The sequence below is a fragment of the Pelagibacterium montanilacus genome, assembly GCF_003992665.1.
Lineage (GTDB): Bacteria > Pseudomonadota > Alphaproteobacteria > Rhizobiales > Devosiaceae > Pelagibacterium > Pelagibacterium montanilacus.
On the sequence record NZ_RZMX01000014.1, the window covers coordinates 1 to 53,257 of the forward strand.

The following is a 53,257-nucleotide window of genomic DNA, read 5'->3' on the forward strand; positions in this document are numbered from 1 at the left end:
CGATGGGTAAGGAAAAGTTCAGCCGCACGAAGCCGCACTGCAACATTGGCACGATTGGCCATGTTGACCACGGCAAGACGTCATTGACGGCTGCGATCACGAAGGTATTGGCCGAGACGGGCGGTGCGACGTTCTCCGCTTACGACCAGATCGACAAGGCGCCCGAAGAGAAGGCCCGCGGTATCACGATCTCGACGGCGCACGTCGAGTACGAGACCGAGAAGCGCCACTATGCGCATGTGGACTGCCCCGGTCACGCGGACTATGTGAAGAACATGATCACCGGCGCGGCGCAGATGGACGGCGCGATCCTTGTGGTCTCGGCTGCCGACGGCCCGATGCCCCAGACGCGCGAGCACATTCTGCTCGCCCGCCAGGTTGGCGTTCCGGCGCTTGTTGTGTTCCTCAACAAGGTCGACCAGGTCGACGACGAGGAGCTTCTTGAGCTGGTCGAGCTCGAGGTTCGCGAGCTTCTCTCGTCCTATGAGTTCCCCGGTGACGACATTCCGATCACCAAGGGTTCTGCGCTGATGGCACTCGAGGACAAGCGTCCCGAGATCGGCCATGACGCGATCCTGGAGCTGATGAAGACTGTGGACGACTACATTCCGCAGCCCGAGCGCCCCGTGGATCAGCCCTTCCTGATGCCGGTCGAAGACGTGTTCTCGATTTCCGGTCGTGGCACGGTTGTGACCGGTCGGGTTGAGCGCGGCATCGTCAAGGTTGGCGAGGAAGTCGAGATCATCGGGATCAAGGCGACCCAGAAGACCACGGTGACCGGCGTCGAGATGTTCCGCAAGCTGCTCGATTCGGGCCAGGCTGGTGACAACATCGGTGCTCTGATCCGCGGTATCGACCGCAGCCAGGTGGAGCGCGGGCAGGTGCTGTGCAAGCCCGGTTCTGTGACCCCGCACACCAAGTTCGTTGCCGAAGCCTACATCCTGACCAAGGAAGAGGGCGGTCGCCACACCCCGTTCTTCACGAACTACCGTCCGCAGTTCTACTTCCGGACGACGGACGTGACCGGTGTCGTGACGCTGAACGAGGGCGTTGAGATGGTGATGCCCGGCGACAACGTGGAAATGAACGTGGAACTGATCGTTCCGATCGCGATGGAAGAGAAGCTTCGCTTCGCCATCCGCGAAGGCGGCCGCACCGTCGGCGCCGGCGTCGTTTCCAAAATCGTCGCGTAAGAAGAGTCGGACAAAAGAGTGCGGTGCGCGCTGCTGCGCACCGCGGTCCTTTTCCAAAGGATAGAACACAATGAACGGTCAGAACATTCGCATCCGGCTCAAGGCGTTCGATCATCGCGTGCTCGACAATTCGACCCGCGAGATCGTCAACACTGCCAAGCGCACGGGCGCCCAGGTTCGCGGTCCCATTCCGCTGCCGACGCGAATTGACAAGTACACCGTGAACCGGGGTCCTCACATCGACAAGAAGAGCCGCGAGCAGTTCGAAATCCGGACTCATAAGCGTCTCCTCGACATTGTCGATCCGACCCCGCAGACGGTGGACGCACTGATGAAGCTCGATCTCGCCGCCGGCGTCGATGTCGAGATCAAGCTCTGAGTGAACGAATTTAAAGCGTCTTTCGAAATCTACGGGTCCTCTTGGAAGAGCCAAAGACCCGGGAAGACGCACCAAAGAGAAGGTAGCAACCGATGCGTTCTGGAGTGATCGCACAAAAGCTGGGCATGACCCGCATCTTCACGGATGACGGCGCGCATGTACCCGTTACTGTCCTGGCGCTGCAAGGCTGCCAGGTGGTAGGCCAGCGGACGCAGGATAAAGACGGCTATGTGGCCCTGCAGATCGGCGCAGGTTCGGTCAAGGTCAAGAACGTCAACAAGGCCCAGCGTGGCCAGTACGCGGCAGCTCAGGTCGAGCCCAAGCGCAAGGTCGTGGAGTTCCGCGTCAGCGAGGACAACCTGATCGATGTTGGCGCAGAGTTCATGGCCGACCATTTCGTCGAGGGCCAGCTCGTCGACGTTACCGGCACTTCGATCGGCAAGGGCTTTGCCGGCGCGATGAAGCGGCACAATTTCGGCGGCCTCCGGGCGTCGCATGGCGTGTCCGTATCGCACCGCTCGCACGGTTCGACCGGTCAGAACCAGGACCCCGGCAAGGTGTTCAAGGGCAAGAAGATGGCTGGCCACATGGGCGATGCCCGCGTGACAACGCAAAACGTCAAGGTCGTCAAGACCGATGTCGAGCGCGGTCTGATCATGGTTCAGGGTTCGGTTCCGGGCTCCAAGGGTGGGTGGATCCAGATCCGCGACGCTGTCAAGCGCGCGGCCCCTGAAGGCATTGCCCGTCCCGGTTCGTTCAAGGCACCGGCTGCCGCAGGCAACGGGGAGATCGTATAATGGAACTCCAGGTCACAACTCTCGATGGCAAGTCGGCTGGCAAGGTCACGCTCGATGACGCCGTGTTCGGCCTCGAGCCCCGCGCCGATCTGATCCAGCGCATGGTTCGCTATCAGCAGCTCAAGAAGATGGCTGGTACGCACGCGGTCAAGAACCGCGCCGACGTCTCGATGACCGGCAAGAAGTTCGGTCGTCAGAAGGGCGGCGGCGGTGCACGTCACGGCTCGCGGCGCTCCAACATCTTCCGTGGCGGCGGCCGGGCTTTCGGGCCCACCCCGCGCAGCCACGCGATCGATCTGCCCAAGAAGGTCCGCGCCCTCGCTCTGCGGCATGCGCTCTCTGCCAAGGCCCAGGCCGGTGAGATCGTCATTCTCGAGAGTGCGGTTGCAACCGAGGCCAAGACAGCAGTGCTTCGCGCCGCATTCGGCAAGCTCGGCTTCGCCAATGCGCTGATCATCGGGGGCACCGAGCTCGACGAGAATTTCTCGCGAGCCGCACGCAACATCCCGCAGATCGATGTGCTGCCGGCTCAGGGCATCAACGTTTACGACATTCTGCGTCGCGAAAAGCTGGTCCTGACCAAGGACGCGCTGGCCGCGCTGGAGGGCCGGTTCCAATGAGCACGCTCAAGCACTACGACATCATTCGCAATCCGGTGGTCACCGAGAAGTCGACGATGGCATCGGAACACGGCCAGGTCGTGTTCGATGTGGCGGTCGATGCGTCCAAGCCCGAGATCAAGGCGGCCGTAGAGGCGCTGTTCTCGGTCAAGGTCAAGGCGGTCAATACTCTGGTCCGCAAGGGCAAGGCGAAGCGTTTTCGCGGGTTTGCGGGTAAGCGCAAGGACGTCAAGAAGGCGATCGTCACCCTCGTTGACGGTCAGACCATCGACATTTCGACGGGTCTGTAGGGACAGGTCGGGGAAGAAGAACAATGGCTTTGAAGCAGTACAATCCAACCTCGCCGGGACGCCGTCAGCTTATCGGCATCAACCGGTCCGAACTCTGGAACGGCGCTCCGGTCAAGAAGCTGACCGAGGGTCTGACCAAGTCGGGCGGCCGCAACAACCGGGGCCGGGTCACCGCGTTCAACCGTGGTGGCGGGCACAAGCGTCGCTATCGCGTCGTCGATTTCAAGCGCACCAAGTTCGATGCGGTCGGCACGGTCGAGCGCCTTGAATACGATCCCAACCGGACCGCATTCATCGCACTGATCACCTACGAGGACGGCGAGCAGGCCTACATCCTTGCTCCGCAGCGCCTCACCGCAGGTGACAAGGTCGTTTCGTCCTCCGGTGCGGTCGACGTCAAGCCGGGCAATGCCATGCCGCTCGAGCGGATGCCGGTGGGTACGATCGTCCACAACATCGAACTCAAGCCCAAGAAGGGCGGGCAGATGGCGCGTTCGGCCGGTGCGTACGCACAGTATGTCGGTCGCGATGCGGGCTGGGCCATTCTTCGCCTGAACTCGGGCGAGCAGCGTCTCGTCCATGGTTCGTGCATGGCCACGGTTGGCGCGGTGTCCAACCCGGATCACTCCAACACCAACCTGGGCAAGGCTGGTCGTAACCGCTGGCTTGGCCGTCGTCCGAGCGTTCGCGGTGTCGCGATGAACCCGGTCGACCACCCGCATGGTGGTGGTGAAGGCAGGACCTCGGGTGGTCGACACCCGGTCACGCCGTGGGGCAAGCCGACCAAGGGCAAGCGCACTCGTACCAACAAGTCGACGGACAAGTTCATCGTCCGCTCGCGTCACCAGAAGAAGGGCAGGTAAGGGCCATGGCACGTTCCGTCTGGAAAGGCCCGTTCGTCGACGGGTACCTGTTGAAGAAAGCAGACAAGGTCCGCGAGTCGGGCCGCAACGAGGTTATAAAGATCTGGAGCCGCCGTTCCACGATCCTGCCGCAGTTCGTCGGCCTGACCTTCGGTGTCTACAACGGTCAGAAGCATGTTCCGGTGAATGTTACCGAAGACATGATCGGCCACAAGTTCGGTGAGTTTTCGCCCACGCGCACCTATTACGGGCACGCGGCCGACAAGAAGGCGAAGAGGAAGTAACTATGGGCAAGCAGAAGAGCGAACGCGCGCTCAAGGACAATGAGGCGAAAGCCGTCCTGCGCATGGTCCGGTCCAGCCCTCAGAAGCTGAACCTCGTCGCCGCGCTGATCCGCGGCAAGAAGGTCGAGAAGGCGCTGGCCGAGCTGCAGTTTTCGCGCAAGCGGATTGCAGGGCCGGTCCGCAAGACCCTCGAGAGCGCCATTGCCAATGCCGAGAACAATCACGGCCTGGACACGGACGCCCTGGTCGTCGCCGAAGCTTATGTCGGCAACGCGCTGGTGATGAAGCGCTTCCATGCCCGCGCTCGCGGTCGTGGTGCGCGCATCCAGAAGCCGTTCTCGCATCTGACCATAGTCGTCCGTGAAGTTGAGGAAGCCGTCTGATGGGACAGAAAGTCAATCCAATCGGGCTGCGGCTCGGGATCAACCGGACCTGGGATTCGCGCTGGTACGCCGACAAGGGCGAGTACGGCTCGCTTCTTCAGGAAGACCTCAAGATCCGCAAGATGCTCCAGGATGACCTGAAGCAGGCCGCAGTTTCCAAGATCGTCATCGAGCGCCCGCACCGCAAGTGCCGCATTTCGATCCACTCGGCGCGTCCGGGTATCGTGATCGGCAAGAAGGGCGCGGACATCGAGAAGATCCGCAACAAGGTCAAGCAGTTCACCGACTCGGAAGTGCACATCAACATCGTTGAAGTTCGCAAGCCCGAGACCGATGCAACGCTCGTCGCGCAGGGCATTGCCCAGCAGCTCGAGCGCCGTGTGGCCTTCCGTCGTGCCATGAAGCGTGCGGTCCAGACCGCGATGCGCATGGGTGCCCTGGGTATTCGGGTTAATGTTGGTGGTCGCCTCGGCGGCGCGGACATCGCCCGGACCGAGTGGTACCGCGAAGGTCGCGTTCCGCTTCACACGCTGCGCGCGGACGTGGACTACGGCGTTGCCGAAGCGGCCACGACCTACGGGATCATCGGGATCAAGGTCTGGATCTTCAAGGGCGAAATCATGGAGCACGACCCCATGGCTCACGAGCGTCGCGCCACCGAAGGTGGTGACGGCGGCGGGCAGGGCCGTCGCGGTCCGGCTGCAAGCTGAAAGAAAGACTGAACAATGCTGCAACCGAAACGTACCAAGTTCCGCAAGGCGCACAAAGGTCGCATCCATGGCGTGGCCAAGGGTGGGACCGAACTCAATTTCGGCGAATATGGGTTGAAGGCTCAGGAGCCTGAGCGTATAACCGCCCGCCAGATCGAGGCCGCACGTCGCGCGATGACTCGCTATATGAAGCGCGCAGGACGTGTCTGGATCCGGGTGTTCCCGGATGTGCCCGTGTCGTCCAAGCCGACTGAAGTTCGTATGGGTAAGGGCAAGGGTGCTCCCGAATATTGGGCAGCCCGCGTCAAGCCCGGCCGGATCATGTTCGAGATCGACGGCGTGAGTGAAGAAATCGCGCGCGAAGCCCTGCGTCTGGCGGCCATGAAGCTGCCGATCAAGACGCGGTTCGTGGCCCGCATTACAGACTGAGGACGAGTGAGCGATGAAGCCGAGCGACGTTAGGACCAAGACGGTCGACGAACTCAACGACGAACTCGTCGGCCTGAAGAAAGAGCAGTTCAACCTGCGCTTCCAGCGGGCTACGCAGCAGTTGGACAATACCGCGCAGGTGCGCACGGTTCGCCGCAACATCGCGCGCGTCCAGACCATTCTGCGCGAGAAGAGCGCGGAAGCGAAGTAAGGAGATATCGATGCCCAAGCGTATCCTGCAGGGGACCGTGGTCTCCGACAAGAACGAAAAGACGGTCGTGGTGAGCGTTGAGCGCCGCTTTACCCACCCGATCATGAAAAAGACGGTGCGCCGTTCCAAGAAGTATCATGCCCATGACGAAGCCGGTGCGGCCAAGCTTGGCGACGTGGTGCAGATCCAGGAGTGCGCCCCGATCTCGAAGAACAAGCGCTGGACGATACTGAACCAGGCCTAGCGCTTAAAAGAGGTCAGGCGACGCACCGGACTGTCGGGCGGAACCAATAATTTAAAGAAGGCAACCAGTCATGATTCAGATGCAGACAAATCTCGACGTGGCCGATAATTCGGGCGCCCGTCGCGTTATGTGCATCAAGGTGCTGGGCGGCTCGCATCGCAAGTATGCGTCGGTTGGCGACATCATCGTTGTGTCTGTCAAGGACGCCATACCGCGCGGCCGCGTCAAGAAGGGTCAGGTCATGAAGGCCGTGGTGGTTCGCACCGCGTCCGACATCCGTCGCCCCGATGGCACCGTGATCCGTTTTGACCGCAATGCGGCGGTCATCATCAACAACAACAAGGAACCGGTCGGGACCCGTATTTTTGGCCCGGTTCCCCGTGAGCTGCGCGCGAAGAATCACATGAAGATCATCTCGCTCGCGCCGGAGGTGCTGTAATGGCTGCCAAGATCAAGAAGGGTGACAAGGTCATCGTCCTTGCAGGCAAGGATAAGGGCAAGACCGGCCAGGTCCTGCGCGTGATCCCGTCTGAGACCCGTGCCGTTGTTCAGGGCATCAACCTGATCCGCCGGCACCAGCGTCAGTCGGCCAACCAGGAAGCGGGCATCATTACCCGTGAGGCGCCGATCCATCTGAGCAACATCGCGCTGCTCGATGCCAAGGAAAACAAGCCGACCCGTGTCGGCTTCGAAATCAAGGACGGGGTCAAGCGCCGCGTCGCGAAGCGTTCCGGAGAAGTGATCGATGGCTGAGACCTATACCCCGCGCATGCGCACCCACTATGACGAGGTGGTGCGCGCCGGTCTGATCGAGACCTTCAACTACGCCAACCCGATGGCCGTGCCCAAGCTGGACAAGGTCGTGATCAACATGGGTGTGGGCGAGGCGGTTGCCGACTCCAAGAAGGTCAAGGCTGCTCTTGCCGACCTTCAGAAGATTTCTGGCCAGCAGCCCGTTATCACGCATGCTCGCAAGTCGATTGCCGGTTTCAAACTGCGTGAAGAGATGCCGATCGGCGTGAAGGTTACCCTTCGCAGGGCCCGTATGTACGAGTTCGTCGACCGGCTTGTGAACATCGCTCTTCCGCGCGTTCGCGACTTTCGCGGCCTGAATGCCAAGAGCTTCGACGGCCGCGGCAATTTCGCGATGGGCATCAAGGAGCACATCGTGTTCCCTGAGATCAATTATGACCAGGTCGACCAGATCTGGGGCATGGACGTGATCGTCTGCACCACGGCCAACACCGATGATGAAGCGCGTGCGCTTCTCAAGGCTTTCAATTTCCCGTTCCGGCAGTAACCGGTCCGCGGAAGAGAGACGAAAGAGAGAATTAAATGGCAAAAACGAGCGCCATCGAAAAGAACAAGCGTCGCGCCAAGCTGGCCAAGCAATATGCCCCCAAGCGTGCGGCGCTCAAGGCTAAGGCCAAGGACGAGTCGCTGTCTTTCGAGGAGCGGTTTGCAGCGCAGCTCAAGCTGGCCGAATTGCCGCGCAACGCCTCGCCCGTACGGGTTCGGAACCGTTGCGAAGTGTCGGGCCGGCCGCGCGGTTACTACCGCAAGCTGAGGCTGAGCCGTGTGGCGCTTCGTGAGTTGGGCTCGATGGGCAAGATCCCCGGCATGGTCAAGTCGAGCTGGTAAGGAAGAACAAAGATGACTCTTATCGATCCGCTTGGCGATATGCTCACTCGTATCCGGAACGCCCAGATGCGGCGCCGTGATACGGTGCGTACCCCGGCTTCCACGCTTCGGGCCCATGTGCTCGATGTGCTCAAGGCCGAGGGCTACATCCGCGGCTACACCGAAGATACCAGCGCCGAAGGCCACAAGGAGTTCAGCATCGAGCTGAAGTACTCCGAGGAAGAGCCTGTCATCCGTGAGATTCAGCGGGTGTCCAAGCCCGGGCGTCGTGTCTACGCTTCGGTCAAGAATATCCCGGTCATTGGAAATGGCCTGGGCGTTGCGATCCTGTCCACTCCCAAGGGAGTGATGGCCGATCACATGGCCCGCTCCGAGAACGTAGGCGGCGAGGTTCTCTGTCGCGTCTTCTAATGACGCGCGGGACACCTCCCTCTAGATAAAGACGAAAAGGCGAAGAAAATGTCGCGTATTGGCAAAAAGCCGGTAGCCCCGGTCAGCGGCGTGACGGTCACGGTCGATGGCCAGGCCGTTACGGCCAAGGGTCCCAAGGGGGAGCAGACCGTCGTTCTGGTGGATCTGGTCAGGGTCGAGTCCGGGGAAGACGGGATCGTCGTAACCCCGATCGACGACAGCCGCGAGGCCCGGTCGGCATGGGGCATGTCGCGGACCCTGATCGACAATATCGTTCGCGGTGTATCGACCGGCTTTGAGCGCAAGCTCGCCATTTCGGGCGTCGGTTACCGTGCACAGATGCAGGGGTCGGACCTGAAGCTCTCGCTGGGGTTCAGCCACGAAGTAATCTACAAGGCTCCCGACGGCATTCAGCTGGCGGCGCCGACCCAGACCGAGATCGTGGTCACGGGTATCGACAAGCAGCAGGTGGGTCAGGTTGCCGCGAATATTCGCGAATTCCGTCCCCCCGAGCCCTACAAGGGCAAGGGCGTGCGCTATTCTGACGAGCGCATCGTCCGCAAGGAAGGCAAGAAGAAGTAAGGAGTGGTGGCAATGGCTAAACTTTCCGGTATTGACCGCCGCAAGGCCCGTGTGCGCAAGGCTCTCAAAGCCCGCGCCAACGGTCGCCCGCGTCTGTCGGTCTTCCGTTCTGAAAAGAACATCTATGCCCAGATCATCGATGACGCCAACGGGGTTACCCTCGCTGCTGCGTCCTCGCTCGAGAAGGATCTTAAGATCGATAACGGTGCCAATCAGGCCGCAGCTGCGACTGTTGGCAAGGCGCTAGCCGAGCGGGCCACCAAGGCCGGTGTCGAGAACGTCATCTTCGATCGGGGCGGCTACATTTTCCATGGTCGGGTAAAGGCCCTGGCCGAGGCGGCCCGCGAGGGCGGGTTGAGCTTCTGATTGCAGAAGCCAACTGAACCGAAATCAAGAAGAGCTGGTTGAACGATGAGAGACAGTCAAGAGCGCGATAGCGAGTTCGTAGATCGCCTTGTGCATATCAATCGCGTCGCCAAGGTGGTGAAGGGCGGTCGGCGTTTCGGCTTTGCCGCGCTTGTCGTCGTTGGCGATCAGAAGGGCCGTGTCGGGTTCGGTCACGGCAAGGCACGCGAGGTGCCCGAGGCTATCCGCAAGGCAACCGAGCAGGCCAAGCGCCAGATGATCCGGGTGCCGCTTCGTGAAGCCCGGACGCTGCACCACGACGTCACCGGACGCCACGGCGCCGGAAAGGTGCTGCTTCGTGCAGCTCCGGCTGGTACAGGCATCATCGCCGGCGGTCCGATGCGTGCGGTCTTCGAGACGCTCGGTATCAACGATATCGTCGCCAAGTCCCAGGGCACGGCGAACCCTTACAACATGGTGCGGGCGACCTTCGAGGCACTCAAGAACGTCGACAGCCCGCGTGCTGTGGCTTCTCGACGTGGCCTGAAGGTCTCCGAACTGCAGGCACGCCGCGGCGAAGCGGCCGTCGAAGCCTGATCGGCGCCCGAGGACGGAGAAGACTGATGGCCAAGAAGACACTCATCGTCGAGCAGATCGGCAGCCCGATCCGCCGGGCACCGGACCAGCGCCAGACGCTGGTCGGGCTGGGGCTCAACAAGATGCACCGGCAGCGCGAACTGGAGGACACTCCTTCGGTCCGTGGCATGATTTCCAAGGTATCCCACCTCGTCCGCGTCGTGGACGGGAAGTAGGAAGGTAGAACAGATGCGTCTCAATCAGATTTCTGACAAGCCCGGCGCCAATAAGGCGAAGGTGCGCGTCGGTCGCGGCATCGGTTCTGGTCTGGGCAAGACCGGCGGTCGCGGCGTTAAGGGCCAGAAGTCGCGCTCGGGCGTGGCGATCAACGGCTTTGAAGGCGGGCAGATGCCGCTCCACATGCGGATGCCCAAGCGCGGCTTCAACAACGCGTTTGCCAAGAAATTCAACGCCGTGCGCCTCGATCGCGTTCAGTCCTATATCGACAGCGGCAAGCTCGACGCCAAGGGCGTCGTAGATGCCGCAGCCCTGGTCAAGGCCGGCGTGATCCGTCGGGTCCGGGACGGCGTGCGCCTGATCAATGGCGGCGAGTTCAAGGCCAGCAAGGTGACGTTCAGGGTCAACTACGCTTCGGCAGGCGCTATTGCGGCCGTCGAGGCGGCTGGCGGCAAGGTCGAGATCGACGGCGGCAAGGCCGACAAGGACAGCGAATAAATGCGCATACAGAGCGCGCGCGTGCCATTTCCCGCCCCGGCGGGATTGCGCATGCGTGCGCTCTGACTATATCAGAGCACCAGTCTTCGTAACGGGCCGCCACGGCCCGTTTCGTCTGCTCTAATTGCATCGAGAGGAAGCCGTCATGGCGTCTGCAGCCGAGCAACTCGCCCGAAACCTTAGTTTTTCTACCTTCTCCAAGGCCAAGGACCTGCAGAAGCGGATCCTTTTCACGCTTGGTGCGCTGCTCGTTTACCGCCTCGGTACCTACATTCCGATTCCCGGGATCGACCCGGATGCGTTCGCCGCGACCTTTCAGCAGGCGCAGGGCGGTATTTTCGGGCTGTTCAACATGTTCGCAGGTGGCGCCGTCGAGCGACTGGCGATCTTTGCGCTGAACCTGATTCCCTACATTACCGCCTCGATCGTCATCCAGGTGATGTCCACCGCTTCGCCCAAGCTGGAAGCCCTCAAGAAGGAGGGCGAGAGCGGTCGGCGCAAGCTCAACCAGTACACCCGCTACCTCACCGTGGTGTTCTGCACCGTGCAGGCCTACGGCATTGCCGTCGGACTCGAGGCCAGCGAAGGTGTTGTGGCCGATCCGGGCTGGTTCTTCCGCATCTCGACGATCATCACGCTGGTCGGCGGCACCATGTTCCTGATGTGGCTGGGCGAGCAGATGACCGCGCGCGGCATCGGCAATGGCATCTCGCTGATCATTTTCGCCGGGATCGTGGCTTCGCTGCCTGCGACGATCGCTCAAACTCTGGAGCTGAGCCGGACCGGCGCGCTGCCCACCATAGCAGTTGTCGGCATTCTGCTGGCTGCGATCGCTATCATAGCTGTCATCGTGTTCTTCGAGCGGGCCCAGCGCAGGCTGCTGATTCAGTATCCAAAGCGCCAGGTCGGCAACAAGATGTATCAGGGCGATACCTCGCACCTGCCGCTCAAGCTCAATACTGCAGGCGTGATTCCGGTGATCTTTGCGTCCTCGTTGCTGCTGCTGCCCGCGACCATTGCGACCTTCTCCGCCCAAGGCGATGCGCCGCAGTGGCTGCAGGTGATCTCGGCGGTGCTGGGCCGTGGCCAGCCGCTCTATCTGGCGCTCTTTGCCGCCATGATCATCTTCTTTGCGTTTTTCTACACCTCGATCGTCTTCAACCCGACCGAGACCGCGGACAATCTCAAGCGCTCGGGCGGGTTCATTCCGGGCATCCGTCCGGGTGAGCGCACCGCCCAGCACATCGACTACGTGCTGACGCGGATTACTGTGGCGGGCGCCCTGTATTTGACGGTTGTCGCGCTGATCCCCGAAGTGTTTCTGAGTCAGCTCAATATCTCGGCCTTTCTCGGGGGGACATCGCTGCTGATCATCGTGACCGTGACCCTCGATACGGTCAGCCAGATCCAAAGCCACCTGATTGCCCAGCAATACGAGGGCATGGTCAAGAAATCACGCTTGGGGGGACGTCGTCGATGAGACTGGTACTTTTGGGCCCGCCGGGAGCGGGGAAGGGAACTCAGGCTCAGATCCTGGTGCAAACTTACGGAATTCCCCAGCTCTCGACTGGAGACATGCTGCGTGCGGCAATTGCCGCGCAGACGCCGATGGGGCTCGAAGCGAAAGCAATCGTCGATCGCGGCGACCTCGTGTCCGATGAGATCGTTTCGGGCATCATTTCGGACCGCATGGACGAGCCGGATTGCGCGAACGGGTTCATCCTCGACGGGTTTCCCCGCACGATCGCTCAGGCCGAGGCGCTCAACCACATGCTGGACCGCAAGGGCTTGCATCTGGATGCTGTGGTCGAGATCAAGGCCGACCCCGATATCCTCGTGAAGCGGATCGTGAAGCGGGCCCAGGAATCGGGTGGTGCGCGCGCTGACGACAATGAAGAGGTGCTTCGCAAGCGGCTCGATGTCTATGTCCAGCAGACGGCTCCTCTGGTGAGCTTTTATGCAAACGAAGGGCTTTTGCGGTCGGTTGACGGCATGGCGCCCATCGATGATGTCACCGGTGCCATAAAGGCGGCTATCGGGGGAAGTTGAACGGGGTGTTGCGGCGGTGTTGACTTTAGTACCGCAACTCCTTAAGAACCGCGCCAGTCTCAAGGATTTCTAGGGCTGGATTCGGTTCCTTCAAGCGGGAAGGGGGTCGGATGCCGGTCCCTTGTTGTTGAATAATGCGGGGGCTACAACGCCCGCGATAACAGATTAGGAGATCAGGCGTGGCTCGTATTGCTGGCGTCAATATCCCGACGAACAAGCGCGTTGTCATCGCGCTGCAGTATATTCACGGGATCGGGGCCAAGATGGCCGAAGAAATTTGCGAAAAGGTTTCCATTCCGGCCGAGCGCCGCGTGAATGAGCTGACCGACGCAGAAGTCATCCAGATTCGCGAGACCATCGACCGCGACTATTCGGTCGAGGGTGATCTTCGCCGCAACGTGGCGATGAACATCAAGCGTCTTATGGATCTGGGGAATTATCGTGGCCTGCGCCACCGTCGCGGCCTGCCCGTGCGCGGTCAGCGCACCCATACCAATGCCCGCACCCGCAAGGGTCCGGCAAAGCCGATTGCCGGCAAGAAGAAATAAGGACGGGGCGCGGGGCGTGCTGCCGGGACCTTCGGGTGCCCAGAGCAGGTTCCGGTCTCGCCCAAGGTGTAGCCGCTGGCGTAACGGCGGCGTTCGATATCGATCAGAGGAACAGAATGGCCAAAGCAGATACCACCCGCGTTCGCCGTCGCGAGCGTAAGAACATCAGTGCAGGCGTCGCACACGTCAACGCATCGTTCAACAACACCATGGTTACCATCACCGACGTTCAGGGCAACACCATTTCGTGGTCGTCGGCCGGAACCATGGGGTTCAAGGGCTCGCGCAAGTCAACGCCCTACGCTGCACAGATGGCCGCCGAAGATGCTGCCCGCAAGGCTCAGGAACACGGCATGAAGACTCTTGAGGTCGAAGTTCGTGGTCCCGGTTCGGGGCGCGAGTCGGCGCTGCGGGCCCTCCAGGCTGCCGGATTTACCGTAACCTCCATCCGGGACGTTACCGCCATTCCCCACAATGGCTGCCGTCCGCGCAAGCGGCGTCGCGTTTGATGTGACCGAACCCTGGGCGCGCCACCAGGGTTCGTTCTTTTGCGGCATTGCGGTCGGGGCAGGGCCGCATTTTTGAAAGGATGTTGAACGTGATGATCCAGAAAAACTGGCAAGAACTGATCAAGCCGACCAAGCTGGATGTTATTCCGGGCAGCAATCCCGCGCGCGTCGCCTCCGTGGTCGCCGAGCCGCTTGAACGCGGTTATGGCTTGACCCTTGGCAACACGCTGCGCAGGGTTTTGCTGTCCTCACTTCAGGGCGCTGCGATTACCGCGATCCAGATTGATGGTGTGCTTCACGAGTTCTCCTCGGTCCCCGGGGTGCGTGAAGACGTGACCGATCTGGTCCTGAACGTCAAGGAAATCGCCGTTAAGATGGGCGACGAAGGCCCGAAGCGGCTGGGCCTGACCAAGCAGGGCCCGGGCGCCGTGACGGCGGGTGATATCCGCACGACGGGCGATATCGAGATCCTCAATCCCGATCTGGTGATCTGTCACCTCGATGACGGGGCGGAGATCAATGTCGAGTTCACCGTGAACACCGGCAAGGGCTATGTTCCTGCCGACCGCAACCGTCCCGAGGACGCCCCGATCGGCTACATCGCCATCGACGCGCTCTTCTCGCCGGTCAAGCGGGTCAGCTACAAGGTGGACAAGACCCGTGAGGGCCAGAACCTCGATTTCGACAAGCTGACGCTTCAGATCGAGACCAATGGTTCGATCACGCCGGAAGATGCCCTGGCCTATGCCGCGCGCATCGTTCAGGACCAGCTCAGCGTGTTCGTGAACTTTGAAGAGCCGACCAAGGAACGGTCCGAGGATTCGGCTCCCGAGCTGGCGTTCAATCCTGCGCTGCTCAAGAAGGTCGACGAGCTGGAGCTTTCCGTGCGTTCGGCCAACTGCCTCAAGAACGACAACATCGTCTATATCGGCGATCTGATCCAGAAGACGGAAGCGGAAATGCTCCGCACGCCGAACTTCGGGCGCAAGTCGCTCAACGAGATCAAGGAAGTGTTGGCCCAGATGGGGCTCCATCTCGGTATGGATGTCACCAACTGGCCGCCCGAAAACATCGAAGACCTCGCCAAGCGGTACGAAGATCACTACTGATCCGACCGGGCGACCAGCGTTTATTAGGAGAGCATCATGCGTCACGGAAAGTCCGGCCGCAAGCTGAACAGGACCTCTTCGCATCGCAAGGCGATGTTCAAGAACATGTCCGCTGCGCTCATCAAGCATGAGCAGATCGTTACCACTCTGCCCAAGGCCAAGGAACTGAGGCCGATCGTGGAGAAGCTCATCACGCTCGGTAAGCGCGGTGACCTTCATGCCCGTCGCCAGGCCATCTCCAAAGTTGGGGACGAGGCTATGGTCAAGAAGCTGTTCGAGGTCCTTGGCCCGCGCTATCAGGATCGCAACGGTGGTTATACCCGCGTTCTCAAGGCAGGCTTCCGCCACGGCGATAACGCGCCTGTGGGGATCATCGAGTTTGTCGATCGCGATGTCGACGCCAAGGGCAAGGACTCCGGTCCGACCGCTGAGCGCGTCTATGAAGACGAAGACGTCGCGGCCTGATCCATCAGATCCGCAGAATGACAAAAGGCCCGGAGCGATCCGGGCCTTTTTCGTGTCTGGCTCTGGCAGGGCGGGTCGATCGGAAAGTTGAGAGTCCTTCCGACCTCGCGACCGTCAATCGGCCAGGTCGATTGCATAGATGGCGGTCGTGCCGCTGACCTCGTTGCCAACGATCAGCAGCGGACGGCCATCGGCTTCCGGGCTCTGTTCGGCGGGAACGAAGTACAGGCCTTCCGCGCCGCGCTCGGTCTGGCTCTGGGCCACGGCATCATCACCCACGGTGAAATCGCGGCTGTTGATGTAGGTGACGAAGCTGGCCTCGCTGGGGGTGGTGATGTCGTAGACCATCACGCCGCCGATACGCTCGAGGCCAACAAAGGCGTAGGAGCGGCCATCGACCGTGCCCACGGCAACGCCCTCTGGCTCAGGGCCCTTGTTGGGCGAGCGGCGCTTGAACTGGACGTCACGGTAGCCGTTGTCGGCGTTAAAGAAGTCCGGGCTGGCTTCAGCGGTGATCTCTTCGAAATCCGAGCCGCTGTCGAACACGAGGTCGAGACCTTCGTCGGTGACCTGGAAGATCGAGAACGACCGCCCGCCATAGACGTAGAGCTCTTCGTAGACGCATTCGGCATGCACATATTCACGCAGCTCGCCGTAGCCCAGATCCTGGACTTCGGCGGTCGAGAGCGAGGGATCGCAGCTTTCGCCGAAGCCGAGGGTGGAGGTTACGCCCAGGCGGCCGATCTGCTCGAGCTGCTGGAGCTCCTCTGCGTCAGGGAAAACGGACGTATCGAGCTGCAGGTCGCGAATCTCGAATTCCTCGCTCCACCAGCCGTCTTCGTCATATTCGCGGGCATCACCCTCGTTGGCGGTGACGATATAGGTCTCGTCGCCGGTCTCCATGACGCGGATGGTATCGGGCAGAAAGATGCCCTGCACGGGCCAGTTGTGGAACTCGATGGAATCGGTGTCGCGGCTGGCATCGAAGCCTACGCCCGACCACTGGCCCTGTTCGGACCAGTCCTTGAAGCCGAGCGGCCAGACATCGGTGACGGTCGCGGACGCGATGTCGATCACGGCGATGGCGTTGTTTTCCTGCAGCGAGGCGTAGGCCGTGCTGTTGTCAGCCGAGACTTCGACCCACTCGGGCTCGAAGTCCTGGGCTGCGGAAGCGCCGGGCCCGTAGATGCGTACGCCGGCGGCGCGCAGATCGTCTTCCTGGCCATTGAAGCCCTGGAAGTTGGCGGTGCGGACATTGTCCTGGGTCACGTTTTCCGCGCCATCCGAGACGTCGATGACCGTGATCGAGCCTTCAGGGTCGATGCCGAAATCTTCGCGCGGCTCGCCCTCATTGGCGACGAGTACCCAATTTCCGTCCGGCGAGAAGGTCAGCGCGTCGGGCAAGGCACCGGCTTGTACGACCGAGACGATGTTGCCGTCGCTGTCGAGAAGCGCGACCGAACCGTTTTCGGTGGCTTCCGGATTCTGGACGGCCACGGCGACGATACCGTTGCGCACGGCGATGCTGTTGGCTTCCGCACCGATCTCGGAGACCGAAATCGAGTTGATCAGCGTGGGGTTGGCCGGATCTGCCAGGTCGAGCACGTCCACTTCACCGGATGCGGCGTTGACGGTGTAAGCGCGGCGGGTCTGGGGATCGTAGGTGACGATCTCGGCGGCGGACTCGTCATAAACCCCGGTTTCGTAACGGCTGAGCAGGGAGAGCCCGAGCGCCGCGTCGGACGCACTCAGTTCGTGAAACTGGGCAAAGGACGATGACGCCCCGGCAAGGGGGAGTGCAACGCCGGCGAGAAGCACGGCGGAGAAAAATCTCGTGTTCATAAGACCTCCGAAAAGCACGAGCGGCTGTCATGCACGCCATTTAAGAACTCGTGGACAGCCGCTCTGTAGCTTCGGTCGCTATCGGTTTTATGACAGAACCGCCTTGCGCGGTTCTGTCACTGGCCGACAGCCGAGGTCACACCAGAATATCGTCGACCCAATAGAGGTCGCGACGGTCGAACCCGTTGAACGGGGTCAGGGAGGCCTGGGTATAGGCGCCCATCAGGCCGAACTCGATATAGTCGTCCTCGGTGATGGCCTCAGGCAGGATGAAGGTCTGGGGCATCATGTCGTAGCTGTCGCAGGTCGGGCCGAAGACCGTGAAGTTCCAGGATTCCCCGGTCAGGATCCGGTCGCCTCGCCACACGCGGATGGGGGGCATGAACTCCAGGATCATCGCCTCCATGAGCGATCCGTAGACCCCGTCGTTGAGATAAACCGACTGCTCGCCGCGCTGGTGCTTGACGCGGAGCAGAAGCGAGGTGGAGGGGGTGACCAGCCCACGGCCCGGTTCTGCAATCAGCTCCGGCTTGCATGAGCCGAACGTGTCGGTGACCGCGGTGCGGATCGTCTCGAAATAGACCTCGAGCGGGGGCGCGGAGCTCGAGATGTAGGTGGCGGGAAAGCCGCCGCCGACATTGAGGCGCTTGAGGATGACGCCCGCGTCCTGCGCGATGCGCCCGGCCGCAGCGATGTGGCGCTCGAAGGCATAGGCCTCCTCGCACTGGGAGCCGACGTGAAAGCACAGGCTCGTGGTGTACCCCATGTGCCGCACGAGCGTCGCCAGTTCGACTGCGCCGGCCTCCATGACGCCGAACTTAGTGCCGAAGTCATAGGATTTGAGCGCCTTGCCGGCCTTGAACCGGACCGTGACCTCAACATCGGGAGACGGCGGCACCACTGCGGCGAGCTGGTCGAGCTGGGCGACGTGGTCGATCGTGAAGGTGCGGACCCCGAAATCCTCGTAGGCCCGCTTGATCTCGCGACGCGACTTGATGGGGTTGTTATAATGGAGTGCCGCTCCCGGGGCGTGCTCGCCGATCAATGCCATCTCCGTGAGAGAGGCGACGTCGAACGCAGAGATCCCTTCACGATGCATTATCGAGAGAATATGCGCCGAAGGGTTGGCCTTGACCGCATAGGTCAGCAGGCCGTCGAACCCGGACTGGAACGTCCTGATCGCTTCAACGAGCTTGGGCTCGGAGAACAGGAAGCTCGGAAAATCGGGCTCTTCAGCCGCAATGAGCTCTGCGGTGCTGGCGAAGCGGCGGGGCTGGCCGGGTATATCCATTCACGGGTCCCTCAAGGAGCGGGGTTGAAAGCGCGGACGTATAGGGCCTGGGCCCACTGCACGCAATGTCAATTGCCTCTATATGGCCACCATATGACGATTCTTTGCGCGAGCAGGACCGCGGAGCGCAAATTGACAGCCGGGCTTGCCTTCGGCGCACGATACACCCATGTCGCGTGGACCCAACCAGCATCGGGAATGACCATGATCCGGACGCTCTTCATCCTCCTTGCCCTCACCCTACCGCTGCAGCCGCTCCATGCCCAGAGCGAGCGGCGCCTGCCCGAGAGCCGGGCCGAGATGCAGCTCAGTTTCGCCCCCGTGGTGCGTGATGTGGCTCCCGCGGTCGTCAATGTCTATGCGACGCGGATCAGCCAGCAGCGCCAGTCGTTCTTCGGGGATCCGTTTTTCGACCAGTTCTTTGGCCGCTCCCCGTTTCTGGAGCGCCGCCCGCAACAGTCCCAGTCGCTGGGATCTGGGGTGCTCGTCACCGAGGATGGCATGATCCTGACCAATAACCACGTGGTGGAAGGGGCGACCGACATCCGCGTCGCCATGAGCGATGGGCGGGAATACGCGGTCGATCTGGTCGTCGCCGACAGTGCAACAGACCTTGCCGTCCTCAAGGTGCGGTCGAGCGAGGGACGCGTTTTCCCAACCGTGCCGTTCGCCGATTCGGACTGGCTGGAAGTGGGGGATCTCGTTCTGGCCATCGGCAATCCGTTCGGGGTCGGCCAGTCCGTCTCGAGCGGCATCGTTTCCGCCCTGGCGCGGACGGGCATGGGAATCACCGATTACCAGTTCTTCATCCAGACCGACGCGGCCATCAATCCGGGCAACTCGGGCGGTGCGCTGGTCAATCTCGATGGCGAACTGGTGGGGATCAACACTGCGATCTTCACGCGCTCAGGCGGCTCGCAGGGCATCGGGTTCGCCATTCCCGCCAACATGGCCCGGGTGATCGCCAATGCGGCGGAAGAAGGTGGGGAGATCGTTCGTCCATGGCTGGGCGCGCGGCTGCAGGCGCTCGATACCGAGTTGGCCCGGGGGTTGGGGCTGGACACGCCGCGCGGGGCGCTGGTCGCCGAAGTTGCCGCCGACAGTCCGGCGGATCGGGCAGGGCTCGCCTCGGGCGATGTGATCGTCTCGATCGATGGGCTTCCCGTCGAGGACCCCGAGGCGCTGGACTACCGGCTGGCGACCAAGCCGATCGGCAGCACGGTCCAGGTGGAGTTCGTCAGGGGCGGCGAGATGAACATTTCAGACATCGATGTCGCTGCGGCGCCCGAGGATCTGGGCAACCGTGCCGAGATCGGCGGCGACACGCGGTTCGCCGGTGTCACGGCTGCCCAGCTCACGCCCGCCCTCGCGCAGGAGATCGGGCTGGGTTTTTCCGCGCAAGGCATCGTGATCGTTGAGGTCGCGCAGGGCAGCCCCGCCCAGCGCCTTGGTCTCAGGCCCGGCGATGTGATCCTGAGCCTGAACGGAAACGAGATTCGTGATATCGAAACCTTCCAGGCCATCGCCAGCCAGCGGCCGCAGGGCTGGCAAATCGTGCTGCAGCGAGACGGCAGGGTAATACGGTCCTTTGTGAGTGGTTGATGAGCGATCTCTTTCCCGATGAAAAGCCGGCGCGGGCGCCCCAGATGCTCGACCCCGAGCGTCCGCTGGCGGATCGGCTGCGCCCGGCCAGTCTCGATGAGGTCATCGGCCAACTTCCCGTGCTCGGCCCCGAGGGCGCCCTTCGGCGCATGATTGCTTCTGGCCGGCTGGGATCGCTGATCCTCTGGGGGCCTCCGGGGACCGGCAAAACTACGGTGGCGCGCCTTCTGGCCGATGCGACGGACTACAGGTTCGAGCAGATATCGGCGATCTTCTCGGGCGTGGCCGATCTCAAGAAGGTATTCGAGACCGCCCGGACGGCGCGCCGCGCCGGCCAGCGAACCCTTTTGTTCGTGGACGAAATCCATCGGTTCAACCGGGCCCAGCAGGACAGTTTTCTCCCCGTGATGGAAGACGGCACCGTGGTGCTTGTGGGGGCGACGACCGAGAACCCAAGCTTCGAGCTCAACGCGGCGCTTTTGAGCCGGGCGCAGGTGCTCAAGTTCACCAGCCTCGACCGTAGCGATCTCGACGCGCTGGCCAGCCGCGCGGAAACGGAGATCGGGCGGGCGCTGCCGCTCGACGAGCAGGCGCGGGAGACGCTGATCTCGCTCGCCGATGGCGACGGACGGGCGTTCCTCGGTCTGATCGAGGAGATCGATGCGGCGACGGGCCCTAAGGATATGCTCGATCATGACGGGCTGACGCGGCTGGTCCAGCGCCGGGCGCCAATCTACGACAAGGGCCAGGACGGGCACTACAACCTGATTTCGGCGCTGCACAAGACGGTGCGCGGGTCCGACCCGGATGCGGCGCTTTATTATTTCGCGCGAATGATCGATGCGGGCGAAGACCCGATGTACCTCGCTCGCCGGCTGATCCGCATGGCGGTCGAGGATATCGGCATGGCCGATCCCCAGGCCCTGCCGATCGCGACGGCGGCCAAGGATGCCTACCATATGCTCGGTTCGCCCGAAGGGGAGCTGGCTCTGGCCCAGGTGGTCGTCTATCTGGCGACGGCGCCCAAATCCAACGCCGTCTACAACGCCTATAACACGGCGCTGTCGCTGGCCAAGCGCACGGGATCGCCGATCCCGCCCATGACGATCCTCAATGCCCCCACCAAGCTGATGAAGACAGAAGGCTACGGTGAGGGCTACATCTACGACCACGATACGCCCGAGGGCTTTTCCGGGCAGGAGTATTTCCCCGAGGCGATCGGACGGCAGGATTTCTACAAGCCCGTCGAGCGTGGATTTGAGCGCGATATCCGCAAGCGCATGGACTATTTCTCCAAGCTGCGTTCCGTACGCCGAGACGGCCAGTGACGGGACGGACTTTTCCCGTTAGAACGGCGCGAAATTGTTGGAACGACAGGCAGGCCAGATGAGCGGCGTACAATTGCGCGAAGTGAGCAGAGACGAAGACGGGATGCGGCTCGACCGCTGGTTCTCGATCCATTTCGCGCAGCTTCCGTTCGGACGGCTCCAGAAATTGCTGCGCTCGGGACAAGTGCGGGTGGACAGCGGGCGCGTGCAGAGCAGCACAAGGCTGGCTGCCGGTCAGACGGTGCGGGTGCCGCCGCTGGGCGAGGCCCCTGAAAAACCCGCGAGTGGACCGGCCCGGGTCAACGACAAGGATGCCGCGTTCTTGCGGGACCTCATTCTCTATGAGGATGACGAGATATACGTACTCAACAAGCCGCACGGGCTGGCGGTGCAGGGCGGCTCGGGGACGCGCCGGCATATCGACGGCATGCTGCGCAGCATGCCCAACAAGAAGGGCGAGCCGCCGCGGTTGGTGCACAGGCTGGACCGGGACACCTCCGGCTGCCTGTTGGTGGCCAAGACGCGTGCGGCGGCCAGCCATTTCGGCGCGGTCTTCCGGTCGCGGTCCGCGCGCAAGATCTACTGGGCGGTGACGGCGGGCGTTCCGGTTCCCCGCCAGGGGCGCATTTCCTGCTTTCTGGCCAAGCAGGGGACGCGGGACGGCGAGCAGATGGTGGTCGTCGAGAACGGGACCGAGGGGGCTCAGCATTCGGTCAGCCATTACTCGGTGACCGATAGCGCGGCCAACAAGTTCGCCTGGATCACGCTCAAGCCGGTGACCGGGCGCACGCATCAGTTGCGCGTGCACATGATGGAACTGGGCACGCCGATCCTCGATGATCCGCGCTACTTCATCACCGACAACTGGAATTTCGAGCGACCCGAGGAACTGGGCCAGGGCCTTCACCTCCATGCGCGCCGGCTGGCGCTGCCGCTGCCCGGCGGCAAGCGGTTCGACATCACCGCGCCTTTACCGCCTCACATGGTCACCACCTTCGATGCCCTGGGCTTCGATTCCGAGCGCTATGATGCGCAGAACACCGATCCCGAGGATGAATGATGAGCGCGCCGCGTCTCATCATGTTCGATATGGACGGCACGCTCATCGATTCCGGGGCGATCATCGCCGAGCACATGGCGGCGGCGTTCGTCAGCCATGGGCTGGACGCGCCGACGCGCGACAAGACCAACACGATCATCGGGTTGTCGCTGGAACTTGCGGTTCAGAATCTGGCGCAATGCGACGCCGAGACCGCGCTGACACTCGCCGAAACCTATCGCGGGCATTATCGGGCGATGTTGGCGGCCGGGGAGCGGCATGAGCCGCTCTACGCGGGCGCGCTGGACGCGCTGGTGCGGCTGAGGGCCCATGAGGCGTCCCTTCTGGGGATCGCGACGGGCAAGGGGCTGAGCGGGGTGCACCGCATCCTGGCGCTCCACGATCTCGCCGACCATTTCGTGACGTTGCAGACCCCCGATCACAATCCGTCCAAGCCCCACCCGGGCATGATCCTGCGTGCCTGCTCTGAGACAGGTATCGATCCCGACCGCACAGTGATGATCGGGGATACGGTTTTCGACATGGAACTGGGTCGTGCCGCAGGGGCCAGGACAATCGGGGTAACCTGGGGATACCACGACCGCGTAGCGCTCGAGGAGTCGGGCGCCGAGATCATCGTGCACGATTATGCCGATCTCGATGCGGCGATTGAAAAGGTGCTGAGCTGATGCGCGAATTCCTCGAAGAAGCCCTGGATCATCGCGACGACGGGTACGGGCGCTCCCAGAAGCAACAGCGGCGCGAATTGCCCAAGAGGTTCTATACCGAGGTGGCGGTCGCGTCTGCGGAGGGCGGGCACACGGTGACCCTGGACGGGCGGACCATCAAGACGCCGACCAAGCGGTCCGTCGTGGTGCCCAGCCGGATCCTGGCCGAACGGATGAGCGCGGAATGGTCAGCCCAGGGAACCCATATCGATCCCGAGACCATGCCGCACATCAAGCTGATCAACTCTGCTGTCGAAGGCGGCGAGCCAGCGCGCGTGCCGCTGATCGATGAGGTGCTCAAGTTCTGCGCCAACGATCTGCTGCTTTATCGCGCGGACACCCCGCGCGAACTGGTCGAACGGCAGGAGAAGGTCTGGGACGACGTGCTGATCAGACTCGCGCGCCACCATGGGGTCAGCTTTGCGCCCACGGTGGGGGTCATGCACCGGGACCAGCCGTCCGACACGCTGGCGCGGCTCCGGGCGCGGCTCGATCCGCTCGATTTCATCACCGCCACTGCGATGGTCTCGATCACCGGCATCATGGGCTCCGGTCTCTTGGCCATGGCCCACTACGACAGGCTGATCGATCGCGACGCGGCTTGGACCGCCGCCCATGTGGACGAAGACTACCAGATGTCGCTCTGGGGCGAGGATTACGAGGCGGCGGCGCGACGCGCCCGCCGGCGGATCGATTTTGACGCCGCTGTCAACGTGATCGAATGGTTGAGGGACCCCGAGGTTTAGCGTTGGGGCGCCTTGCGCTCCAAAAGCCAGTCGGCGACCTCCGGGGCGATCTCACGGACCGGCACCATTACGAAATCGCGTTTGTGGGCATATGGATGGGGCAGGGTGAGCCGATCGGTCTCGATCTGGGCCCGATCATAGGCGATCACGTCGATATCGATGACCCTCGGGCCCCAGTGTCGGGTGCGCACGCGGCCCATCTCGGCTTCGGTGCCGAGGCAGAGATCGAGCAATTGCAGAGGCGCCAGCGATGTGTCGATGGCGATGGCAGCGTTGTGGAAATCCCCTTGATCAGTGTCGCCCCAGGGCGCGGTGACGATCGTTGTCGAGCGTTCGAGCAACGCCACGTTCGGGTGCTTGCCAATCGCCTCGATCGCCCTAGCGATCATTTCGGCAGGGGCCTCGAGATTTGCGCCCAGCGCGAGAATGGCGAAGGCCATCACACCTGCTCGCGGGTGCGCAGAATTTCGATTGCGGCCTCACCGGCGACGATGGGCAGAGGGGCCTCTGGCTTGCGCACGCGGATGCGGATCCAGTCCAGCCGATCGAACCTGCCGAAAAGACGCTGCATGATGTGCAGCCCCAGCGCCTCGATCAGCTTGAAACGGCGCTCTTCGAAGGCCTCTTTCACGAGATCATAGACGTCCGCATAGGAGATGGTCGCCGAGACCTCATCGGCCTTCGCGGCCGGGCCGAGATCCATGCCCAGCTCGAGGTCGATCCGGAAGCGCTGGCCCAAGGCGTTCTCTTCCATCATGACGCCGTGATAGCCGTAAAAGGCAAGGCCCGCGAGGATGATGCGGTCCGTGTCGCCAAAGGAGTCCATAAGTCTATTCCCCGCCAGGTTCGGGCGGACCATAAGCCGCGGCCTGTGCCACGCGCAAGGCATCGCGGTTTTCGCGCACATCATGAACGCGGAAGACCTGCCCGCCCTTGAGCCAGCCAAGGACCGACGTTGCCACGGTGCCCGCAACGCGGGCTTCGGGACCGACGTCCAGAAGCTTGCCCAGCATGGATTTGCGCGAGGTCCCCACCAGAAGTGGGAAGCCCATCGACGCCAATTCATCGAGTCTGTTGAGGAGGATATAGTTTTCCCTGAAAGTCTTGGCGAAACCGAAGCCAGGGTCGAGAATGATGGCCTCGCGCGGGATGCCGGCGTCGAGCGCGATGGTGATCGAGGCCTCCAGCCAGCGCCTGATTTCCCCTAGCAGGTCCTTGTCCCGGTCACGATCGGGATCCCAGTGCATGGCGATGGCCGGCACGCCATGATGGGCTGCGACCGCTGCGATTTCGGGTTCGCGGCGAAACCCATGGACGTCGCTGACGATCCGCGCACCGGCCTGAATCGCCTGATCGGCGACGAGAGCCTTATAGGTGTCGATCGAGATCGGAGCGCGCATTCCCGCGTCGGCCAAGGTATCTAGGACTGGCATGATGCGGTCGAGCTCGGCCTGCACGCCCACTTCCTCCGAGCCGGGGCGGGTGCTTTCCCCGCCCACGTCGATGATGTCCGCGCCCTCGGCGACCATGATGCGGGCCTGGGCCAGCGCCGCGTCCACGCTGTCGTGTCGGCCTCCGTCCGAGAAGCTGTCGGGCGTGACGTTGAGGATGCCCATCACAAGCGGGGCCGGGCCCAGGCGCAGGAAACCGCCCGGAAAGGGTATGTCCCTCTCCGGATGGATCATTGGATGGGCCGGCCGGGTTCGGCGTATAGGTCGTAGGCGTCGGAATCCGTCACCGTTACCTCGATCATGTCCCCGGGCTTAACGCCGGTCACATTGTCCACGATCACATTGCCGTCGATGTCGGGTGCATCCCATTTGGAGCGGGCGATGGCCTGTTCCTCGTCGGGGCGGACATCGTCCACCAGGACGTCGATGGTGCGGCCGACCTTTTCGGCCAGCCGGGAGATAGAGACCTCCTGAAGCGCTTCCATCAGCCGCCCGTAACGCTCCTGCTTGAGCTCGTCGGGAATCTCGGCAAGGCCCAGATCATTGGCCTTTGCGCCGGTGACGGGCTCGTAGGGGAAGGCGCCGGCCCGGTCGATCCGCGTCTCGCGGACCCAGTCAAGCAGCATCTCGAAATCTTCATCGGTCTCGCCGGGGAAGCCGACGATGAAGGTCGAGCGCACCGCAAGATCCGGGCACATTTCGCGCCACTTGCGGATGCGGTCGGCCGTCTTTTCCTGATTGGCAGGACGGCGCATGGATTTGAGCACCTGGGGGGAGGCGTGCTGGAACGGAATGTCGAGGTAAGGCAGGATCACGCCGTCGGCCATCAGGGGGATGACCTTGTCTACATGCGGGTAGGGATAAACGTAGTGCATGCGCACCCAAGCGCCCAGTTGCCCGAGCTCTTCGGCCAGCGTCTGGAAGCGTGCCTCGACCTGTCGGCCCCGATAAGGCGACGTGGCGTATTTGAGATCCACGCCATAGGCGCTGGTGTCCTGGGAGATGACCATGATCTCCTTGACGCCGGCCTTGACCAGTCGCTCTGCCTCATAGAGCACCGAGGCGATGGGCCGGGACACGAGATCGCCGCGGATCGAGGGGATGATGCAGAAGGTGCAGCGATTGTTGCAGCCCTCTGAAATCTTGAGATAGGCGTAGTGGCGCGGAGTCAGCCTCAGGCCCTGCTCGGGCACCAGGTCCACATAGGCATTGGGCACGGGTGGCAGGTGCTCATGGACGGCGCCCACGACGGCCTCATACTGGTGCGGGCCCGAGACGGCCAGCACTCCGGGATGGGTCCTGCGGATGAGTTCTTCCTCGCCCCCGAGACATCCGGTGACGATGACCTTGCCGTTCTCGGCTATCGCTTCGCCGATGGCGTCGAGGCTCTCTTCCTTGGCGCTGTCGAGAAAGCCGCACGTGTTGACGATCACGACATCGGCGCCCTCGTAGGACGGCGAGAAGCTGTAGCCCTGCGCACGCAGGGTGGTCAGGATGCGTTCGGAGTCTACCAGCGCCTTGGGGCAACCAAGGCTCACGAGTCCGATCCTGGGGGCAGTCTGTGTCGGCGCGCTCATAGGGCGGCTGTCCGGTCCGTTTTCAAAGCGGGTGTCATAGCGAAATGCCGGCGAAGGTCAATCTTTGCCGGCCCATGCACCTGTGCATTGTCGTTTTTGTGGCAGGTCAGGGCTTGTCCTGCTCTGCCGGCGATGGGGCGATGGCATCCGAACCCTCACCGGTCTTCGGTGCGGCGGGTTCGGGGGATTTGGGTTCGGCCGGTACAGGCGCAGTCTTGGCACCTGTCGGGGTCAGCGTGGCGCCGGGTGCAGCCGTCGCAGCGCGGGCGGGGGCAGCCGTATCCTCGTCGTCCTCTTCCTCGGCGAGTTCTTCAATGGCGTCGCGGACGTCATCGAGCAGCGATGCGCCGGCGCGCGGGCGCGTGACCTGGGAAGCCTCGCTCTGGTGAGCCCGGAAGTAGACGATCACGGCCTCGCAGAAGACGCGTAGGACGATGAAGGACAGCATGCCGAACACCACGATCTCGAGCAGGCCCCAAAGCCCGTTCCCGAAACCGAAGCGGAAGGAATAAAAGAAGTGATTGACCGCCCACAGAACGATGGCGGCCAGACCGAGGAAATAGAGCACCGTCACGATGCGCGGGGTGATAATCCGCTTGAGATCGAAAAGAATCGACCCCGTCGCAAGCTTTCTCAGATCGTCGAAATTCATTGCACCATTCCTTTCCCGTGATGGGGAATCAATCGCATCAAGCGTGCGGGCCGGAGGGAGGAGAGGCAAGCCCGACGGGCCCGAAATGCCGTTCGAACGCGGTCCTGAGCGCGGTGTCGACCTCGGCCATCGACGCCAGATGTCCCAGCGCTTCCATGCTGGTCACACCGTGATCGGAGATACCGCAGGGCACGATACCCGAATAATGCTCGAGATCGGGTGAAACATTGAGCGAAATGCCGTGGAATGTCACCCAGCGCGACACGCGCACCCCGATCGCCGCGATCTTTTCTTCCACTAAGGGCCCTTTGTCGGGCCGGCGCACCCAGACCCCGATCCGGCCCTCGCGCTTCTCGCCCTTGATGTTGAACGCTGCCAGGGTATCGATGACCCAGTTCTCGAGCGCGGACACGAGGCAGCGGATGTCGCGGCCGCGCTCCCTGAGATCGAGCATGACATAGGCCACGCGCTGGCCGGGCCCGTGATAGGTGTACTGGCCGCCTCGGCCGGCATCGAAGACCGGGAATCGGGTGGGAACGAGCAAATCGTCGGCGCGGGCCGAGGTGCCAGCCGTGTAAAGGGGCGGGTGCTCGAGAAGCCACACCGCTTCTCCGGCTTGGCCATCGGCGATGGCGCGCGTGCGTGTGCGCATCGTTTCGAGCGCCTCGGGGTAGGCGACCACCGAATCGGATATGGACCATTGCACCGGCTCGCGATCGGCGCGGAGAAGGGCGGGGATGCCGCAGGCTTGGTCGTCCCTTAACGCTTCGCTAACCATGATGGGCCGATTCTCCAGCGGGGCATCCGGCCTCGATGCGATTCTCGGCGCTTGGCGCCTGTGCGGTCAGGTTGTGAATGAATACGCTTGAAACCATAGACGTGGACATATCCGTTGAACTGGGGTCGACGACGCTGCCGATCCATCACCTGCTGCGGCTGGGCCGAGGCGCGGTGATCGAGCTCGACGCGCTCGAGACCGATCCGATGCGTATCTACGCCAACAATACACTGATCGCAAAAGGGGAGATCCAGGTCGACGAGGGCAATCTCAATGTGGTGGTGACCGAGAAGGTCATCAAGCCCGCATGAATCCTGGCCTTTGCGAAGTTTATGGCAAAAGCGCCAAATAGCTCTTGAGCCTGCCCGAGCCTTTTGCTACATGCTGGCTCGCTTCGCAAATGCGAGGCTTTTCCATGACAGTGCGGTCGTGGCGGAATTGGTAGACGCGCAGCGTTGAGGTCGCTGTGGGGTAACTCCCGTGGAAGTTCGAGTCTTCTCGACCGCACCATCATCTCCCGCGTGACGGGACAGTTTTCATCAAATTGCCAGGCAGTTGCGACCCTTCTCTTGAAGCGTGTCGGGTTATGCTTTGCCTCCCGTGCATTGCATTGTGCCGGTTTGTCATGCGCGCGTCGGTGTTCACGCAGTCGTGATCGGTGGTGCCGGGCGGGCCACGCGGTTGCCGCAATTACGGTGAGCGAAGTTTTAACATTTGTGGTTAACATTCGTCTCACACAGACAACCACGGGTAGGGGAATATCGATGAGTTTGACACGCCGCGGATTCGTGATCGGGCTTCCATTTCTGCTGGCAGCTTGCACGAGCACGAGCAGGTCGAGTGTAACCTCTCCCATGGCCTATGCCGCGATCACCGATGACAGGTTTCCGGTGCCCGGCCTCACGGCAGAACAGGTCAGGCCCGAGTTGCGGCGTCAGGAGGTCGAGTACGTGACCAGCGCCCCCAAGGGCTCGCTCGTCGTGGATACGCCCAACAAGTACCTCTACCTCGTTCTGGGCGATAACCGGGCCATGCGCTATGGCGTCGGTGTGGGGCGCGAAGGGCTGGCGCTGCGCGGCAATGCCTATATCGGACGCAAGGGCGAATGGCCGAGCTGGACCCCTACGGCCAACATGCTGCGCCGCGATCCGGTAGCCAATGGTCCTTATGCGGGTGGTATGCCCGGCGGGCCGAACAATCCGCTCGGTGCCCGCGCGCTTTACCTCTACCGCAATGGCCGGGATACCATGTTCCGTATCCATGGCACCAACCAGCCGCATTCGATCGGCATGGCCATGTCCAGCGGCTGCATCCGCATGCTGAATCACGATGTGATCGACCTCTACGAGAGGGTCGGGGTCAATACGCGGGTCAACGTCATTCAGGCCTGATTGGTGAAGGGGCGGCTCAGATAGGGGCTGCCTGCCAGGCCGAAGCGCCAGGGCAGTTCCGCTGCCCTCGTGATGCCTATCCGCGGCCCGCAGACGATCTTTGCCAGCCCCGGTGCGGGAGTGAAGGCAAAAGGGTGCTGCCACAGGGGCAGCCCGTCATCGTCCAGCGACAGGCCCAGGGCCTGCCCGACACATCCCGGTCCGGCGCATAGCCGCTTCGCCGCATCCAATCCGCGCCTTTCCCTCATGACATCGAGCCCTATCGTGGGCTCCAGCGCCCGGATCAGCACCGCGCTGCCGGGTCGGCAGACGACGTTCAGGCACAGATGGATTCCGTATGAACGATAGACATAGGCGTGGCCGGCGGGGCCGAACATCGAGCGGTTGCGCCGTGTGGGGCCGATGAAGCTGTGCGAGGCAGGATCCGATGCGTCGTAGGCTTCGGTTTCCACGATGCGGCCGCCGGCTCCGTGGCCGGTGACGGTCGCGCCGATCAATGCCCTGGCGACCGTGACCGCATCCGCATCAAAGTCCTCTGAAATGGCTGATCGCATGGATATCCGGCTCGGTGGTCACCGGACATTGTAGGCACCGTGCGCCCCGCAGGCAACGATCAGCAGGACGCGTAGAGGCTCATGGCGATGCGGTTGCGTCCGGCGCGCTTGGCTTCGTAGAGCCGCTCATCGGCGCTCCGGAACAGTTCTTCGAACCGCGCATGGCGCTCGAAGCTGACGCCGCCCACGCTGACCGTCACGGCAAAGGGCAGCCCAGCCTCCTCCGCCATCGCCTCGACCATGCGCCGGAGGCGTTCGGCGACCGCCCGGGCAGCGGCAGGGTTTGCGCCAGGCAGGAACACGCCGAATTCCTCGCCGCCAAGCCGCCCCACGATATCGCCTCCTCGCACGGCTCCACGGACCGCTTCGGCAATCCTGCTCAGCGTAAGGTCCCCCAGATGATGGCCGTGGCTGTCATTTATGGATTTGAAATGATCGACGTCGATAACGAGCAGCGCTCCGCCGTTCATCGTTCGATAGTCGGTGGCGGCCGTTCGCAGCCGGCCCGAGACCGTCCCGATAAACGCGGTGCGGTTGAGGCAGGAGGTCAGTCCGTCAGTGGCTGCCAACAGCGAAAGGCGACTATTCTCACGGATGAGCTCGGCTACGCGCTGTGTGAAGTAGACCATCGATGGGAAGCACCCAAGAGCATTGAGAAACAGGGCGCCAGCAATGGTCTCGCGCAACCAGCCGGCGTCGGGTTTGCCGAGCATCAAGGCGGTCGCGAATGTGGTCATGGTAACATAGAGCAAAAAGCCGAACGCGATGGCCAGTGGCAGATCGGCAGATCCTCGTATAGCGTGAGCATGAAGCCTGGGCATGGGCATGGCTGGCGGTTCCTGGCGATGGTCCACGATGCCGGCGAAAGCGGTAAGAGCTTGCATAGAAGCTGTTCGGGGCAAATACGGACCAGCCATGCGTCTGGCGCGCACGCCCTGTGCGCGGGCGGATCAAGAGGCGGCTTGCCTCCCGACGGGCCTTTCGTTAATCAGACGTTACCGCAAGGCGCCTGAGCGCCTCCGCCGGGTTTGTAGTCAAATGCCAGGAGCTTCATGCGTAGCCAATCGAAAGCCATCTGCTGGCGGGCGGCAAGCTGGACCGTGCTTTCCCTCGTTTCACTCGGGTTCGTCATTTCGGTAGTTGCCGGAGGATAGGTAGGAGCGAGGCTTGCGAACACGGTGTCGCGGCCGCATTTCAGAGGGGCGCCACCAGCGGGCGCCCCTATTTGTTGGAGCAGAGCATTGGTGCATCTGATCAAGCTATGTGTCGGTATTTCCTCGGTGGACGAACTCATCGAGTGGCGTGCCCACAGGCAATCCCGAGGCGGTGATGGGCGGTCCATTCACAGAACGCGTATGATGCCGCGCCGGGCTGACGAAATCGTAGGCAAAGGCTCCATCTACTGGGTGATCGCCGGAGCCGTGCGCTGCCGTCAGCTCATCGTCGGGCTTGAGCCGGACGTTGACAGTGAGGGTAGGGGCTATTGCGACATCGTGCTCGATGCCGACATCATCCGCACCGCGCCCCATCCGCGCCGCCCTTTCCAAGGCTGGCGCTATCTCGAACCAAAGGACGCGCCTGCGGACCTTGCGGGCGAGGGCGAAGACCTCCCGCCCGAGGGCATGGCCGAGGAACTGGCAAAATATGGTCTTCTCTAGGCAACCGGAACCCCGGTTCACCCCATTCGTTTTTGTTTCAATCGAAACGACGAACGGAGAAGCACCATGGATACCAATGCTGAAAAAGGGCTCGGCAACGCCGAGGTCGACCGCAAGGAAACCGCTTCGCTGATCGGCAGCGACAAGGTCGAAGGCACCAAGGTCTACAGCATGGACGGCGATCACATCGGCTCGATCGAGCGGGTGATGCTGGACAAGTATTCCGGACAGGTCGCCTACGCGGTTCTCAGCTTCGGCGGATTCTTCGGGATCGGTGACGAACACTATCCGGTGCCGTGGGCCAAGCTTACCTATGACGAAGACCTCGGCGGCTACCGCACAGACCTCTCCAAGGAGCAGGTCGAAAACGCTCCCCGTGTTCATCGCAATGACGATGACCGGGCGTTCAACGAGAAGACTGCCGGTATCGGGATCTACAATTATTACGGAATCCCACCTTATTGGATTTGATTCCAAATCGGAAAATGCGAATGCGGCGTCACCGAAAGGCGCCGCATTTGTTCGACTGGCTTAGACGATTGTCAATCGAGCCCGCGTATGGTTGGATAATGAGGTCCAATCGGGGCAGATCATGTCGCAGAATGCCCATGTCATCGTGCTCGGAAACGAAAAAGGCGGTTCTGGCAAGTCCACGACCGCTTTTCACCTTGCCGTGCATCTTCTCTATGCCGGCTTCCGGGTCGCCACGATCGATTGCGACAGTCGCCAGCAGACGCTGACCCGCTATGTGCGCAACAGGAGAAAATGGGCGAGTCTGGGCGAACTCGACATTCCTCACAGCATCCACGTTCACCTTCCGCTCGCTGACACGGACTCCGCCCAGGAGGCCAACCGCATCGCCTTTGCCATGTTCCGAGACGCGGTGGGGCAGGTGGAGGACGTGGCCGATTTCATCGTTGTGGACACGCCCGGATTTGACACGCACCTCACACGTCTCTCCCATTCTCTCGCCGATACGCTGGTCACGCCCCTCAATGACAGCCTGATCGACCTCGATGTCCTCGCCAATTTCGACGATGAGCGCGAGCTCGCTTCGCTCAGCCACTACACGCGGCTTGTTCAGCGGGCACGCCGGGAGCGGCTGTCGGTGGATGGCCGGTCGATCGACTGGGTGCTCATGCGCAACCGAATCTCGATGCTCAACTCCCGCAACACACGCATGGTGCTGGGGGGTATCGAGCGGATTGCCGAACGGGTCGGTTGCCGGGTCGCCGACGGCATCGCCGAGCGGGTGATCTTCCGGGCACTATTTCCGCTGGGCATGACGGTGCTCGATCCGCTGAGCGAGGAGACGCTCGGTTCGGTGCCCTCGATGAGCCATGTCACGGCCCGCCAGGAATACCGAAAGCTCGTCGATGCGCTTCATCTCCCGGGCGAAGCCTGGCACCGGCAGTTTCGGTTCGAGGGCGCGCTTGCGACCACGAATTCGGTTCGTCCGCCGGTCTCGCTCGAGACACTTTAGCCGGTCAAACGAGCAAGGATTGGGCGCCGTCGATCCAGACCGGTGTTCCGGTGATGTGGCGTGCTGCGTCAGAGAACAGGAACACCGCGAGGTCCGCGACCTCTTCGGCGCTACCGCCCTTGGTGCCAGTCAGCGGAATATGGCCCTTGGGGTATTCTGCCGGGCGCATGGTAATCGATTCAAGGTTGCGCCGGGTCGTCTTGGCGTTGATGCCGGTGTCGATCTGGCCGGGGCAGATCGCGTTGACCCGGATCTTGTGCGGACCCAGTTCCACGGCGGCCATCTGCATGAAGGCGAGCTGGCCGGCCTTGGTGGTCGCATAGGCGGTGGCACCGGCGGTGGTGAAGGTCCGGGTGCCGTTGATCGAGGAGGTGATGACGATCGAGCCGCCATGCTCGCGCATCAATGGAATGGCGTGATGGACGGTCAGGAAAGTACCGCGCAGATTCACGGCGTTGACCAGATCCCATTCGTCGACCTCGAGATCGGCTATGGGCGCCCAGGTGCCGTTGATGCCGGCATTGGCAAAAACCATGTCGAGCCGGCCATAGGTTTCCTCGATCCGGTCGAAGGCGGCCTGCATGTCGGCCTTGTCGGACACGTCGGCGGGAAGGGGAAGGGCATTGCCTCCCTGGTCCGCGATCTCGGCCGACAGTTCATCGAGTTCGGATTTGGTGCGGCTCAGCACGGCGACGGTAGCGCCCTTCGCCGCGAGGGCGAGAGCAGTCGCCCGGCCAATGCCCGCCCCGGCGCCGGTGACCAGAGCGATCCTGTTCTCGAATGACATGCTAACCCCCAGATGCCGCCTGCTCGTGAGCGCAACGCAGCAAGCGAGGCCGTGGTTCCCCAGGTGCCGATATTGCTAGTGTTCCCGCCCGAAATGCATCCGCACCGCGCGCTTGCCCGCGGGGCTGAAGACGTCGATATCGACTTCGATCCTCGGGAGGATCATGCGGCGGGTTCGCGCGGACAGGGCAAGAACCACCGACAGCAGGTCGGAGACCTTGCGGCGCTGGGCGCGCTGGGGAAGAAGGCTGCGCTGCAGGGCAAGCAGAGCCTTGTCGCGAACGGTGTTGTCTTCAGAGGCCAGCGGGGAGCCGGCCTTGAACACTTTGAGGTTCTCAAGCGACAGGTTGACGTTCATGCGCTACTCCAAACACTTGCGCTTAATCCAAATTGGCCCTGTTGATCCCTATCCCTGCACCGCCAAGCATTGCACCGAGCCCTCGGTCAGCCGGTCGCAGGTGGAGCGAGCCTGGTTGCGATCCGCGAACCCGGCGAACCGGGCGCGGTAGAAAACCCGCCCATTGCGCTCGAACGTTTCGACATAGCTGCGCAGGTTGGCGAGGTCGTCGACGGTTTCGGTGGCCTGGGTGAGGAGAGCACGAGCCGCATCCTCGTTGTGGGCCGCGCCGACCTGAACGATCCAGCCGCTGATCGGCGTGGTTTCCGAACTCTGGGTCGACATGGGGTCCACGCCGATAGAGGCAGGAGGCACGAAAGACGGGCTTGCGGTATCGGGCCGCAGATCGGACGGGGTGGGGCCCAGCTTGAGGGTCTCGGCGATCCATGCGCCGATCGGATCGTCTGCCGGGTACCCGTTCTGCTGTCCCGGCGCGACGCCGGTGGCAACGTAAGTGGCCTGTTCAAGGGCGGCACTGCCGACGCGATCGGGAAGATCTTCGTTGGCGACCACCTCAAACGGGATATCGTCCGGGCGCGGCGGCGGGGGCGTGCCCACCGCGACTGCCGCCGGCTGTGCGGGAACCGAGGCGACCTGGGTGACCGCGGCGTTGGCTGCAGGCTGGGTCATGAAGCGGGCCGGACGAGGCGGCGGTGCGCCCTGGATCGATACCGGCGCATTGGCCACGGCAATGCCGCCGCGGGTGGCCAGCAGCGCGGGCCGTGCGATCATGGCTTCGCGCCAGTAATCGCCCTGGCGTGCCTTGGGCATGTAGTCGGCGACCAGCTTTGCAACCGAGGAATTGCGGGCGGCGCCGGTGTTGTATCCGAGCCCGATCGCCACGATATGGCGGTTGTTGAGCCGGGCGGCGGTCATCAGGTTATAGCCGGATGCATTGATGTAGCCGGTCTTGATGCCATCCACGCCGTTCTGGCCCAGCAGCCGGTTGTGATTGCCGAAGGTCTTGCCGGAGTAGGTAAAGCTGCGGGTCTGGAAATAGCTGTAGTAGTTCGGGAAGTGCTGGAATACCGCGCGGGCGAGGGTCGCCTGATCCGCAGCTGTGGTCACCTGTCCCCGGTCAGGCAGGCCCGAGGCGTTCCGGTAGGTGGTGCGGCTCATGCCGAGCGCGCGGGCGGTCTGGGTCATCCTCTCGCCGAAGCGGCTCTCGGTGCCCGAGATGTTTTCGGCGATCACCCGGGCCACGTCGTTGGCCGAAAGGGTCACGAGCGCCTTGATGGCGTTCTCGACCGTGATGGTCGAGCCCGGCTGCACCCAGAGCTTGGTGGGGACCGCCGCTGCGGCATGCTTGGAGACGGTGAGGGGCGTGTTGAGCGTCATGCGGCCGGCCTCGAGCTCCTGGAAGAGCACGTAGAGCGTCATGACCTTGGTCAGCGACGCCGGATAGCGCAGGTCGTTGCCCTTGTTGTTGTAGAGGACTTCGCCCGTTTTGGCGTCGACCACGATGCCGGCGATGGCGCGCGGAACGTTCTGGGCCTGCGCAGGGGCAGAAAGGCACATTGCCATCAAGGCGGCCAGGAACACAAAACGCACGAAAGCTAGGGGCTGCTCGGCAGCTTTACGCATGAGGGGCGGCACCCGATACTCCACTCTTTTACTATGCGGCCCTGATACACCGGGCCGGTACGCCACTGACTCGAGCCATGGTCGGTGCGCCGGTCCCCCGCGACGCATTGACTGGCTCGTACTGAAAGCAAGGCTAAGCCCGTGGCGTTACGAATCGGTAAAGTGTCTAAAAATTGAGCCAAATTCGCCGGCGCGCGGATCACGGGTTCTCGATGTTATGGCTGGGCTGGAATCTGGCCCTTAACATGACCAGGATTTTGCTTACATAATGGCCAGGGAAACCAACCGAGGGGCCGAATTCTTGACTACGCCAACTGCGTCATTGCTGCCCGGGGGCCTTCGGAGGGCAAGTGTCCGGGGAATGGGGAAGAGCCCCGTTTCCGGTCCGGAGGACGAAGGCGACCGCGAGGGTGGCGGACAGACCGGCCTGGCCACAAAGACCCGGACGCGAACCAAGCGTCCGAGCCTTTACCGCGTGCTGCTGCTCAATGACGACTACACACCGATGGAATTCGTGGTGCTGATCCTCGAAGAGGTGTTCAATAAATCCCGTGACGAAGCCACGCAGATCATGTGGCATGTGCACAATAAAGGTGTGGGGGAATGCGGAGTCTATCCCTACGAGGTGGCCGAAACCAAGGTCACCCGCGTCATGGACGCCGCGCGCCGAAACCAGCATCCGCTGCAATGCGTGATGGAAAAGCAATAGGACAGTATCTACATGCCTTCATTCTCCCGCGGTCTCGAAAAGGCCCTGCATCAGGCGATGAACCTCGCCAGAGAGCGTGCGCATGAATTCGCCACGCTCGAACACCTGCTCCTGGCGCTCACCGAGGATCGCGACACAATCGCGGTGCTGAACGGTTGCGACGTCGATATCGAGGGCTTGCGTGCCGACCTTGAGGAATTCATAGACGAGGAACTGGACAGTCTCATCGTGCCCAACGGGCAGGATGCGCGGCCGACCGCTGCCTTCCAGCGTGTCATCCAGCGCGCGGTCATTCACGTCCAGTCTTCCGGTCGGGAAGAAGTGACCGGTGCCAACGTGCTCGTGGCGATCTTCGCCGAGCGCGAGAGCCATGCCGCCTATTTCCTCGAGCAGCAGGACATGAGCCGACTCGACGCGGTCAATTTCATCTCGCACGGGATCGCTAAGTCCGGTCGAAATGCGGACCGGCATGTGCGCGGCTCCGAAGAGGGTGGCCCGGGCATCGGCGAAGATGGCGAGCGGGGCGGAGCCGCGCCCGAGAAAAGCTCAGCCCTTGCCGATTTCTGCGTCAACCTCAACGAGAAGGCCCGTGCCGGCAAGATCGATCCGCTGATCGGCCGGGCTTCGGAACTCGAGCGTACCATTCAGGTCCTGTGCCGGCGGTCCAAGAACAATCCGCTCTACGTGGGTGATCCCGGCGTGGGCAAGACCGCCATCGCCGAGGGCCTCGCACGCCGCATCATCGAGGGCGATGTGCCCGAGGTGCTGACTGGCACCACGATCTATGCGCTGGACATGGGTGCGCTGCTGGCCGGAACCCGCTACCGCGGCGATTTCGAGGAGCGGCTCAAGGCGATCATGAAGGAGCTGGAGAAGAAGGAGAACGTCGTTCTCTTCATCGACGAAATCCATACCGTGATCGGTGCGGGTGCGACTTCGGGTGGGGCGCTGGACGCGTCGAACCTGCTCAAGCCGGCGCTCGCGTCGGGGGAGATCCGGTGCATCGGCTCCACTACCTACAAGGAGTACCGTCAGTTCTTCGAAAAGGACCGCGCCCTGGTGCGCCGGTTCCAGAAGATCGATGTGAACGAGCCCACGATCCCCGATGCGATCGAGATCATGAAGGGTCTGCGTCCGTATTTCGAGGACTACCACAAGCTCAAATACACCGACGACGCGCTGAAGGCAGCGGTCGAGTTGTCCGCGCGCTACATCAACGACCGCAAGCTGCCCGACAAGGCCATCGACGTGGTCGACGAGACCGGCGCCCGGCAGATGCTCGTGGTCGAGAACAAGCGCAAGAAGCTCATCAATGTCGAGGACATCGAGGCGACCATCGCCACGATAGCACGGATCCCGCCCAAATCGGTCTCCAAGTCCGACACAGAGATGCTCTCGAACCTGGATGCCAACCTCAAACGCGTGGTTTTCGGGCAGGACAAGGCCATCGAGTCGCTGTCCTCGGCCATCAAGCTGGCGCGGGCGGGCCTGCGCGAGCCGGAAAAGCCGATCGGGTCATACATGTTCACCGGGCCGACGGGTGTGGGCAAGACGGAAGTCGCCAAGCAGCTCGCCGACACGCTGGGCGTGGAACTGCTCAGGTTCGATATGTCCGAGTACATGGAGCGTCATACGGTCAGCAGGCTGATCGGCGCGCCTCCGGGCTATGTCGGGTTCGACCAGGGCGGGCTGATGACCGATGGCGTGGACCAGCATCCGCACTGCGTGCTGCTGCTCGACGAAATCGAAAAGGCGCATCCCGATCTCTACAACATCCTGTTGCAGGTGATGGACCACGGCAAGCTCACCGACCATTCGGGCAAGCAGGTCGATTTCAGGAACGTGATCCTGATCATGACCTCCAATGTCGGCGCGACCGAACTGGCCAAATCGCCCATCGGGTTCGGCCGGGTGCGGCAGGAAGGGGACGACGAAGAGGCGATCAACCGCACCTTCAGCCCCGAGTTCCGCAACCGGCTCGATGCGATCATCTCGTTCGCTCCGCTTCCGGGCTCCACGGTGCGGCGCGTGGTCGAGAAGTTCGTGCTGCAGCTCGAAAGCCAGCTTTCGGAGCGTGGCATCACCATCGAGCTGACGCCCGAGGCTGCCGACTGGCTGGCCGAGCGTGGCTATGACGAGAAGATGGGCGCCCGTCCGCTGGGCCGGGTGATTCAGGAGCACGTCAAGAAGCCATTGGCAGAGGAAGTGCTGTTCGGCCTGCTCCAGAAGGGCGGATCTGTGAAGGTCACCGTGGTTGGCGAAGGCAGCGAAGCCCGGCTCGAGCTGGTGTCGGTGCCCCCGCGTCCGGCACGTCCCAAGGCGATCACCGGTCCCAAGGGCGGCAAGAAACCCAGCGCCAAGAAGCCGAGCGCCAAGGACAGCGCGAAGAACTCCTGAGCTTGAAAGCTCCGAACATGAAAAAGGGCCGGCAGCGATGCCGGCCCTTTCTGCGTTTCGTTCTGGTCCCTTCTCAAAGCGCAGCGCGGATCATTTCCGCCAGCGCGGCGAGTTGGCCGTGATCGGCTTCCTGTTCACCATGGGGGCGTAGGGGAATGCCCTCATAGACTGGGATGATGTGGAAATGCAGGTGGAAGACGGTCTGGCCCGCTGCCGGTTCGTTGAACTGGGCGATGCGGAACCCGTCCGCTTCGGTGGCCACGAGGATGGCGCGGGCGATCCGGCGTGTCTTGACGATCAGGTCGGCCAGAACGGCGTCTTTGGCATCGATCAGATTACGCGAGCCGGTCTTGGGGATGACGAGTGCGTGCCCCTTGGACTGGGGCATGATGTCCATGAAGGCGAAGGTTGTCTCGTCCTCAAAGATCTTGTGGCAGGGAATCTCGCCCTTGATGATCCTGGCAAAGATGTTGTCGGGCTCGTAGTCGCTCATAAGCTCGCTCCGGTCTGTGTCGGGAGAAGCTATAGCGCATCGGCCAAGGCGTGCGAACCGTTGGTCGCTACCCGTTTTTTTTGAACGGCGCGTGGTCGGCGAGGATGCGGTTTTGCTCGGCGATGGCCCGACGTTCCTGCTCGAGATAGTCAGCGACCGCCCCCCGCAGTCCGGGATGGACGATGTGGTGCATCGATCGGGTTGTGTGGGGCGCATAGCCGCGCGCCAGCTTGTGCTCGCCCTGTGCACCGGCTTCGACCGATTTCAGCCCATGGGCAATGGCGAAGTCGATGGCCTGATAATAGCAGATTTCGAAATGGAGAAACGGCACGTCGCGCAGCGTGCCCCAGTTCCGCCCGTATAGCGTATCGGTGCCGATGAAATTGAGCGCGCCGGCGATATAGTCGGTGCCATCGCGTGCGAGGATCAGCAGAACCCTGTCACCCATGGTCTCGGATATGCGCGAGAAGAATTCCCGGTTGAGATAGGGCCGGCCCCATTTGCGGCTGCCGGTGTCCATGTAGAACTCGAAGAACGCATCCCAATGGGCTTCCGTGAGGTCAGATCCGGTGACCCAATCGACCTCAAGCCCCTCGGCGAGAGCATCGCGGCGCTCGCGCCTGATGGCCTTGCGCTTGCGCGATTGCATGGTCTCGAGAAAGCTATCGAAGCTGGAGAACCCGTCGTTGGACCAATGGAACTGAGTGTCGTGGCGGATGAGCCAGTCTGCCTCGCGCGCCACCGCTTCCTCGTCCTCGGTCACGAAGGTGGCATGGATCGAGGAGGCGTCCAGCCGGTCCGCCAGCGTTTCCGCAGCGCGCAGAAGCACCATGCGGGTTTCGATGTCGTCGTTGCGGGCGAGGATCTTGGGGGAGGTGGCCGGGGTGAAGGGCAGGGCGCATTGCAGCTTTGGATAATATTTCCCGCCGGCGCGCTCGATGGCATCGGCCCAGGCGTGATCGAAGACGTATTCGCCCATGGAATGGGATTTGAGGAACAAGGGCATCAACCCCACCGGCTCGCCGGCTCGCTCCACCAGCAGATGCTGGGCCTGCCAGCCGGTGCGCGCGGTGGCGCAGCCGGCGTCCTCGAGCGCGAGAAAGAACGCGTGTTCGAGGAACGGGTTGGCGGGTCTCTCGGCGCTACCCGAAGCGACCGAATTCCAGGTGTCGGCTGGAATGGACGCGGTGGAGGGATGAACCGAGATGGTCAGGTCCGTGGTGTCGGTCACGTTTCGGGGTCAAAGCCTTCAAAGACGATCTGGTCCGCATGCGCGAGTGCGCTGTGCGCAGTGTCTGTATCGCGCACCGTCCAGGTCATCACAACGAGGCCCATCCGGCGGCAGAGACGGACCATCGGAAGGGTGATATCCTGGTGCGCGCACGAGATGAATGTGAAGCGCGTCAGGGGCCAGTGCAAGAGGTGCCTGCGCACAAATCGTTGAGCGTCCGTCAGTGCCGTGTCCCATTCCGGCGTCCGGTAGGCGTAGGTGACGATGCCGCAAGGCCCGGCAAAGCCGGCCCGCCGGACAGCCAGGAGCAGCGCTGGATCGAAGGACTTGAATCCGAGCAGGCCTTGGTAGTCTTCCGCCATTCTGACCGCGCGTTCGGCAAGCGCCGTAGTGCCTTGGCTATCGGCTTGCGCCTTCAGTTCCACGATCAGCGGAACGCGTCCTGCCACCTGGTCGAGAAAGGCCGGAAAGGCTTGCGGGCAGTCGCCACTGGCGCTGCCCTCGAGGGGCATCGCCCCGAGCGCGGCCGCCTCGATGCCGCGCACGGGGCCCGTGCGCGCGGTAAGCCTTTCGAGATCATCATCGTGGAAGACGATGGGCACCCCGTCGGCGGTGAGCTGCAGGTCGCACTCGATCGCAAAGCCACGCTCCATCGCCCCGGCGAAAGCCGATGCGGAGTTCTCGATGACGCCCATTGCCCGGTCATGGCGCCCGCGATGGGCAATGGGGCGGGCAAAAAGGGCGTCATGCATGGGTGGCTCAGGCCTCCAGTTCGATCACGGCGTCGATTTCGACCGCAGCGCCGAGGGGCAGAGCGGCGACGCCGAATGCGGCGCGGGCGTGCTTACCCTTTTCACCCAACACTTTGATGAACAGATCCGACGCGCCGTTGGCGACGACGTGCTGCTCGTTGAAATCAGGGTGGGAGGCCACCAGAACGGTGAGCTTGAGCACGGCGGCGATTTTTTCGAGCGGGGCGACCGTCGCCACCTGGCCCAGGATCTGGAGGGCACAGAACTCGGCGCATTTCTGGCCGGCGGCGACGTCGGTGCCGTCTCCCAGCCGCCCCTTCACGATGCCATCGGGACCGATCGAGATCTGGCCCGAGACGTAAAGCAGGTTCCCGCTCTGGCGCACGGGGGCGTAGCTCGCCGCCGGTGCGGCCGGCTTGGGCAGCTCGTGTCCGAGGTCCTTGAGGGTCTGTTCAATGGTCATTGTCGTTCTCCGGTTCCCTAGGCTTGGATTCGGCGCCACGATAGAGCTTTCCGCGCACCAGGGCACCCTTGCCGAAGCGGTCGCGCACCTTGTCCACAGCCCTCTCGGCAGCCGCCTTTCTGGCTACGGTGGGCTCAATAAGATCGACCGGGTCGCTGCCGTCCGCAGCAGCCAGCCCGGCTACCCCGATCCCCAGCAGCCGGAAGGCGGTGCCGTCGAGCTCGCGAGCCAGAAGCGTCCTTCCGACGTCATAAAGGGTATGGGCGAGCTGGGTTGGCACCGTCAGGTGCTGGGCCCGCGTCCGGGTGCGGAAGCCGGCGGTCTTGAGCTTGAGCGTTATGGTGTCGCCCACAAGCTTCTGGTTCTTGAGACGATCCGACAGCTTCTCGCATAGACCCATCAGGGCGGTGGAGAGGGAATCGAAATCGGCGAGGTCTGAAAAGAACGTGATTTCCGAGCTCACCGATTTGGTGTCCCGAGTGGTCGCCACTGGCCGTGCGTCGGTGCCGCGCGCCAGGCGCGCCAGGCGGGCGCCGGCCTCTCCGTAGCGGCGCATCAGATCCTCGGGCGCCATGGTCTGGAGCTGGCCGATCATGGTCAGGCCGTCGCGCCTGAGGGTTTCTTCCATGGCCTTGCCCACCCCATGGATCAGCGTAATGGGCTGGGCGGCGAGGAAGGAGATCGTCTCGGCGGCGCCGATCACGGCAAAGCCCCTCGGCTTGTCGAGGTCCGAGGCGATCTTGGCGAGGAACTTGTTGTGGCTCAACCCCACCGACACGGTCACGCCGACCTCGGTCTCGATGGTACGCGCGAACCGCGCGAGCACCACGGCCGGCGGTGCCTTGTGAACGCGCCCGGTGCCGGTGAGGTCGAGGAAGGCCTCGTCGATTGAGATCGGCTGGACCAGTGGGGTCAGTGCCTCCATATGGCTTCGGATGGCCCGGCTGGCCTCGGCATATTTGCGCATGTCGGGCTTGATGATCACCGCCTCGGGGCACAGGCGCCTCGCCTTGAACATGGGCATGGCCGATCGCACGCCGCTCATCCGGGCGATGTAGCAGCAGGTTGCCACCACGCCGCGCTGGCCGCCGCCCACGATCAGGGGCCGATCGCGCAACTCGGGATTATCCCGCTTCTCGATACTGGCGTAAAAGGCGTCACAATCGACATGGGCGATCGCCAGGTCGAGCAGTTCGGCATGGGCGAGTAGGCGCGGCGAGGCGCAGACAGGGCATCTGCGCAGCGGTGCCTGGGTCCGCCCGCTGGCATAACAGTCCCGGCAGACATAGGGGCTCGCAGTCATCGGGGCGATCACGTTTCGGGGTTGTACCTATGCCAGACGCGCATGATCCAATCGACCGGCAGGTTCGCATTCGCGCTCATGGCCAGAAGAAGGGGCTCGTTGCGCACGAAGTACTCCAGCAAGCCCGTCGCCAGCGCCTCGGAACCAAGGGAGGCCCTGAGCGACTGGGGCGAATAGCCTGCCAGCGCCATGAAGCGTTCGAGTTCGTCGACATCGGCGGCAAGCCATGCCAGACAGGCATCTGCGACCTGTTGAAGGTCCTGTTCCCGGGGACTATCGCGCACTGCGCAAGACTCGCGTATTTCTTGTTTCGTAACGTATTGATGCTAGCGGAGTTCAAGCGTAGCGGAAAGTTCCGACGCGATCGGCATCGAGCGAGGACCAATGGCCAAGACCGTGATGATCGTGGAAGACAACGAGCTCAACATGAAGCTCTTTCACGATCTGCTGGAGTCCCGCGGCTATGCGACGATCCAGACCCGCAATGGAATGGAAGCGCTCGACCTGGCCCGCGAGCACCGGCCGGACCTGATCCTCATGGATATCCAGCTTCCCGAGGTTTCCGGGCTGGTGGTGACCAAGTGGATCAAGGAAGACGAAGATCTGGCTGCCATCCCCATCATCGCCGTGACCGCCTTCGCCATGAAGGGGGATGAAGAACGCATCCTGCAGGGCGGATGTGAGGGGTACATCTCCAAGCCCATCTCCGTGCCACACTTTTTGGAAACGATTGAAGGCTACATTGGCAAGGCCGGGTAGCCCCCGATTTCGGACCGAAACATCCTAAGTGCAGGGAGACGGGTGTGACAGCGCGAGTGCTGGTCGTCGACGATGTCCCAACGAACGTCAAACTGCTCGATGCCCGGCTCAGCGCCGAGTATTTCGACGTGCTGACGGCCAGTTCCGCGCGCGAAGCGATCGAAATCTGCAACACCCAGGACGTCGATATCGTCCTGCTCGACGTGATGATGCCCGAGATGGACGGCTTCGAGTGCTGCGCCATCCTCAAGGACAATCCGCGTACGGCTCACATTCCCGTGGTTATGATCACGGCGCTCGACCAGGCGGGGGATCGGGTCCAGGGGCTCGAAGCGGGAGCCGACGATTTTCTCACCAAGCCGGTCGACGACATCCAGCTCATGGCGCGGGTCAAGAGCCTCGTACGGGTCAAGGCGCTGACAGACGAGCTGCGCGCCAGGGCCGTCACCAGCCAGCAGATCGCGCTCGAGAGGGTGGGTGCCGGGGCCAACGAGATGCCCGTGGAAGGCGGCCGCCTGCTGGTGATCGATACCGATAGGGGGCGGGCAGGGCGCCTGAATTCCCATCTCGAAGCCCATCATTCGGTCACGGTTCTGGCCAATCCTGCCGATGCGGTGCTGGAGGCCTCGGGCGGTGATTTCGAGCTTGTTCTGGTCAGCATGGAGTTGGAGGGGTTTGACGCCCTGCGCGTCTGCTCGCAGTTGCGCACGGTCGAGCAGACCCGGTCGGTGCCGATCATCCTCGTGGCAGAAGACGGAGACAGACAGCGCATCGTGCGCGCGCTAGAGCTCGGCGTGAACGACTTCATCCTGCGGCCCATCGAGCGCAACGAACTGTCCGCTCGGGTGCGCACGCAGTTGCGCCGGCACCGCTACACCGTAGAGCTGCGCGAGAGCGTCAACTCTACGATGGCTATGGCGGTCACCGACGAGCTGACCGGGCTATACAATCGCCGTTATCTCGACCGGCACCTGCAGATGATTCTCGACAAGGCCCAGGAGCAGGACCGCGAGATGGCCGTGATGATGCTGGACATCGATTTCTTCAAGGCCGTCAACGACACCCACGGGCATGATGTCGGCGACAAAATCCTCAAGGAATTCGCGGTGCGTCTGCAGCGGCACATCCGCGGGGTGGATCTGGCGTGCCGATTCGGGGGGGAGGAATTCGTGGTCGTCATGCCCGATACCGGCACCGCGCAGGCCGAGGCCATCGCTGAACGCGTGCGGGTCGCCATGGCCGAGCAGGGGTTCAGCGTGGGCACGGAGTTGCCGCTCGCCGTAACCGTAAGCGTCGGGCTGGCGTTCAACGAGCGGGATCACGATACGCCCGAAACGCTCATCAAGCGGGCCGATGTGGCGCTCTACCGGGCCAAGCGTGCCGGCCGCAATCGCGTGGTCGCAGACGCGGCCTAGTCGTGATCGACGCGCGGCAAGTCCAGTAAGGTTAACACTTCATTATATTTGCTTAAACGGGCGTCATGAAGGCCGGAAACGCTGGCCCTTTGCGGTGCTCGCCAATATGGTCGGATCCATGGAAGCAAGATGTCTCGAACATTGCTGCTTCCATGCCCTACGGCTTTCAGGTCCGCCGCAACTCCTGGGTCCGTGGGGCGGTTGGTCCGTCCCGGCAAGAGTGGCCTCTTCGACAACCGGGACGGGCCAACCACTCTCGAAGGCAGCATGGCGGAGGAGCACTGTTCCTGCCGCCGGAAAGCGTCCAGCCTTTCATTGGGCCTTCAGGCCCGCCGCACTTTCTCAGCGTCGCAGACAAAAAAAGCCCCGCCAATGCGGGGCTTTACGTATTTGGGACCGGGAAGCCGATCTTATTTGATCTTTGCTTCCTTGAAGTCGACGTGCTTGCGCACGACGGGGTCATACTTCCGGAACGAGAGCTTCTCGGTCATCGTCCGGGTATTTTTCTTGGTGACGTAGAAGAAACCGGTATCTGCGGTCGAGACCAGCTTGACTTTGATGGTGTTGGACTTGGCCATGGCACTGTTCCTGGAAAAAACGCGCCGCGCTGCCCGTTTCCGGCGCGCGGCCCTTGATCAATTGGCGGCAAACTATGGATTTTGGGTCGAAAGTCAAGCGTCGTCAGTGGAGTTGAACGCCTGCAGCGCCTTCACGGGGCGCTGCCGGGTCAAACCCGTGCATGTACTTGGCCCATTGCAAGGCAACGACCGCACCTTTGATCGGGGGCAGCATGGCCAACGACAGCACGATGGTGAGGGGAATCATCGTTGCCAGGTAAACCAGTGGTGCCACCCGATAGGCCATCTCGATATGGAGCATCAGCCCCACGATCAGGTGCCCCACGATGAAGATCACGAGATAGGGCGGCGCATCATCGGCCCGGTGGTGGTGCAATTCCTGTCCGCACGCCTCGCAGGAATCGGCGACCTTGAGATAAGCCCTGAACATACGGCCCTCGCCGCAATTGGGGCAGCGGCACAGCATGCCGCGCTTCATCGCCGGCCAGAGGCCGCGACGGGGCCGCTCGAATTCTCCGTGGTCAAGTACGGGCAAGGGTCATCTCCTTTTGCCTCGGGGGCGGGCAGCGGGTTTTCCGCGCCCGCGCGGCGACTGACCGGGTTTGCGCTGGCTGCGCTTGCCACGCCCCGGCGCTTCCCCGCGCATGCCTTCAGATAGGATCTCGAACCGCAAAGCGCCAGCCATGGGGGCTGCTTCAAGCAGTCGCACTTCCACCCGGTCGCCGATGCCGAACCGCTCTCCGGTGCGCTCGCCCACGAGGGCCTGCTGCTCCTCGATGAAGCGGAAATAGTCCGTCCCCAGCGATGAGACGGGCACGAAGCCGTCCGCTCCGGTTTCGTCGAGCCTTATGAAGAGGCCTGCGCCCACCACGCCAGCGACCTTGCCGGTGAACCGCGAACCGATTCGGTCGGCAAGATAATGGGCGAGCAGGCGATCGGAGGTTTCGCGTTCGGCGGCCATCGCCCGGCGCTCGGTCGCGGAAATGTGCTGGCCGATCTGGCCCAAACGCAGCTCCTCGGCTTCGCTCAGCCCGTCATCGCCCAGATCAAGGGCACGAATCAGCGCGCGGTGCACGATCAGGTCAGCGTAGCGCCGGATGGGCGAGGTGAAGTGCGCGTAGCGATCGAGGTTCAGGCCGAAATGACCGAAGTTCTCCGGCGCATATTCGGCTTGGGCCTGGCTGCGCAGGACCATTTCGTTGACCTGCTCGCTCTTTCCCTCCTGCTCGGCGCGCACCAGGATCTGGTTGAAATCGCGCGGCCGCATGCCTTCCCCGCGCGGGGTGGGCAGGTTCAGCGATTTAAGGAACTCGCCCAGAGTAATCAGCTTCTCGCGGCCCGGCTCGTCATGGACCCGATAAAGCAGCCCGACATTGCGCTTCTCAAGCGTTTCTGCTGCGCAGACGTTCGAGAGCACCATCATTTCTTCGATCAGCCGGTGCGCCACAAGCCTTTCGGGCACATAGACGTCGGCGACCAGCCCTTTGTCGTCCAGCCGAATCCGGCGCTCGGGGAGGTCGAGGGCCAGCGGTCCGCGCTTCTCCCGGGCCCTGGCCAATGCGGCGTAGGCGGCCCAAAGGGGTTTCAGCACAGGCTCGAGCAGCGGGCCCGTCTCGTCGTCGGGCGTGCCATCAATGGCGCCCTGGGCCCGTTCGTAGCTCAATCCTGCGGCGGAACGCATCATGACCCGATGGAAGGAATGGCTCTTCTTGTTACCCTCCGCGTCGATGACAATACGCAGCCCCATGGCCGGACGGTTCTCCATGGACCGGAGCGAGCATAGATCGTTGGAGATCCGCTCGGGCAGCATGGGGACGACACGGTCGGGGAAATAGACCGAGTTTCCGCGCACGAAGGCCTCGCGATCCATGGCCGAGCCAGGCTGGACGTACCGGGCCACGTCGGCGATCGCTACATGGACGATGTGGCCGCCGGGGTTGCGCGGATCGGTGTCGGGCTCGGCATGCACCGCGTCGTCGTGATCCTTGGCGTCCGCCGGATCGATGGTGATCAGCGGGATGTCTCGCCAGTCCTCTCGGCCTTCGAGCCCGGCGGGTTCGACTGCAGCGGCTTCCCTGAGCACGATGGCGGGGAAGCGGTAGGGGATGTCCAGAGCATGCAGGGCGATGAGGCTGACTGCGCCTTCGGACTGGGGATTGCCCACCACCGAAACCACCTTGGCGCGGGGAATGCGCAGCCGGCCCGATTCCACGATCTCGACCTCGACGAGGTCCCCGTCGCGTGCATTGCCCAGGTCCCCGCTCGAAATGCGCATTTCGCGCGCCTTGCGTTCGACCGGCACGAGCCGGGCCCCGTCTTCGTCCATGCGGACCACGCCGATATCGGCCTTGCGGGGTTTCGCCAGGATCTTCATGGCGCGACCGGTGTAGTTGGGCACCAGCTCTTCGCCGCGGTCGATGCGGGCAAGGATACGGTCGCCGGGCGCCGGCACGACCCGGGCATTGCCTGGCGTCCTGATCTCCACCCGAGGGCGCTCGCCGTCTTCCTCGTTCCATTTCGACGGGAAGGCGTGGAGCGCATCCGGATCCGCGTCACCGGGGATGTCGAGTACAGTGACGGCCGGCAGTTCGCGGGCGATCCTTATGGTCTTGCGCTCGCGCGCAAGTAGGCCGTCGGCCTCCATCTCGCGCAACACCGCCTTGAGCGCCTTCCGATCGTCTCCCTTGATCCCGAAATACCGGGCGATATCGCGCTTTGAAGCGATGTCGGGATAGGCAAGCACCGCTTCGAGGATTTCCTCGCGCGTCGGGATCACGCCGGGCGCATAAACCGCCGCCCGCTTCGTCTTGTTTGATCTGGGCGTGTCGGCTTTTGACATGGATTATCCTAAGCTTCGGCCTTCTTTTTGGCCGGCGCCTTCGTCTTGGCGGGGGCTTTGGCCGTTGTTGCCGATTTCGCTGCCGCGGACTTGCTTGGCGCCGCCTTCGCCGTGGACGTTTTGGCCTTCGACGTTTTGGCCTTGGGCTTGGCGGCGGCCTTGGTCTTGCCCTTCGAACCGGCCTTGGCGGCGATCAGTTCCAGCGCCTTTTCCACGTTCACGTCTTCGGGCGCCATGTCCTTGGGCAGGGTGGCGTTGATTTTGCCGTGGTTCACATAAGGCCCATAGCGGCCGTTGCGAACGGTCATGGCGCCGCCATCCGGATGATCGCCGAGCTCCTTGAGCACGCTGGCCGCCGCGCCCCTGCCGCGTCCGCCATTGGCTTTCTTCTCGGCGATCAGCGAGACCGCGCGATTAAGTCCGACGGTGAAAACCTCTTCAACGTCAGAGAGATTGGCATAGGTCTTCTCGTGCAGAACGAACGGGCCGTACCGTCCGATACCGGCCGTGATCATCTCTCCGGTCTCGGGATGAGTTCCGACCTCGCGGGGCAGCGAGATCAGCTTGAGGGCCTTCTCGAAATCGATCGAGGCGGGCTCCCAACCCTTGGGGATGCTGGCGCGCTTGGCGTCCTTGCCGTCTCCCATCTCGAGATAGGGGCCGAACCGGCCGGTCTTGAGATGGATCTCGAGGCCCGTATCGGGGTGCGTGCCGATCAGCCCGGTTCCAGCGGTCGCCTCGGCGGCTTGTCCGGTTGCGCTTTCGGCAAGCTGCTGGGTGTGTCGGCAATCGGGATAGTTCGAGCACCCTATGAATGCTCCGTACTTGCCCAGCTTGAGCGACAGTTGGCCTTGCCCGCAGGTGGGGCACAGGCGCGGATCGCTGCCGTCTTCCTTGGGCGGGAAGATGTGGTGGCCCAGAAGTTCGTTAAGGGCATCAAGGACCTCCGAGACGCGCAGGTCCTTGATCTCGGTGGTGTGCTCGGAGAAATCCTTCCAGAACTGGCGCAGCACGTCCTTGTAGTCGATATCGCCCGAGGAAATCTCGTCGAGTTGTTCCTCGAGCGCGGCGGTAAAGCCGTACTCGACATATTTGGTGAAAAAGCTCTGGAGGAACGCCGTGACCAGCCGGCCGCGGTCCTCGGGGATCAGCGCGCGCTTTTCCAGCCGGATATAGTCGCGATCCTTGAGTGTTCCGAGCGTCGCCGCATAGGTGGAGGGACGGCCGATCCCGAGTTCTTCCATGCGCTTGATCAGGCTCGCTTCAGTATAGCGGGCAGGGGGCTGGGTGAAATGCTGCTCCACATCGACCTTCTCGAGTGCCGGGGTATCGCCCACGGCGAGGGCGGGCAGCTCGCGGCTGTCCTCGTCGTCATCCTCGGTCTTTTCCACGCCATAGACGCCCAGGAAGCCGGGAAAGGTGATCACAGAGCCTGTGGCGCGCAGTGTGATGGCGCGGCCAGCGGCAGTGACGTCGATATCGGCAGTCGTGCGCTCGATTTCGGCGGACCGCATCTGGCTGGCCAGCGCCCGGCGCCAGACAAGCTGGTAGAGCTTGTGTTGTTCAGGCTCGAGGTTGCGCAGGGTATCGGGATTCTTGCCCAGATCGGTGGGGCGGATCGCCTCGTGGGCTTCCTGGGCGTTCTTGGCCTTGGAGGCGTAATGCCGGGGCTTTTCGGGCACGTACTCGCTGCCGAATTCCTTGGCGATGACCCGGCGGGAGGCCTCGATGGCCTCGGGTGCCATCTGCACGGCGTCGGTCCGCATATAGGTGATCAGCCCGCTCTCATAGAGCCGCTGGGCGACCTGCATGGTGCGTGACGGCGCAAAGCCAAGACGCGTGGAGGCGTCCTGCTGGAGCGTCGAGGTGGTGAAGGGGGCATAGGGATTGCGCTTGGTCGGCTTCTTGTCGACCGAGGCGATCCGGAAGCTGCCGGATACGATCGCCTTTTTGAGCGCGTCCGCGTCCTCGCCAGTCTTGACCGTGAGCTTGTCGGTCTTTGCCCCATCCACGCTGTAGAGCCGCGTGGCAAAGGACTTGCCGGCCTGGTTGAGCGTGGGGATAACACTCCAGTACTCGACCGGCTTGAACTTCTCGATCTCTTCCTCGCGCTCGCATACGAGGCGCAGGGCCACCGATTGCACGCGCCCCGCGGAGCGGGAACCGGGCAGCTTGCGCCAGAGAATGGGAGAGAGCGTGAAACCCACCAGATAATCGAGGGCCCGGCGGGCAAGATAGGCGTCGACCAGCGGCCCGTCGATATCGCGCGGGTTCTGCATGGCGCGGGTCACGGCATCGCGCGTGATGGCGTTAAAGACCACGCGCTTGACCGGCGTATCCTTCTTGAGCGCCTTTTTCTCGCGCAGCACATCCAGAAGATGCCAGGAAATCGCTTCGCCTTCGCGATCCGGGTCAGTCGCGAGAATCAGTTCGTCGGCGCCCTTGAGCGCCCTCGCGATGTCGGCGATGCGTTTTTTTGACGCCGTATCGACCGCCCAGCTCATGGCGAAATCTTCGTCGGGGCGCACCGAGCCATCCTTGGAGGGCAGGTCGCGGACATGCCCGAAGCTTGCCAGAACTTCGTAGTCCTTGCCGAGATAGCTGTTGATTGTCTTGGCCTTGGCCGGGCTCTCGACGATGACGACTTTCATGCCTTGGCGGCTCCGCAACTTTACGCAGTGTGACCCTGGGAAGGGGAAAACCTGCCGACTGGGGCGGCTCCCGAAGTGCGCGCAAAATGGTGAATGCACCGGGCTGTGTCAATCGGGCGCCTAGAAACGCAGTGCCACGAGCTGGCCGCCGGACCTTTCGATCCGGCCAGCGAGCTCCAGTTCGAGCATCAGGGTCTGGAGGCTCGCGACCCCGATCCCTGTGGCCTGAATCAGAGCATCGAGCGAAGTTGGAGTGTGGCTCAGGGCCGAAAGCAGCCGCGACCTTTCGTCCTCGGTGGGATCGGACCAGTCCGGGATGTGGTCGGAGATTTCGGGCGGCATCTCGAACAGGGACGCCGCCGCCGGGTCGGCACCTGAAAGATCCTCAAGGATATCGCGAGCACAGGTGATCAGCGTTGCGCCCTGCCTGATCAAGGCGTTGGCGCCTTCGGACCGAGGATCCAGGGGGAAACCGGGTACGGCAAAGACCTCCCTGTTCTGCTCGAGCGCCAGCCGCGCGGTGATCAGCGAGCCCGACCGCTTGGCGGCTTCGACGATCACGACGCCGAGCGACAGACCGGCGACGAGCCGGTTGCGTCGAGGGAAATCCCGGGCGCGCGGCTCCCAGCCCATGGGCATTTCGCTCACCAGAACGCCTCCAGCTTCAACGATGGCGGCGGCGAGAGGCTTGTGGTTGTCCGGGTAGATGCGATCGAGTCCTCCGGCCATGACTGCAATCGTGCCGGTGCCCAGCGAAGCTTCGTGAGCGGCCGCATCGATGCCGCGCGCAAGGCCCGAGACGATGACATATCCTTGTTCACCCAGGTCGCGCGCCAGCGTTCCAGCCATGCGTCGGCCTGCAGCAGACGCGTTTCGGGCTCCGACGATTCCGACCGTGCGTTCATGGTCGAGCAGGTCGCCGCCCATGACGGCCAGTATGGGCGGCGGTCCGGAGATGTGGAGCAGATGGGACGGATAGTTGGGCTCGGCACTGGCGAGGAATCGCACTCCGATCGCCTCGGCCCGCGCAATCTCGTCCTCGATTTCCGATGGCGTGGGCACGGACACGTGCCGGGCGCCGCCGCGGCGGGTCAGATCGGGCAGCGCATCCAGCGCGGCCTGAGCCGAGCCGAACCGGTTGAGAAGACTGCGGAAGGTGGCGGGCCCGACATTGTCGGCACGGATCAGGCGAAGCCATGCGACGCGCTGGGCGGGGGTGAGCCGTCCACGCGTCGCCATGCGATCAGCTTTCGCGGGCGGATTTCGATCCGCCGATTCTGGTTTCGGTTCCCGCTCGCAGGCGGGCGATGTTGGCGCGGTGCGTGAACATCAGCGTCAGGGTCAGCGCCAGGCATGCGATGGTGAGCGGCGGGCCCGAGAGGATCAATGCCGCGATCGGGGCGACAC

Annotated in this window: 67 protein-coding genes and 1 tRNA gene (1 of these 68 cut by a window edge); 43 read left to right on the top strand and 25 right to left on the bottom strand. The window is 62.8% G+C overall.

Going from position 1 to position 53,257, the window contains the following annotated elements:
- Window positions 1-2 precede the first annotated feature (2 nt).
- The 28 genes from tuf to rplQ all read left to right on the top strand — a co-directional run bounded on the left by tuf (window position 3) and on the right by rplQ (window position 15,373).
- Window positions 3-1,193, top strand: coding sequence for an elongation factor Tu (gene tuf / locus EO136_RS04845; protein ID WP_127143157.1), 1,191 nt, complete (start codon window positions 3-5; stop codon window positions 1,191-1,193).
- Window positions 1,194-1,263: 70 nt separating this feature from the next.
- Window positions 1,264-1,572, top strand: a complete 309-nt coding sequence (rpsJ, locus tag EO136_RS04850; RefSeq protein WP_127143341.1) for a 30S ribosomal protein S10 — start codon at window positions 1,264-1,266, stop codon at window positions 1,570-1,572.
- A gap of 92 nt (window positions 1,573-1,664) precedes the next feature.
- Complete coding sequence (gene rplC / locus EO136_RS04855) at window positions 1,665-2,369, top strand: 50S ribosomal protein L3 (RefSeq protein WP_127143342.1); 705 nt, start codon at window positions 1,665-1,667, stop codon at window positions 2,367-2,369.
- Complete coding sequence (rplD, locus tag EO136_RS04860; protein WP_127143343.1) at window positions 2,369-2,989, top strand: 50S ribosomal protein L4; 621 nt, start codon at window positions 2,369-2,371, stop codon at window positions 2,987-2,989. Before rplC ends, rplD begins: the two co-directional genes overlap by 1 nt.
- Entirely contained in the window at window positions 2,986-3,279 is a 294-nt protein-coding gene (locus tag EO136_RS04865) for a 50S ribosomal protein L23 (protein ID WP_127143344.1), read from the top strand. The genes rplD and EO136_RS04865 overlap by 4 nt, the downstream gene beginning before the upstream one ends.
- Before the next feature lie 23 nt (window positions 3,280-3,302).
- Window positions 3,303-4,142, top strand: coding sequence for a 50S ribosomal protein L2 (gene rplB, locus EO136_RS04870; protein ID WP_127143345.1), 840 nt, complete (start codon window positions 3,303-3,305; stop codon window positions 4,140-4,142).
- Between the two features lie 5 nt (window positions 4,143-4,147).
- Window positions 4,148-4,426: a 30S ribosomal protein S19 gene (gene rpsS, locus EO136_RS04875; RefSeq protein WP_127143346.1), complete on the top strand. Its 279-nt coding sequence runs from the start codon at window positions 4,148-4,150 to the stop codon at window positions 4,424-4,426.
- A 2-nt stretch (window positions 4,427-4,428) separates the two neighbouring features.
- Window positions 4,429-4,809 carry a 50S ribosomal protein L22 gene (gene rplV / locus EO136_RS04880; RefSeq protein WP_127143347.1) on the top strand — a complete coding sequence of 127 codons (381 nt, stop codon included), beginning with the start codon at window positions 4,429-4,431 and terminating at the stop codon, window positions 4,807-4,809.
- Window positions 4,809-5,519 carry a 30S ribosomal protein S3 gene (gene rpsC, locus EO136_RS04885; protein ID WP_127143348.1) on the top strand — a complete coding sequence of 237 codons (711 nt, stop codon included), beginning with the start codon at window positions 4,809-4,811 and terminating at the stop codon, window positions 5,517-5,519. Before rplV ends, rpsC begins: the two co-directional genes overlap by 1 nt.
- A 15-nt stretch (window positions 5,520-5,534) precedes the next feature.
- Window positions 5,535-5,948, top strand: coding sequence for a 50S ribosomal protein L16 (gene rplP / locus EO136_RS04890; protein WP_127143349.1), 414 nt, complete (start codon window positions 5,535-5,537; stop codon window positions 5,946-5,948).
- A gap of 13 nt (window positions 5,949-5,961) precedes the next feature.
- Complete coding sequence (gene rpmC / locus EO136_RS04895) at window positions 5,962-6,159, top strand: 50S ribosomal protein L29 (protein ID WP_127143350.1); 198 nt, start codon at window positions 5,962-5,964, stop codon at window positions 6,157-6,159.
- A 10-nt stretch (window positions 6,160-6,169) separates the two neighbouring features.
- Complete coding sequence (rpsQ, locus tag EO136_RS04900; RefSeq protein ID WP_127143351.1) at window positions 6,170-6,403, top strand: 30S ribosomal protein S17; 234 nt, start codon at window positions 6,170-6,172, stop codon at window positions 6,401-6,403.
- A gap of 70 nt (window positions 6,404-6,473) precedes the next feature.
- Entirely contained in the window at window positions 6,474-6,842 is a 369-nt protein-coding gene (gene rplN, locus EO136_RS04905; protein WP_127143352.1) for a 50S ribosomal protein L14, read from the top strand.
- Complete coding sequence (rplX, locus tag EO136_RS04910) at window positions 6,842-7,156, top strand: 50S ribosomal protein L24 (RefSeq protein ID WP_127143353.1); 315 nt, start codon at window positions 6,842-6,844, stop codon at window positions 7,154-7,156. The genes rplN and rplX overlap by 1 nt, the downstream gene beginning before the upstream one ends.
- A complete protein-coding gene (gene rplE, locus EO136_RS04915; protein ID WP_127143354.1) occupies window positions 7,149-7,703 on the top strand; it encodes a 50S ribosomal protein L5 in 555 nt (184 codons plus the stop codon). Before rplX ends, rplE begins: the two co-directional genes overlap by 8 nt.
- A 35-nt stretch (window positions 7,704-7,738) precedes the next feature.
- The gene (gene rpsN, locus EO136_RS04920; protein ID WP_127143355.1) at window positions 7,739-8,044 is read left to right on the top strand and encodes a 30S ribosomal protein S14; all 306 of its coding nucleotides are present in this window, start codon (window positions 7,739-7,741) and stop codon (window positions 8,042-8,044) included.
- Window positions 8,045-8,056: 12 nt separating this feature from the next.
- Window positions 8,057-8,455, top strand: coding sequence for a 30S ribosomal protein S8 (gene rpsH, locus EO136_RS04925; RefSeq protein WP_127143356.1), 399 nt, complete (start codon window positions 8,057-8,059; stop codon window positions 8,453-8,455).
- Window positions 8,456-8,503: 48 nt separating this feature from the next.
- Window positions 8,504-9,037 (top strand): 50S ribosomal protein L6, encoded by a 534-nt coding sequence (gene rplF, locus EO136_RS04930; protein WP_127143357.1) that lies wholly within the window; start codon window positions 8,504-8,506, stop codon window positions 9,035-9,037.
- A gap of 12 nt (window positions 9,038-9,049) precedes the next feature.
- Window positions 9,050-9,403 (top strand): 50S ribosomal protein L18, encoded by a 354-nt coding sequence (gene rplR / locus EO136_RS04935; RefSeq protein WP_127143358.1) that lies wholly within the window; start codon window positions 9,050-9,052, stop codon window positions 9,401-9,403.
- A gap of 45 nt (window positions 9,404-9,448) precedes the next feature.
- Window positions 9,449-9,979: a 30S ribosomal protein S5 gene (gene rpsE / locus EO136_RS04940; RefSeq protein ID WP_127143359.1), complete on the top strand. Its 531-nt coding sequence runs from the start codon at window positions 9,449-9,451 to the stop codon at window positions 9,977-9,979.
- Between the two features lie 26 nt (window positions 9,980-10,005).
- Window positions 10,006-10,194: a 50S ribosomal protein L30 gene (gene rpmD, locus EO136_RS04945; RefSeq protein WP_127143360.1), complete on the top strand. Its 189-nt coding sequence runs from the start codon at window positions 10,006-10,008 to the stop codon at window positions 10,192-10,194.
- A gap of 13 nt (window positions 10,195-10,207) precedes the next feature.
- Window positions 10,208-10,693 carry a 50S ribosomal protein L15 gene (gene rplO / locus EO136_RS04950; protein ID WP_127143361.1) on the top strand — a complete coding sequence of 162 codons (486 nt, stop codon included), beginning with the start codon at window positions 10,208-10,210 and terminating at the stop codon, window positions 10,691-10,693.
- A gap of 145 nt (window positions 10,694-10,838) precedes the next feature.
- Window positions 10,839-12,173, top strand: a complete 1,335-nt coding sequence (secY, locus tag EO136_RS04955) for a preprotein translocase subunit SecY (protein WP_127143362.1) — start codon at window positions 10,839-10,841, stop codon at window positions 12,171-12,173.
- The gene (locus EO136_RS04960) at window positions 12,170-12,742 is read left to right on the top strand and encodes an adenylate kinase (RefSeq protein WP_127143363.1); all 573 of its coding nucleotides are present in this window, start codon (window positions 12,170-12,172) and stop codon (window positions 12,740-12,742) included. The genes secY and EO136_RS04960 overlap by 4 nt, the downstream gene beginning before the upstream one ends.
- Before the next feature lie 179 nt (window positions 12,743-12,921).
- Entirely contained in the window at window positions 12,922-13,290 is a 369-nt protein-coding gene (rpsM, locus tag EO136_RS04965) for a 30S ribosomal protein S13 (RefSeq protein ID WP_127143364.1), read from the top strand.
- Window positions 13,291-13,406: 116 nt separating this feature from the next.
- Window positions 13,407-13,799: a 30S ribosomal protein S11 gene (rpsK, locus tag EO136_RS04970; protein WP_127143365.1), complete on the top strand. Its 393-nt coding sequence runs from the start codon at window positions 13,407-13,409 to the stop codon at window positions 13,797-13,799.
- Between the two features lie 80 nt (window positions 13,800-13,879).
- A complete protein-coding gene (locus EO136_RS04975; protein ID WP_206513271.1) occupies window positions 13,880-14,908 on the top strand; it encodes a DNA-directed RNA polymerase subunit alpha in 1,029 nt (342 codons plus the stop codon).
- Window positions 14,909-14,944: 36 nt separating this feature from the next.
- Window positions 14,945-15,373 (top strand): 50S ribosomal protein L17, encoded by a 429-nt coding sequence (rplQ, locus tag EO136_RS04980; protein ID WP_127143367.1) that lies wholly within the window; start codon window positions 14,945-14,947, stop codon window positions 15,371-15,373.
- A 114-nt stretch (window positions 15,374-15,487) separates the two neighbouring features.
- Here rplQ and EO136_RS04985 read toward each other — a convergent pair whose 3' ends face one another.
- On the bottom strand, window positions 15,488-17,215 hold the full coding sequence (locus EO136_RS04985) for a choice-of-anchor I family protein (protein ID WP_127143368.1): 1,728 nt from the start codon (window positions 17,213-17,215) through the stop codon (window positions 15,488-15,490).
- A 136-nt stretch (window positions 17,216-17,351) separates the two neighbouring features.
- A complete protein-coding gene (locus EO136_RS04990) occupies window positions 17,352-18,506 on the bottom strand; it encodes a type III PLP-dependent enzyme domain-containing protein (protein WP_127143369.1) in 1,155 nt (384 codons plus the stop codon).
- A gap of 198 nt (window positions 18,507-18,704) precedes the next feature.
- Between EO136_RS04990 and EO136_RS04995 the strand changes: the two genes are divergently transcribed.
- From EO136_RS04995 to EO136_RS05015, 5 genes are read left to right on the top strand one after another with little or no spacing between them, the layout of a single operon-like run.
- Window positions 18,705-20,108, top strand: a complete 1,404-nt coding sequence (locus tag EO136_RS04995; RefSeq protein ID WP_127143370.1) for a DegQ family serine endoprotease — start codon at window positions 18,705-18,707, stop codon at window positions 20,106-20,108.
- Window positions 20,108-21,436 carry a replication-associated recombination protein A gene (locus EO136_RS05000; protein ID WP_127143371.1) on the top strand — a complete coding sequence of 443 codons (1,329 nt, stop codon included), beginning with the start codon at window positions 20,108-20,110 and terminating at the stop codon, window positions 21,434-21,436. Before EO136_RS04995 ends, EO136_RS05000 begins: the two co-directional genes overlap by 1 nt.
- Window positions 21,437-21,494: 58 nt before the next feature.
- Window positions 21,495-22,496: an RluA family pseudouridine synthase gene (locus EO136_RS05005; RefSeq protein ID WP_127143372.1), complete on the top strand. Its 1,002-nt coding sequence runs from the start codon at window positions 21,495-21,497 to the stop codon at window positions 22,494-22,496.
- Window positions 22,496-23,164 (top strand): HAD-IA family hydrolase, encoded by a 669-nt coding sequence (locus EO136_RS05010; RefSeq protein ID WP_127143373.1) that lies wholly within the window; start codon window positions 22,496-22,498, stop codon window positions 23,162-23,164. The genes EO136_RS05005 and EO136_RS05010 overlap by 1 nt, the downstream gene beginning before the upstream one ends.
- A complete protein-coding gene (locus tag EO136_RS05015) occupies window positions 23,164-23,949 on the top strand; it encodes an ATP12 family chaperone protein (protein ID WP_127143374.1) in 786 nt (261 codons plus the stop codon). Before EO136_RS05010 ends, EO136_RS05015 begins: the two co-directional genes overlap by 1 nt.
- Here EO136_RS05015 and folK read toward each other — a convergent pair.
- The 6 genes from folK to lipB all read right to left on the bottom strand — a co-directional run bounded on the left by folK (window position 23,946) and on the right by lipB (window position 28,407).
- Window positions 23,946-24,389: a 2-amino-4-hydroxy-6-hydroxymethyldihydropteridine diphosphokinase gene (gene folK / locus EO136_RS05020; RefSeq protein WP_127143375.1), complete on the bottom strand. Its 444-nt coding sequence runs from the start codon at window positions 24,387-24,389 to the stop codon at window positions 23,946-23,948. The genes EO136_RS05015 and folK overlap by 4 nt on opposite strands.
- Window positions 24,389-24,775, bottom strand: coding sequence for a dihydroneopterin aldolase (gene folB, locus EO136_RS05025; RefSeq protein WP_127143376.1), 387 nt, complete (start codon window positions 24,773-24,775; stop codon window positions 24,389-24,391). Before folB ends, folK begins: the two co-directional genes overlap by 1 nt.
- Before the next feature lie 4 nt (window positions 24,776-24,779).
- Window positions 24,780-25,634 carry a dihydropteroate synthase gene (gene folP, locus EO136_RS05030; protein ID WP_127143377.1) on the bottom strand — a complete coding sequence of 285 codons (855 nt, stop codon included), beginning with the start codon at window positions 25,632-25,634 and terminating at the stop codon, window positions 24,780-24,782.
- Window positions 25,631-26,977, bottom strand: a complete 1,347-nt coding sequence (gene rimO, locus EO136_RS05035) for a 30S ribosomal protein S12 methylthiotransferase RimO (protein WP_127143378.1) — start codon at window positions 26,975-26,977, stop codon at window positions 25,631-25,633. Before rimO ends, folP begins: the two co-directional genes overlap by 4 nt.
- 106 nt (window positions 26,978-27,083) lie before the next feature.
- A complete protein-coding gene (locus EO136_RS05040; protein WP_127143379.1) occupies window positions 27,084-27,629 on the bottom strand; it encodes a DUF4282 domain-containing protein in 546 nt (181 codons plus the stop codon).
- Between the two features lie 37 nt (window positions 27,630-27,666).
- A complete protein-coding gene (lipB, locus tag EO136_RS05045; RefSeq protein WP_206513272.1) occupies window positions 27,667-28,407 on the bottom strand; it encodes a lipoyl(octanoyl) transferase LipB in 741 nt (246 codons plus the stop codon).
- A gap of 77 nt (window positions 28,408-28,484) precedes the next feature.
- On the opposite strand from lipB, the gene EO136_RS05050 reads away from it, so the two are divergent.
- The 3 genes from EO136_RS05050 (at window position 28,485) to EO136_RS05060 (ending at window position 29,798) form a co-directional block, all read left to right on the top strand.
- Complete coding sequence (locus tag EO136_RS05050; RefSeq protein WP_127143381.1) at window positions 28,485-28,718, top strand: FliM/FliN family flagellar motor switch protein; 234 nt, start codon at window positions 28,485-28,487, stop codon at window positions 28,716-28,718.
- 112 nt (window positions 28,719-28,830) lie between these two features.
- Window positions 28,831-28,917: transfer RNA gene (locus tag EO136_RS05055), tRNA-Leu, on the top strand.
- 254 nt (window positions 28,918-29,171) lie between these two features.
- On the top strand, window positions 29,172-29,798 hold the full coding sequence (locus tag EO136_RS05060; RefSeq protein WP_127143382.1) for a L,D-transpeptidase: 627 nt from the start codon (window positions 29,172-29,174) through the stop codon (window positions 29,796-29,798).
- On the opposite strand, the gene EO136_RS05065 is transcribed toward EO136_RS05060, so the two are convergent.
- Both EO136_RS05065 and EO136_RS05070 read right to left on the bottom strand, forming a co-directional pair.
- Window positions 29,789-30,352 (bottom strand): DNA-3-methyladenine glycosylase, encoded by a 564-nt coding sequence (locus tag EO136_RS05065; protein ID WP_127143383.1) that lies wholly within the window; start codon window positions 30,350-30,352, stop codon window positions 29,789-29,791. The genes EO136_RS05060 and EO136_RS05065 overlap by 10 nt on opposite strands.
- A gap of 59 nt (window positions 30,353-30,411) precedes the next feature.
- On the bottom strand, window positions 30,412-31,179 hold the full coding sequence (locus EO136_RS05070; RefSeq protein ID WP_164730443.1) for a GGDEF domain-containing protein: 768 nt from the start codon (window positions 31,177-31,179) through the stop codon (window positions 30,412-30,414).
- Between the two features lie 417 nt (window positions 31,180-31,596).
- On the opposite strand from EO136_RS05070, the gene EO136_RS05075 reads away from it, so the two are divergent.
- The 3 genes from EO136_RS05075 (at window position 31,597) to EO136_RS05085 (ending at window position 33,493) form a co-directional block, all read left to right on the top strand.
- On the top strand, window positions 31,597-32,010 hold the full coding sequence (locus tag EO136_RS05075; RefSeq protein WP_127143677.1) for a DUF1489 family protein: 414 nt from the start codon (window positions 31,597-31,599) through the stop codon (window positions 32,008-32,010).
- Window positions 32,011-32,076: 66 nt separating this feature from the next.
- Window positions 32,077-32,481 carry a PRC-barrel domain-containing protein gene (locus tag EO136_RS05080; protein WP_127143385.1) on the top strand — a complete coding sequence of 135 codons (405 nt, stop codon included), beginning with the start codon at window positions 32,077-32,079 and terminating at the stop codon, window positions 32,479-32,481.
- 121 nt (window positions 32,482-32,602) lie between these two features.
- Window positions 32,603-33,493: a division plane positioning ATPase MipZ gene (locus tag EO136_RS05085; protein WP_246018263.1), complete on the top strand. Its 891-nt coding sequence runs from the start codon at window positions 32,603-32,605 to the stop codon at window positions 33,491-33,493.
- 4 nt (window positions 33,494-33,497) lie between these two features.
- Here EO136_RS05085 and EO136_RS05090 read toward each other — a convergent pair whose 3' ends face one another.
- The 3 genes from EO136_RS05090 to EO136_RS05100 all read right to left on the bottom strand — a co-directional run bounded on the left by EO136_RS05090 (window position 33,498) and on the right by EO136_RS05100 (window position 36,260).
- Window positions 33,498-34,280, bottom strand: coding sequence for an SDR family oxidoreductase (locus EO136_RS05090; RefSeq protein WP_127143386.1), 783 nt, complete (start codon window positions 34,278-34,280; stop codon window positions 33,498-33,500).
- Between the two features lie 75 nt (window positions 34,281-34,355).
- Window positions 34,356-34,637, bottom strand: coding sequence for a hypothetical protein (locus EO136_RS05095; RefSeq protein ID WP_127143387.1), 282 nt, complete (start codon window positions 34,635-34,637; stop codon window positions 34,356-34,358).
- A 48-nt stretch (window positions 34,638-34,685) separates the two neighbouring features.
- Window positions 34,686-36,260: a serine hydrolase gene (locus EO136_RS05100; RefSeq protein ID WP_127143388.1), complete on the bottom strand. Its 1,575-nt coding sequence runs from the start codon at window positions 36,258-36,260 to the stop codon at window positions 34,686-34,688.
- Between the two features lie 361 nt (window positions 36,261-36,621).
- Between EO136_RS05100 and clpS the strand changes: the two genes are divergently transcribed.
- Together clpS and clpA are read left to right on the top strand one after the other, a co-directional pair.
- Window positions 36,622-36,969 carry an ATP-dependent Clp protease adapter ClpS gene (clpS, locus tag EO136_RS05105; RefSeq protein WP_127143389.1) on the top strand — a complete coding sequence of 116 codons (348 nt, stop codon included), beginning with the start codon at window positions 36,622-36,624 and terminating at the stop codon, window positions 36,967-36,969.
- Window positions 36,970-36,981: 12 nt separating this feature from the next.
- The gene (gene clpA / locus EO136_RS05110) at window positions 36,982-39,366 is read left to right on the top strand and encodes an ATP-dependent Clp protease ATP-binding subunit ClpA (protein ID WP_127143390.1); all 2,385 of its coding nucleotides are present in this window, start codon (window positions 36,982-36,984) and stop codon (window positions 39,364-39,366) included.
- 73 nt (window positions 39,367-39,439) lie between these two features.
- Here the strand turns inward: clpA and EO136_RS05115 are convergent, their stop codons facing one another.
- The 6 genes from EO136_RS05115 to EO136_RS05140 all read right to left on the bottom strand — a co-directional run bounded on the left by EO136_RS05115 (window position 39,440) and on the right by EO136_RS05140 (window position 43,892).
- Window positions 39,440-39,859 (bottom strand): HIT family protein, encoded by a 420-nt coding sequence (locus EO136_RS05115; protein WP_127143391.1) that lies wholly within the window; start codon window positions 39,857-39,859, stop codon window positions 39,440-39,442.
- A 67-nt stretch (window positions 39,860-39,926) separates the two neighbouring features.
- Window positions 39,927-41,090: a GNAT family N-acetyltransferase gene (locus tag EO136_RS05120; RefSeq protein WP_127143392.1), complete on the bottom strand. Its 1,164-nt coding sequence runs from the start codon at window positions 41,088-41,090 to the stop codon at window positions 39,927-39,929.
- Complete coding sequence (locus tag EO136_RS05125) at window positions 41,087-41,842, bottom strand: glycerophosphodiester phosphodiesterase family protein (RefSeq protein ID WP_127143393.1); 756 nt, start codon at window positions 41,840-41,842, stop codon at window positions 41,087-41,089. The genes EO136_RS05120 and EO136_RS05125 overlap by 4 nt, the downstream gene beginning before the upstream one ends.
- A gap of 7 nt (window positions 41,843-41,849) precedes the next feature.
- Window positions 41,850-42,305, bottom strand: coding sequence for a RidA family protein (locus EO136_RS05130; RefSeq protein ID WP_127143394.1), 456 nt, complete (start codon window positions 42,303-42,305; stop codon window positions 41,850-41,852).
- Window positions 42,295-43,608 carry a DNA polymerase IV gene (locus tag EO136_RS05135; protein WP_127143395.1) on the bottom strand — a complete coding sequence of 438 codons (1,314 nt, stop codon included), beginning with the start codon at window positions 43,606-43,608 and terminating at the stop codon, window positions 42,295-42,297. The genes EO136_RS05130 and EO136_RS05135 overlap by 11 nt, the downstream gene beginning before the upstream one ends.
- 8 nt (window positions 43,609-43,616) lie before the next feature.
- Complete coding sequence (locus EO136_RS05140) at window positions 43,617-43,892, bottom strand: DUF3572 family protein (protein ID WP_164730444.1); 276 nt, start codon at window positions 43,890-43,892, stop codon at window positions 43,617-43,619.
- 100 nt (window positions 43,893-43,992) lie between these two features.
- Here EO136_RS05140 and EO136_RS05145 point away from each other — a divergent pair, with 100 nt between their 5' ends.
- A complete protein-coding gene (locus EO136_RS05145) occupies window positions 43,993-44,367 on the top strand; it encodes a response regulator (protein ID WP_127143397.1) in 375 nt (124 codons plus the stop codon).
- Window positions 44,368-44,411: 44 nt separating this feature from the next.
- Window positions 44,412-45,782, top strand: coding sequence for a PleD family two-component system response regulator (locus EO136_RS05150; RefSeq protein ID WP_127143398.1), 1,371 nt, complete (start codon window positions 44,412-44,414; stop codon window positions 45,780-45,782).
- A gap of 410 nt (window positions 45,783-46,192) precedes the next feature.
- On the opposite strand, the gene rpmG is transcribed toward EO136_RS05150, so the two are convergent.
- The 6 genes from rpmG to plsY form a co-directional block, all read right to left on the bottom strand.
- Window positions 46,193-46,360, bottom strand: coding sequence for a 50S ribosomal protein L33 (gene rpmG / locus EO136_RS05155; protein ID WP_127143399.1), 168 nt, complete (start codon window positions 46,358-46,360; stop codon window positions 46,193-46,195).
- 103 nt (window positions 46,361-46,463) lie between these two features.
- Window positions 46,464-46,838: a DUF983 domain-containing protein gene (locus tag EO136_RS05160; RefSeq protein WP_127143679.1), complete on the bottom strand. Its 375-nt coding sequence runs from the start codon at window positions 46,836-46,838 to the stop codon at window positions 46,464-46,466.
- A 60-nt stretch (window positions 46,839-46,898) separates the two neighbouring features.
- Complete coding sequence (gene rnr / locus EO136_RS05165; protein ID WP_127143400.1) at window positions 46,899-49,199, bottom strand: ribonuclease R; 2,301 nt, start codon at window positions 49,197-49,199, stop codon at window positions 46,899-46,901.
- Window positions 49,200-49,207: 8 nt separating this feature from the next.
- Window positions 49,208-51,850 carry a type I DNA topoisomerase gene (gene topA / locus EO136_RS05170; protein WP_127143401.1) on the bottom strand — a complete coding sequence of 881 codons (2,643 nt, stop codon included), beginning with the start codon at window positions 51,848-51,850 and terminating at the stop codon, window positions 49,208-49,210.
- 120 nt (window positions 51,851-51,970) lie between these two features.
- On the bottom strand, window positions 51,971-53,089 hold the full coding sequence (gene dprA, locus EO136_RS05175) for a DNA-processing protein DprA (protein WP_127143402.1): 1,119 nt from the start codon (window positions 53,087-53,089) through the stop codon (window positions 51,971-51,973).
- A gap of 4 nt (window positions 53,090-53,093) precedes the next feature.
- On the bottom strand, window positions 53,094-53,257 hold the 3' end of the coding sequence (gene plsY, locus EO136_RS05180; protein ID WP_127143403.1) for a glycerol-3-phosphate 1-O-acyltransferase PlsY. Its footprint extends 439 nt past the window's final position; only the last 164 of its 603 coding nucleotides appear in the window; its start codon lies beyond the right edge, outside the window; the stop codon is at window positions 53,094-53,096.

Coding starts and splice junctions, on each gene's coding strand:
- EO136_RS05070 (WP_164730443.1), bottom strand. CDS start 31,179: ATGCCCATGCCCAGGCTTCATGCTCACGCTATACGAGGATCTGCCGAT.
- EO136_RS05115 (WP_127143391.1), bottom strand. CDS start 39,859: ATGAGCGACTACGAGCCCGACAACATCTTTGCCAGGATCATCAAGGGC.
- rplD (WP_127143343.1), top strand. CDS start 2,369: ATGGAACTCCAGGTCACAACTCTCGATGGCAAGTCGGCTGGCAAGGTC.
- EO136_RS05160 (WP_127143679.1), bottom strand. CDS start 46,838: ATGAAGCGCGGCATGCTGTGCCGCTGCCCCAATTGCGGCGAGGGCCGT.
- clpA (WP_127143390.1), top strand. CDS start 36,982: ATGCCTTCATTCTCCCGCGGTCTCGAAAAGGCCCTGCATCAGGCGATG.
- EO136_RS05135 (WP_127143395.1), bottom strand. CDS start 43,608: ATGACTGCGAGCCCCTATGTCTGCCGGGACTGTTATGCCAGCGGGCGG.
- folB (WP_127143376.1), bottom strand. CDS start 24,775: ATGGACTCCTTTGGCGACACGGACCGCATCATCCTCGCGGGCCTTGCC.
- folP (WP_127143377.1), bottom strand. CDS start 25,634: ATGATCCATCCGGAGAGGGACATACCCTTTCCGGGCGGTTTCCTGCGC.
- rpmG (WP_127143399.1), bottom strand. CDS start 46,360: ATGGCCAAGTCCAACACCATCAAAGTCAAGCTGGTCTCGACCGCAGAT.
- rplP (WP_127143349.1), top strand. CDS start 5,535: ATGCTGCAACCGAAACGTACCAAGTTCCGCAAGGCGCACAAAGGTCGC.
- EO136_RS05125 (WP_127143393.1), bottom strand. CDS start 41,842: ATGCATGACGCCCTTTTTGCCCGCCCCATTGCCCATCGCGGGCGCCAT.
- EO136_RS05010 (WP_127143373.1), top strand. CDS start 22,496: ATGAGCGCGCCGCGTCTCATCATGTTCGATATGGACGGCACGCTCATC.
- EO136_RS04865 (WP_127143344.1), top strand. CDS start 2,986: ATGAGCACGCTCAAGCACTACGACATCATTCGCAATCCGGTGGTCACC.
- EO136_RS05095 (WP_127143387.1), bottom strand. CDS start 34,637: ATGAACGTCAACCTGTCGCTTGAGAACCTCAAAGTGTTCAAGGCCGGC.
- EO136_RS05145 (WP_127143397.1), top strand. CDS start 43,993: ATGGCCAAGACCGTGATGATCGTGGAAGACAACGAGCTCAACATGAAG.
- rnr (WP_127143400.1), bottom strand. CDS start 49,199: ATGTCAAAAGCCGACACGCCCAGATCAAACAAGACGAAGCGGGCGGCG.
- rplR (WP_127143358.1), top strand. CDS start 9,050: ATGGCTAAACTTTCCGGTATTGACCGCCGCAAGGCCCGTGTGCGCAAG.
- lipB (WP_206513272.1), bottom strand. CDS start 28,407: ATGGTTAGCGAAGCGTTAAGGGACGACCAAGCCTGCGGCATCCCCGCC.
- EO136_RS04975 (WP_206513271.1), top strand. CDS start 13,880: ATGTTGAACGTGATGATCCAGAAAAACTGGCAAGAACTGATCAAGCCG.
- rimO (WP_127143378.1), bottom strand. CDS start 26,977: ATGAGCGCGCCGACACAGACTGCCCCCAGGATCGGACTCGTGAGCCTT.
- EO136_RS04985 (WP_127143368.1), bottom strand. CDS start 17,215: ATGAACACGAGATTTTTCTCCGCCGTGCTTCTCGCCGGCGTTGCACTC.
- rplQ (WP_127143367.1), top strand. CDS start 14,945: ATGCGTCACGGAAAGTCCGGCCGCAAGCTGAACAGGACCTCTTCGCAT.
- rplX (WP_127143353.1), top strand. CDS start 6,842: ATGGCTGCCAAGATCAAGAAGGGTGACAAGGTCATCGTCCTTGCAGGC.
- dprA (WP_127143402.1), bottom strand. CDS start 53,089: ATGGCGACGCGTGGACGGCTCACCCCCGCCCAGCGCGTCGCATGGCTT.
- EO136_RS04990 (WP_127143369.1), bottom strand. CDS start 18,506: ATGGATATACCCGGCCAGCCCCGCCGCTTCGCCAGCACCGCAGAGCTC.
- rpsK (WP_127143365.1), top strand. CDS start 13,407: ATGGCCAAAGCAGATACCACCCGCGTTCGCCGTCGCGAGCGTAAGAAC.
- rpsH (WP_127143356.1), top strand. CDS start 8,057: ATGACTCTTATCGATCCGCTTGGCGATATGCTCACTCGTATCCGGAAC.
- EO136_RS05085 (WP_246018263.1), top strand. CDS start 32,603: ATGTCGCAGAATGCCCATGTCATCGTGCTCGGAAACGAAAAAGGCGGT.
- rpmC (WP_127143350.1), top strand. CDS start 5,962: ATGAAGCCGAGCGACGTTAGGACCAAGACGGTCGACGAACTCAACGAC.
- EO136_RS04960 (WP_127143363.1), top strand. CDS start 12,170: ATGAGACTGGTACTTTTGGGCCCGCCGGGAGCGGGGAAGGGAACTCAG.
- rpsN (WP_127143355.1), top strand. CDS start 7,739: ATGGCAAAAACGAGCGCCATCGAAAAGAACAAGCGTCGCGCCAAGCTG.
- EO136_RS05100 (WP_127143388.1), bottom strand. CDS start 36,260: ATGCGTAAAGCTGCCGAGCAGCCCCTAGCTTTCGTGCGTTTTGTGTTC.
- rpsJ (WP_127143341.1), top strand. CDS start 1,264: ATGAACGGTCAGAACATTCGCATCCGGCTCAAGGCGTTCGATCATCGC.
- rplO (WP_127143361.1), top strand. CDS start 10,208: ATGCGTCTCAATCAGATTTCTGACAAGCCCGGCGCCAATAAGGCGAAG.
- clpS (WP_127143389.1), top strand. CDS start 36,622: ATGGGGAAGAGCCCCGTTTCCGGTCCGGAGGACGAAGGCGACCGCGAG.
- EO136_RS05060 (WP_127143382.1), top strand. CDS start 29,172: ATGAGTTTGACACGCCGCGGATTCGTGATCGGGCTTCCATTTCTGCTG.
- rplN (WP_127143352.1), top strand. CDS start 6,474: ATGATTCAGATGCAGACAAATCTCGACGTGGCCGATAATTCGGGCGCC.
- rplE (WP_127143354.1), top strand. CDS start 7,149: ATGGCTGAGACCTATACCCCGCGCATGCGCACCCACTATGACGAGGTG.
- rpsQ (WP_127143351.1), top strand. CDS start 6,170: ATGCCCAAGCGTATCCTGCAGGGGACCGTGGTCTCCGACAAGAACGAA.
- rplC (WP_127143342.1), top strand. CDS start 1,665: ATGCGTTCTGGAGTGATCGCACAAAAGCTGGGCATGACCCGCATCTTC.
- EO136_RS05080 (WP_127143385.1), top strand. CDS start 32,077: ATGGATACCAATGCTGAAAAAGGGCTCGGCAACGCCGAGGTCGACCGC.
- EO136_RS05005 (WP_127143372.1), top strand. CDS start 21,495: ATGAGCGGCGTACAATTGCGCGAAGTGAGCAGAGACGAAGACGGGATG.
- EO136_RS04995 (WP_127143370.1), top strand. CDS start 18,705: ATGACCATGATCCGGACGCTCTTCATCCTCCTTGCCCTCACCCTACCG.
- EO136_RS05015 (WP_127143374.1), top strand. CDS start 23,164: ATGCGCGAATTCCTCGAAGAAGCCCTGGATCATCGCGACGACGGGTAC.
- EO136_RS05050 (WP_127143381.1), top strand. CDS start 28,485: ATGAATACGCTTGAAACCATAGACGTGGACATATCCGTTGAACTGGGG.
- rpsC (WP_127143348.1), top strand. CDS start 4,809: ATGGGACAGAAAGTCAATCCAATCGGGCTGCGGCTCGGGATCAACCGG.
- folK (WP_127143375.1), bottom strand. CDS start 24,389: ATGGCCTTCGCCATTCTCGCGCTGGGCGCAAATCTCGAGGCCCCTGCC.
- secY (WP_127143362.1), top strand. CDS start 10,839: ATGGCGTCTGCAGCCGAGCAACTCGCCCGAAACCTTAGTTTTTCTACC.
- EO136_RS05130 (WP_127143394.1), bottom strand. CDS start 42,305: ATGACCATTGAACAGACCCTCAAGGACCTCGGACACGAGCTGCCCAAG.
- EO136_RS05065 (WP_127143383.1), bottom strand. CDS start 30,352: ATGCGATCAGCCATTTCAGAGGACTTTGATGCGGATGCGGTCACGGTC.
- rplV (WP_127143347.1), top strand. CDS start 4,429: ATGGGCAAGCAGAAGAGCGAACGCGCGCTCAAGGACAATGAGGCGAAA.
- rpmD (WP_127143360.1), top strand. CDS start 10,006: ATGGCCAAGAAGACACTCATCGTCGAGCAGATCGGCAGCCCGATCCGC.
- tuf (WP_127143157.1), top strand. CDS start 3: ATGGGTAAGGAAAAGTTCAGCCGCACGAAGCCGCACTGCAACATTGGC.
- EO136_RS05090 (WP_127143386.1), bottom strand. CDS start 34,280: ATGTCATTCGAGAACAGGATCGCTCTGGTCACCGGCGCCGGGGCGGGC.
- EO136_RS05000 (WP_127143371.1), top strand. CDS start 20,108: ATGAGCGATCTCTTTCCCGATGAAAAGCCGGCGCGGGCGCCCCAGATG.
- rpsE (WP_127143359.1), top strand. CDS start 9,449: ATGAGAGACAGTCAAGAGCGCGATAGCGAGTTCGTAGATCGCCTTGTG.
- topA (WP_127143401.1), bottom strand. CDS start 51,850: ATGAAAGTCGTCATCGTCGAGAGCCCGGCCAAGGCCAAGACAATCAAC.
- rpsS (WP_127143346.1), top strand. CDS start 4,148: ATGGCACGTTCCGTCTGGAAAGGCCCGTTCGTCGACGGGTACCTGTTG.
- rplF (WP_127143357.1), top strand. CDS start 8,504: ATGTCGCGTATTGGCAAAAAGCCGGTAGCCCCGGTCAGCGGCGTGACG.
- rplB (WP_127143345.1), top strand. CDS start 3,303: ATGGCTTTGAAGCAGTACAATCCAACCTCGCCGGGACGCCGTCAGCTT.
- EO136_RS05040 (WP_127143379.1), bottom strand. CDS start 27,629: ATGAATTTCGACGATCTGAGAAAGCTTGCGACGGGGTCGATTCTTTTC.